Here is a 57,671-nt window from a genome sequence, read left to right as displayed (position 1 = left end):
ACCGCACCGTATCGATTGCCCGTTTTGCGTGGGAAATGAGGAAGACGGAACCTTAGAAACTTGCCGTTTGGGCGATCGTACTGCCTGGAAAGTCAGGGCAATTTACAACAAATATCCCGCACTCTCCCCGACAGCAGAATGGATGAGGATATCATCGGGAATTCACCGCACGATGGCGGGAATCGGCATTCACGAAGTAATTGTAGAACACCCGCGACACGATTTGACGACAGCTTTGTTGAGCATAGAAGAAGTTGCCAACATACTTTTAGTATACCGCCAGCGCTATGTAGAAATTAGAAAAAATCCCTACATTGAAACAATTATTATCTTCAAAAATCACGGGGAAACTGCCGGAACTTCTCTCGAACATCCCCACTCGCAGATAGCAGCGACGCCAGTTGTACCCAGCCAATTTCGCAGCCGCATCGACGAAGCTATTAGATATTTTGACGACACGGGAGAATGTCTGTTTTGCCGGACTTTGGAAGACGAATTAGCTGCGGTAGAAAGAGTGATTTGTGAGAGTGAACATTTTGTGGCTTTTATCCCTTACGCTGCACTTTCACCGTTTCACACTTGGATTTTTCCGCGCCGACATTCCTCTTCATTTGATGACCTTACTGATGGGGAAATTACGGATCTTGCTGATACTTTGAAAACTGTACTGGCTAAGCTTTATTACGGATTGAACAATCCTGATTACAACTATACTATTCGATCTGTGCCGATCGCCGAAGGGGGAACAAAATACTTTCACTGGTATATCGCAATTATTCCCAGAGTCACCAAGCAAGCTGGATTTGAGCTGGGCAGCGGGATGTTTATCAATACTGCTTTGCCCGAAGAAAGTGCGGCGTTTTTGCGATCGATCGAATTTCCTAGCGAAAGTCATTTCCCGCCGATATAAAGTCTCCTGCATCACAATACCTCAAATTGTAGTGGAAATGCACGCAGGCATTTTGAGTTGCGAGTCTGTGTTGGGGAAAGAAACTGATATTATTTGAAATTTGATATTTGAGATTAGAAAATTGGGAATGAGGGATGACCTAATAGTTTAGATCGCAGCTTACAGTTGCATTCTTTTTTTGAAAATCGTATCATTTACGAGCTCAAGCTATGAACATACAAAGACTAAAGACTGATGAATTTTACCCAACTCACAATAAACTTTCGACATACTGCCAGCAGTCGTCGCTAAAAGTAGCTCTCAACATATCTCTAATTTTAGCGTCGATCGATAATATCCCCTCCCCAGAGTCGCCATTCTCGTTGATTTCGCAACTGTCATCAGACAAATGTTCTTGGAGGTGGGCGAGAGTATCGGCGAAATTAGCCAGAAAATAATGTTCCTGCACCCACGCTGTCGGATCTGGTATTGCTGCACTCGCAAAAGCCCGATCGACTAAATCTTTTTTTGCCACATCGTCAGTCTGGTTTTTCATGTTGAGTTCGATTTAGATAAAATGTGCAACCGATCCAATCTTAAGCTTAATTTTCAACAGGATAGCGATCGCGATCGACCACTGCTGTGACAAATTCGTGTAATTTGTGCGATCGCGATCGTGATATTTTTATCACTTCCGTGTTATTATAACAGATCAAACTCGATGACCCATTATTTTCACCTCCGGCAAAATACACTTGGGCAGCATCCCGTGAACTCCTTTTTGAGGCTTGTTGACCACCTGCGTAATCCGAAAATTGGCAGCTATCGAACACAAAACATAAGCATCTTCCTCTTTCAAACCCCCAAAAGTTTGCAGCCAATAAATCATTTGTTTTAGTGCCAACTCAAAAGCCTCATCTAACGTCCGCCCGAACCCCATAACCATAATATCAGCAGGCGTTTCCGCAAAAGGAAAATCCAGCAATAAATCCTTCCGTAAAATAATTTTAATAGTGCCGTTCATCGAAGTTTCAATGGCAGTACCGTCAACTTCACCGTCTCCTTGTGCCGAATGCCCGTCGCCGATGGACAGTAAACCGCCGCGCAGAAAAACAGGTAAAAATAACCGCGTTCCTGGTTGGAGTTCCTGATTGTCCATATTGCCGCCGTAGCGCTGTGGAGGAATAGAAGAACGGTTGATTTCTGAATTGGCAACGCCGATAATGCCAAAAAAAGGATGCAGGGGAATCCGAATGCCGCTACCTGAGGGAAATTCTGCAATTTTTTGCTCTAAATCTAGCGGCATAAACCGCAATTTAGGTTCGGAGAAATGCTCAGGCAAAGAACCCCATCCAGCGCGAATTGCATTAAATCCTACTGGTAAACTCGGGTAAACATCCTCAATGTGAATTTCTAAAACGTCTCCAGGTTCGGCATCATTAACATAAATTGGGCCTGTCAGCAAGTGGGGCCCGGGGCCAACTTTGCGGTTGGGAGGCAAATTCTGACAAATATCTAACAATTCGGGGGTGAGAAATTCGGGCGGGGCCTTGTCAGCAACATAATATCCTGAATAGGTTTCGATATCGATGCGATCGCCCGAATCCACCCTTAAAGCAGGTTCGATATTCGGAGAGAAACCGCCTAAGTGTACGGTGTTGCAGTTAGCTTTGAGAAGGTGGCGGGTCATGGGATTTTAGATTTTAGATTTTAGATTTTAGATTGAAGGAAGGGTGTTAAGAATGTTATATCGCAATCCTAAATCATTTTAGACTTTAGATTTTAGATTTTAGATTTTAGATTTTAGATTTTAGATTTTAGATTGAAGGAAGGGTGTTAAGAATGTTATATCACAAGTCTCAATCATTTTTGATAATTTTTTTTAAATGAACCGCAGAGGGCGCAGAGGGCGCAGAGAAAGAGAATTGAGAGACCGGAAGATGTGAAAAAATGGTTGAAGTTTGTTAGATGTGAGATATTTTACTAATTTTTTAACTTTTTGATAACGTTGGTAGTTTAAAATTTAAAGTTGGCGGGGCTGGTTTATATGTATTTGGTGGGGGAGTTCTGTTTTGCTGGTGAAACCACCCCTACAACTAATGACCGAAAGCATCCAGGATACAAGCCCCCGGATTCATCCCTGGAGAAATAAAAAACCTGTATCCGATAAAGGAACCCCCGAATTTATCCGTGGGCTCGCCTCTAAAATCTAAAATCTAAAATCTAAAATCTAAAATCGATTGACTAATGACTTATGTTAACGCCTTTGCCCAATAAAGTAGAAATTTCTCAAGGTTATTCTCGCAATCCCTGGTTTTTTGCTGTTTTGATTTTGATTGTCCTTTTGCTAGGTTTCATGATGCAATCTTACCTTAACAAACCTCAGCTTTTAACCGATCCGTTTCTGCAACTCCCAACAGCCAACTCGGTGCGAGTTGTCTGGTTCACAGAGTTTGCCGGTACTCGCAACACTGTTGCCTACGGCGAAAATTTGAATCAAGTTGTGACGGCAAATACTACGAAGCTAAGCCGCACTCGCGAAGACAAAGACTCGCGCATCTCCGATGAAATGAAACAAAGCATAATTGATAGCAATCCAATTGTCCGCGACATCTGGCGCCATGAAGCAGAAGTCCCCAATTTAATGCCCGGTGTTCCCATTCCTTATCGAGTCACCAGCGAAAGGAAAGACGGCGCATCTGTCAGCAGCAAAGTTTTCACTCTTTCTCCGACACCAGCAGCAGGAATTGCGCTTAAAATCCTCCTCACTTCCGACCATCAATTGATGCCTATGACAGCAGCCAATCTCCAGAAAGTAGCCGAAACAATTGGGAGAGTTGACGCGGTTTTTATGGCAGGAGATTTAATTAATATACCCGATCGCGCTTCTGAATGGTTTGACGAAAATCGCGGTCGCGCCTTCTTTCCCGCTATGCAAGGTCGCGCCTTTTCCGAACTGGACAAAAACGGCATCAAAACCGTTTACAGCGGCGGCGAACTGATCCAACACGCGCCTTTATTTCCCGCCATTGGCAATCACGAAATTATGGGTCGCTTTGCAACCAACAGCACACTCGGTGACCAATTTAACGATCCTTTTCCCCGCGCCGCTGCCGAGAAAATATACGCTCAACGTGCTGCATCTTTGAATCCCAATAATGACCCTTCAGTGCGCGAAACCTGGCTGAAAAACAATACTTTTAATAGCGATACCTATGACGAAATTTTCAATTTACCAGGGGGCAAAAAAAAATACTATGCTGTGACTTTTGGGGACGTGCGGTTAGTAACTTTGTATGTTACGAATATCTGGCGGACTCCGAATTTAGATCCGGGTGCCAGAGGCAGGTATCGCGAACGGGACGAAGATTTTAATAATGCCGAAAAATGGGGCTGCGGACAGCATATTTTTGAGCCGATTGTCAAGGGCAGCGCTCAATATACTTGGCTGCAACAAGAGTTAAACAGTTCCCAATTCCAGCAGGCAAAATATAAAATTGTGATGTTTCACCACCCGCCGCATTCTCTGGGTGACAATATTGTACCTGCTTATACCGATCCAGTGCAAATAGTCGATCGCGCTCTTGATGGCGAGATTAAAATGGTGCGTTACGAGTATCCGAAACAGCAAGATTATCTGATTCGGGATGTAGTGCCGCTACTAGAAACAGCGGGGGTGCAGTTGGTATTTTACGGACATTCGCACTTGTGGAATCGGTTTGTAAGTTCCAGCGGAATGCACTTTTTGGAAACTTCTAATGTGGGCAACAGTTACGGTGCTTTTGCGGGGGAAAAGCGCCGATTTGTGCCGCCGGGATATCGGGAAGATTACAGCGCTATTGGAGACCCGAACGGATTGGAACCTGTGGTGCCGACTGTTGCGCCTTTGTTGGGAGAAGACGGGCGGCCGCTGCCGTATATTGATAGCAATGATATTACGGCTTTTACTATTTTTGATACGGGGGAGGGTACGGTTAGCAGCTACTATTTTGATACGCGGAAACCCGAATCGGAAGTGGTGAAGTTTGACGAGTTTAAGTTGAAAATTTCATAAATTGATTGAGTAGGGACAGGGCAGTGTTCAAAGCGTCTCAACTTAAGACTAAAACCCTCTATTTCTCTCGTTTATATCCAAGTCTCGATCCCCCTGAATCCCCCTTAAGAAGGGGGACTTTGAAGACTCCAGTCCCCCCTTGTTAAGGAGGGTTAGGCAAGGTAGATTAATTGTCACAGGATAAAGGTATCATAGAAGAGGCGATCGGGTATTTGGAACTTGTAAGACTATCAAGTCATGGAGTGCATCAACAATGAATTTAATTGAAGCAATTAAATCTGTTCCCGAGCCTCGACAACCGAGAGGAATCAGACATCATTTATGGCTGATACTAACAATAATTTTATTAGGCAGTTGTACGGGATATTGGGGCTATAAGCCCTTGGTTGATTTTACCACAAATCATCGAGCCACCCCGAAGTGTTGAAAGTGAATAAATAAGTGATAAAAATTGCCCAAAATCTGTTAAAATTGGGCTAAAGATGAAAAACTATCTATTAATAATGATTGTAAATCACTTTCCCAAGATTGTCAAAAATATCCTCAAAGGGCTAGCAAAAAATGATTATCCAGTTTTGAAGATCCGCCTTTTTGTCGAGTGTTGGTTAGCTTATGTCCTGGATAATAGCTTAACTCGTCAAGCGCGATTTGTTTAAACGAATAAACCCTACAGGATTTGAGGTTGATATTTCAACATTTTCCCTCTACTCGCCTTGAGTTTTCCTATTTCTTGTTCTAGCTATAAAATTCGGGAGTTTAGTTTAATTGTGACGCTCGCCTGAAAGACAATGATTTCCACCAGTTGTTCCGGAGCCAACTGTATCAGGATTTCACGGTCTAGTTCAAGAGGGAGGTTTTTTTGCATAATTGTAATATTCCGCCGAGAATGTCACACTTGTCAATACCCTCTGACCTGAATCCTTACACCGAATGTCTATGAGCCAATCTACGCAATTCAACAGAGAATGGCTGTTAAAGGTATCTTAAATTAGTGGGATTTGTCAGCAGAAAGAGCAGCCTGAACATCTTGATAAACAGAGCGTAAATGTTGGAGTAACTCTTGTTGGGACAACTCATGAATCTGAAGCTCTCTGATTAAGAACGCCAGCCTTTGTAAGGCACCATTGTGAATTTCTGCCTCAAGCAGCTCTATTAACTGTTGCTGTGTTAGCAGTTGTTGTTCCAAACAACGCATTCGTCGCCACCAACAAAGTCCATGATAGACAACGCACGCAATTAATCCCGCTGTACCAAACATAATTAGGCTGGACACAAGAGTTATCTTATCCATTAGTCTTCCTCCTTCCCTGCTTCATCAAAAAAAAGGTGAAGTCTAACCAGACTTCACCTGGCTTAAATTAGGAATTGCTAAGTCAGCCTTATTAACTTTTCCGGACTGCTTCTTCTAGAACTGACTAGGTATTATTCCTAACAATTCCATCAGTGCTTAAAGCCAAAATTGATAGGGTTTAACAGTGGCTTCGGAATCAGGCATGGGGTTTTTATACCGCACCGCCGATTTCAGGTTCCCCAAAATTTTTCGCTCTATGTGGCGCGAAGCTACAAATTAGCAATTGCAGCATTTAACGCCAGAAGTTGTTCATCTGTTTTATCCAGCCTGCTTTTTGTCCGGGTTGTCTGGTCGGCGAAGGACAAATAGTCTTTTAAGGCTTGTTGTTGCACGGCTTGCAGTTCGGGTGTAGGTAGAGGTTTACGCAATTCATTGGGAATAGCGTCGTTAAAGAGATGGCTCACCAGTTGAGAGTACAATCTAACTTCAGAGTTCCTGACGTTATCTAATTCCTGCTTTCCTCTAGCTGTACTGTAGTTGTAAAGTTCTGCTTCCATACCTTTGGTTTGAATATCGATGGTGCCAGAACGCCAGAAGTTATAAGCTCCTAGTTTCGCTTTGTCTGTGCGATATCCAATCACATGATTTGGAGCATCGCCGGCGAGTAGCAAAGCGCCCAACAAATCTAAGATCAGTTCATCTGTCGTATGAAGAATGTAAGGGCGACCGGACGCATTTGGTTGGCGCATGATTTGGGCAATATCCAAGCGTGTCTTTAAATGCGAGAAGGTCCGTTGGGTACGCCATCTATTATCTCCACTAGCGAGGGTAAGTAACAAGGGAACAACATCTACGCTAGAGCAAAGTTGTGTCCGTTCTGTTCCTGGGGTGGAAACCCACTGTTTAGTTGGGTCTTTGATGTAAAGAGGAACGTTAATTGATTCTTCATAAACACCAGCACTTTTACCGCGCAACCCGTGAGAACCGCCATACTCGCCGTGGTCTGAGGTAAACACGACGATCGTATTTTGGGCAAATGGGGATTTTTCTAACATATCAAGTGCTTTCCCGATTTCAGCGTCCACAAATTGTTGGAATAGTAGGTATGAATCCAACAGTTTCAGCCAGGGTTCTCCGAATTTTGGCGGTAAGTAGCCAGCCCCTAAGTTTGTTGCTCGGCGGAATGCTTCTTGCAAGCGGGGCTTTTTCGCTAACCCGATGGGGTTTTCAAAGTTGGGAATTCTATCTTTGAAGACACTTGGCGGGTTGCTTTCTGCGGGTATTTCCTTCGTCCCTTGGGGGTACCAAGAAATGTCATGGGGGTTGATTAAGCTGATGGTCGTACACCAAGGAGTATTTTTGGCATTGTTGGAATTGAGCCACTCGGCGAACTGTGCGGTGGCTTGAATCCCTTGAGGAGGCGTACCGCCTTTGACAATATAAGGGTCTACTTCTAAACCTTCTCCGGGATTACCATTGGGGGAAGGATAAGTTCCTCCACTAAATCCGTAGGGTTCCAGGGAATTTCCGGTGGATAAATGCCATTTACCGAACCACCACGTACTGTAACCAAAGTTGTCTCGCAACAGTTTTCCCCAGGTAGGAAAGCCAGGATTAAGACTTGGCGCTGGCGCTGGAAAGAGTATGCTACTACTCTCATCACCCTCATTCAAATGCGTATCCATCACAAATGTTTGGTGGGAGTATAAACCTGTCACCAATGTGCCGCGAGCCGCCGTGCAGGCTGTTGCTGCTGTATAGTACCGCGTGAAGTTGACTGAACTCTTTCGCAATTTTGCGATCGCGGGTAGATATTTGTCGAGAGTGGCTTGTGCTGGAAACCATTGGGGAGTGCGTAGTTGGTCTACGACAATCACAAGGATATTGGGCTTTTTATATTCCGACTTTTTATTATATCCCGATGTTTGTGCAATAGCCGGAGTGTCGGATTTATTCAGAAGCTGAGAGCCAAGTAGGGCAGCTCCTGTCAAACCTGTTGCGGATAGAAATGTTCGTCTTTTCATCTTCTTGATTTAATTTTACAAAACATAAGAATTTTGTCCGGTGAAGTCTAATCAGACTTTACCCTGGCTAGGCATTAGTAATTGCTTTGTCAGCCGTGTTAGCTTTTTAAGAGCGCGTCTTCTAGAATTGTCCAGGTATTATTGCCAACAATGCCATCAGCACTTAAATGGAAATCGGATTGAAATTGTTTCACTCGCGTCGCGGTTGTATTGCCAAAGTTGCCATCTACAGCAATCGTCGTTGTCCCTGATTTCCCTTGTCTTTTGGCTTGATTGAGCCGCGCCTGTAGATATTTCACTTCCGAAGGATTGTTGCTAGAGCTTTGGCTCAAGGTGGAGTGCTGCTTCTGGGAATAAGGGACAATGGCGTCGAGGTAACTCCAAGTTGGTGACCCAACTATGCCATCAACTTTTAGGCAGCAATCGGCTTGAAATTTCTTGACGTATTCTTCAGTAATATCGCCGAAGTAGCCATCAACACTAATAGAGCTGTGGTAGAAAAAATTGAGTTGTTCTTGCAGGTATTTAACGTCACTATTGTTGCTACCTTTGCTTAAGGTGTTGTAAGCTTTCATCGTTTTATTTCTTGAAATCGATGTGTGTTTTCTTTGATGATTCCAGTATCGAAAAACTAGGCAGGCAAAAGCATTGGTAGTTTCAGACAAGTTGAGTTGGTATTTTCGGTCATCAGCATTGCAGTTTTCGGTAATGAGCTGATAGGGCCTCGCCTTTCCAGGATTAATTGCTAGCGGCTGTAAGCGTCTCTCGCGGGCGTAAGATCGAATTGTTGCGTCAGGTATAAGTAATGTCCCATAACTCCACCCAAGAACAGCAAGTAGAGATTCTGATTGTTGATGACCATCGCCTGCTTCTCAATGGAACGATTAGTCTGGTTGGCGATCGCTTTCCTAGGGCACAAATCCGCTCTTGCCAAACCGTCCAGGAGGCTCTAACCGAAGTGAGAAAGCATTTGCCTGACCTGGCGATTGTGGATTTGTCCCTTCCAGAGATATCAGGAACGGCTGCCAATGTTGAGCAGGGATTGGGGTTGCTCAAGGTCTTGATGCAGGATTATCCCCAGCTAAACCTGATGGTGCAAAGCAGTAACGTCAAGGCATTGATTCGCATCATGCCTGAAATTGACAATCATCAGGGCGGATTTACGATCGCAGACAAAAGCGTGCCAATAGATACCTTCCTGACCCGGATGGAGTGGGCTATGCAAGGGTTAACCCATACCAAAGACCTGCAAACCGACTTGGAAGTGAAACCCGAATGGTTGGAGGTAATGCGACTCGCTTTTGAGGAGGGACTTCAGGATAAAGCGATCGCCCAAACTATGCACAAGTCCGAACGGATGATTCGCCACTATTGGTCTAAGATTCAGGATGCACTCTCAATCTACCCGGAAGAAGGTAAAAATATGCGGGCACAAACCCAAATTCGTGCCCGTAAAATTGGATTAATTGATTAAACAAGCAATGTCTACGGTTAATGAGCCATACAATATTTTAATTTTAAAGCGCCGAGTCGTGCTGGCAATGTTGAGTTTGGCGACGGTTGGCGCAACTATTGCTACATTTCTGCACCGACTGCAACCACACCCTCGTACCATTTATCTAATTACACCTCCGTTGTTGGCGATCGCCTGCCTGCTTTTACTGATTCGTCTCTACAAAAAACCAGAGAGCTTGCAACAAGTGATAAATCTGGCTTTATTAGCAGGGGTACTGTTCGTAGTGGTTCCCAGTTGGTTATATACCCTACAAGCGATCGTCTCATCGGACACCACCCTCGTAGGTAGTCTGCCCCCCGTAACACCAGCGTTGTTCGTGTTGACACTGGTGATGCTGATCGCCCTGCGTCGCCGCCAGCAATTGGTTATTGCAACTCTCATCGCTTGGATTGCGATCGCTGCCCCAATTCTCACCTATTTGCTGCTGCACCCGTCAGAACTTCACACTTCGCGAGGATTGGATTTATTCATCTCCCTCGGCCCAACAATGGGGATACAAATTCTCCTGATTCTGTTTTATAACCGCGTCCAAGATATCGTCCAGGGCTTATATACCGAGCGTCTCCAATACTATGCTCAAATTGTCGAGCGACAGGCGATTCGTCAGCAGGCAATGGAACAAGCCTTCACGCAAATCCACAATGGCCCTTTGCAAACCTTAGCTCTCCTCCTGCGGGATATGCAGCAAGAACAGATGCCATCTCAACAATTGTTCCAACGCTTGCATAGCCTGAATGCAGAGATCCGGGCAGTGGGGCGCAGTCTCACCGATGAAGCGGATTCAGAGCAACACTCAGCAGCCGTTTCAACCAGCCTAGAACCCCCTAATTCCGAACAAATTCTCCGTCTGGGGGAAGGCACTTGTATCGATCTCAACCGCCCCCTGCATAATTTATTGTATGAAGTTTATGCCATTACTTTGAAGCGAAATTTGCCTTATTTCCAGACCATTCAAGTCAAAGTGCGGAATTTCGCCCCCATCGAGCAAACTAACCTCACCTTGGAGAGAAAGCGGGATTTCTGTTTGTGGTTAGAGGAAGCTTTATGTAACGTGGGGAAACACGCTCTTGGAACAACTCGAATTGTCGTGACGGGAGAACATCAGCAGGGGCAATATGTTCTCAAGGTGCAAGACAATGGCCCTGGACTTAAACCCGAACAAGGACAACAGGGAACAAAACACTCTCACATTTTGGCTCAACGATTGGGGGGACAGTTTCGACGAGAATCTTTGCCCAAGGGAGGGGTGATGTGCGAACTTTCTTGGTTAGTGAAGCCATAGCTATTGTTGAATTGGATTGGGTTTTACTTCTGGCCCAAGTTAGGGCAAACTGTCCTGTTCTTAACAATGGTGCAAGATGTAAGATTAAACCTTGTCTTTCGCAGGCGGAACCAAACCAGTTTTATTCAAACCCGCATCAATCTGCCTGAGCAATTTAAAATCGTCTTCGGGTAAGGAATTAACAGGCGAGTGTTTTTCCAGAAACGAGAATGCTTGGCGAAATTCACGCGACCGGGAGTCGATCGCACTATCGAAGTGACAGGGTACAATCCTTTGAAAGTCCCAACTCGCCACTTTATCCACCCAATCGAGAGTTTCCCGCGGCGCGCGGTTGAGAATCAAAGTCTGCAAAATCGGCGCGACAAACAACCGCCCTCCTCCCCGCAAAGCCTCAAACGATCGCACCCAATCTGTTTTCCACTTGAACGGATACAACCCGAAATAAGCTTTCCTAGAGCGTTCTGGCGCTTGGCGCGCGCTGGCAAATACCTCCGACCACGGCGGCACTTCCAGCACGCTGGGGCTAAAATACATGGCAAATAAGGCGATTCTCTGCCACCCTTTGCGCCGATTTTCGTGGGTGTCTGCCACCGTGTCCGAGGCGCTGTCTTTGGCGTGAAATAGCAGCGGGTACGAGTCGAGTTGGACGATCGCGGGCGGATTTTCGGGAATCGAAACCACGGAATCTGTTAACATCAGCGTGCGCGATCGCCTGTGAAATAACGCAACTTCAGCAAATCTGCCCAAACCGAGGTCGAGGGGGCCGAGAATTGCCCAGTCAAATTGATCGGCTAACGGCGTGTTGCTGCTGTCAAATGGCAGTACAGAAGTGCGTTTGGCGGGCAAACCCAGCCAACTCAGCGGCAAATTCACGGGGAAACTCCACTGCTGCGGGGCGACAAACACCTGCGCTTCGGGAAAACACCTCGCAAAGGGGCCGACAAAAACTTTGTGCTCGATGCCGGAAACCGTTGTCAGCAGGATGTACTTCACCTCGCCGTGCTCTGCTACTAACTCTTTTACCAAGCGGATGCACTCAGGAGTCGGTGCAACGGGGGCGTAGACGAGAAGGCCTTTGGGTTCTAGTTTAATTACTGTCATCCGAATCGGGACGACAACGTAAAAAATGCCTTGTAGTTGGTCAAAAGTCCAGATTGTATCCTTAACTATTTCCTTGCGGATGGTGCGCCGCTTGCTGTAGGGATAGAGGGGGACAACCGGCCAAAAGGCCCAAGAATAGTCCCTAGAATCAATCTGTGCTGATGTTGGTATGCCTTCGCCCTCTGCCACTGGTGCGACTCCTTGCCGATTTTTTTGTACGTGCGTGCGATCGAACTATTTTTATCTTATTTCACTCCTGTTGCGCCGATTCGAGGAGTTGAAAAGGGGTTATGGGCTATTGGGCTTTTGGAATACTCAAGCAAGAATTACGCATGGGGGCTAGAAACCCGGTTTCTACGAGTTTTGGGACGAGTCACGAGAAATAGAAGGAAGAAACCGGGTTTCACCAGGCCTGGGTGCGAGAACTATTAACTCAATTGTTCAGGATCGATGCCTAGTTCCCGCAACCGCGCCGCTAGTCTTTCCTCTCGCTGTTGAGATTCTATGAGTTGCTGTTGAGATTCTGTCAGTTGCTGTTGAGATTCTAGAACTTGCTGTTGAGCTTCAATTACTTGCTGTTGAGATTCTATCAGTTGCCGTTCCGCCGCCGTTGCTCTTTCACTCGGACTCAAAATCAACCCTCCTTGGGCCGTAAACCACCGCAACCACAACCGATTCATACTCTTATAAGTGCCTTGCCACCAACCTAAACTCAACTGCAACTCAGGAATAAATAACCGCCCATCAATTAATTCTGCAGGTTCATAGTGGCCTCCTACAAGATGAAAAGCTCGCAATTCATCCGTGTAGCGACTGAACACAAAATAGTAAGGAATCCGCAAAATTTGTTCATAAACTTGCCACTTAGTCGGCGGTTCCCCAGCTTGCTGAACAGTCCGCCCTAAATCTTCATCTTCAGTTCCCGGCGATAGCAATTCCACCACCACAAACGGATTTACCCGTTCTTGCCAAACTACATAACTCAAACGCATATCGCGCCCTTGATAAAGCCTTGGCACACCCACCGCAGCAAACCAATCTGGGCGTTTATGCCAGCGCGGTTGTGTTGCATCGTAATACAAATTTAGGTCACTGGCTGTAAAGACTTGTTCCGCATCCCATCCCGGCGGCAAAAACGTGAATTCCAAGAGTTGCGGCTGATCTAAATGAAATGTATCTGGCAAACCGGGCTCCTTTGGGTCTTCGCTAGGTAAATCATACATTGTTGGCAAACTCTGCCGGGGGTCTAAAGGCGGTTCAGCTTGAGCAGGCGGGTAAGTCGGGAATGTCATAATGAATTCTGAGGTTGCTTATCCTGATATGATTATAGCCTTGTGAGAATGTCTGGCATTTCCAAAGAATTCCCATTAACTCTCAATCTCAAATCTCAAATCAAAACTCCTAAATCGATATGACTCAAAACTACCGCATCACTCTTTTACCAGGAGACGGCATCGGCCCTGAAATTATCGCTGTGGCGGTAGATGTCCTGAAACTTGTCGGTCAACAATTGGACATCGGCTTTGAATTTCAAGAAGCTTTAATGGGCGGCGCTGCTATTGACGCAACAGGCAATCCGCTGCCAGAAGAAACACTGGAAAAATGCCGGAACTGCGATGCAGTATTGTTGGCAGCAATTGGCGGTTACAAGTGGGATAATTTGCCCCGCGAACAGCGCCCGGAAACTGGATTATTAGGACTGCGCGCCGGATTGGGATTGTTTGCAAATTTGCGTCCTGCGACTATTTTACCGCAATTGGTTGATGCTTCTAGTTTGAAACGGGAAGTTGTCGAAGGCGTGGATATTATGGTAATCCGCGAACTCACAGGCGGCATTTATTTTGGCAAACCCAAAGGCATTTTTGAGACGGAAACAGGCGAAAAACGCGGCGTTAATACGATGGCTTACACCGAGTCGGAAATTGACAGAATCGGGCGAGTCGCTTTTGAGACGGCTTCTAAGCGGGGAAAAAGGCTGTGTTCCGTTGATAAAGCGAATGTTTTGGATGTTTCGCAACTGTGGCGCGATCGTATTATTGCCCTTTCTTCAGAATACCCGGATGTCGAACTTTCTCACCTCTACGTTGACAATGCAGCCATGCAGTTAATTCGCTGGCCGAAACAGTTCGATACAATTGTCACCGGCAATTTATTCGGCGACATTCTTTCCGATGCGGCGGCGATGCTAACTGGTAGTATTGGGATGCTTCCTTCTGCTAGTTTGGGAGCAAGCGGGCCGGGGGTTTTTGAACCCGTGCACGGTTCCGCACCGGACATCGCCGGACAAGATAAAGCCAATCCCATCGCCCAAGTTTTGAGTGCGGCAATGATGCTGCGCTACGCCTTAAATCAGCCGGAAGCTGCTAATAAAATTGAGCAAGCAGTTGTCGAAGTTTTGGATCGAGGTTATCGCACTGGTGATATCATGTCAGAAGGCATGAAACTCGTCGGCTGTCGGGCAATGGGCGATGCTTTGATTGAAGTTTTGCAAGGTTGATCTATTACCTTGTAAGGGCGGGTTTTACCAATAATATTCGACGCACACGCACAATCTAATAAACCCGCCCCCACACAACTAATAACCTTTGATTGAAGTTTTGTAAAGTCGATCGCATAGCGTGGTAGGGGCGGGTTTTACGAATAATATATAACGATTACCAACAATCTAGATAAACCCGCCCCCACCCCACCAATAATCCACATCAACCTGAAATTTGTATTGAATGTTAAGATGTAGGTGATGATTGTTTGTTGGGTTGGGCGGGTTTATGAGATTTTTTGTTTTAGGCAATTATGGTTGGTAAAACCCGCCCCTACAGGAATTGGGTTTTAATGTTCCCCAATACATTGAGGGCGGGTTTATGAGATTATTAATTTTTGGCGTAGATGGTTGGTAAAACCCGCCCCTACAGTAATTGGGTTTAATGTTCCGCTGTCAAAAGATGGAATTGCTCGGTATCGATGCGACTTGCTCGATACAAAACTTCAGCTATTTCCGAAAGAGCTAACACAGAATGTGCGCGATAACCGTTGGCCTGCATCTTATCTTTGACTCCCTGTTCGTGGTCGATCAATACCACGATATCTTCCACCTTCAACCCGGCAGATTTTAACTTAGCCGCGCCTTCCATCACGCTTTTGCCGCTAATCAAAATATCATCGACTACCACAATCGTTTCTCCTGCCTGAAAATGCCCCTCAATTAATTTGCCTGCACCGTAAGTTTTCACCTCCTTGCGCGGGAAAATCATCGGGCGTTCCATCCGCAAGGCTAAACCGGTTGCTGTGGGTAAAGAACCGTAGGGAATTCCCGCAATGCGATCGAATTTTAAATCCTTGAGAATGTCTGCATAAGCGCTGACAATTTGGTGGAAAATCTGCGGAATTGAGATAATTTTCCGCAAGTCGATGTAATATGGAAATACGGCGCCCGATGCTTGTACGTGGTCGCCAAAAACTACGCAGCCGATGTCATAAAGTTGCAAGATTAAATCGTGGTGAGGTTCCGGTTGTAAAAAGCAAACATCGGGCAGCCACAGTTCGCAAGCGGGACTACCTTCGATCGCCCGCAGCCTCTGTTGATTAATATTATCCCGCAATTTCTCAATTTCTCGGCGCGGCTGTTTCCCCGCTAATAAACTTGGGGGGACTGGCAGCAGCAAATCTTCACCATTCTTGCTTAAACCGGCCGCCAGCAGTTGTGCGAGGTCGTTTTCTTCTGTGAGGTCATTTTCTTCGGCGATGTCTCCTTCGACTAAAATTAGGCGTTCAGGAGCAGCTTGGCGGATGCGGGCTAACATATCCGGCATTACTCCTACTTCTAAACCGACTTTTTCGGGAGTTCCCCAAAGTTGAGAGAGTCGGACTAATTGCAAGTAAAAAGGGTTTTCTGGCGTCGGGTATTCTTGCACAGCCGCCGCTGAGGCGTTGGCGGTGGCACAGAGGACAAAAACAGTTTTTCCGGCGTATAACAAAAAAGGCGCTACTTGGTCGAATCCGGCATAGGGACTTAAGGTAATAGCGTCAACTCGCCAGTCTTGAAATATAATTTTGGCAAAGACTGTGCTCGTATTTAAATCGCAGTGTTTGGCATCTAAAATTACTGGCAGGTGAGGGGGGATAATTGTTAGAATTTCTTGCAGCAATGCCCAACCGGGAATGCCGAGAGATTGGTAAAAACCGAGGGTGATTTTGCAGGCACAGATTAAATCGGCTGTTTGGTCGATCGCACTTTTTAGCGTTGACAACAAATCAGTTACATAAACTTGAGTCTCTTCCCCAGTCATGGAAACCTGCGGGGGCAAGGTTTCCGGGTCGGGGTCGAGGGCTAGATACAGCAAACTTTGATTGGTTTCAACAGCCGCTAACAGTTTATCGAAAAAGTTGGTTCGATCCGTCATAATTTGTTAGGAAGGTAAGGGAAATTAAAAAAATTGCAGCTCAAAGTGAGAGGGGTGTTGTGCCGGAAGAAACCGATCCCCGTTGAAATTGAAATTAAGAATCTTTTAAGATTGTAGAATGTAAAGAGCAGGAAATCTGTAACTTTGGGAGCAATTTCATGGGGAATGATTTTCGGGTTGGCTACACCACTGATTTCACCTAAGCCGCAGCAAGTCAATTAGTTGTGGTAAACTAACCAGTGTCCGGGCGGGGATTTTATCGGCATTCCCTGCGGTACGCGAGTTTAGCAAATGCGGATTTGCCAGGGGCAGATTTGAGAGAAGTAAATTTTAGGGAAGCTAATTTATCCGGGGCAAATTTGAGCGGGGCTGCTTGGTGGCAAGCTAATTTACAAGGCGCTAATTTGACTCAAGTTAATTTAACTAGAGCCCGTTTGACGGGGTTAATTTAAAAAATACTACCGTTGCAGGGGGAGCATCTGAGTTTTGCATTTATAGTGCGAGCGTCCCCGCTCGCGATTTGTAGAATACGCGAGCGGAGACGCTCGCACTATAATAAAAAAAATGCTTTTTGCAAAACTGAGATGCTCCCGTTGCAGGTGTTATTTCGGTTGACGGTAGTATTAAATAGAAGCAGAAGTTAAAGCAATGCCCGCCTTATCATATGGATAGTAATAAATGATCGGTACGATCGACTTTAGGATTTGGGACGAGTTGCTGCAACGCTACGTTGACGATTTCGGCCGCGTCAATTATCGGGGCTGGAAAGCTGAGGGGGCGGATGTTTTGAGGGTGTGGCTGGAAAGTTTGGCGGATGTGGATTTGGCGGATTGTAGTGATGCGGATGGGCGGCTGGCGTTGTGGCTGAATGCGTATAATGCGATCGCAATTTCTCAAGTTCTCGAAGTATATCCGATCGCGTCGATCCGTCCCAAAGTTTTGGGAATTCCCAACTGGCTGAGTTTTTTGGATTTTTTCACTCGTTCAAATTCGATTATTGGCGGCAAAAAGTACAGTCTCAATCAAATCGAACACGCAATATTGCGGCCGGAATTTGCGGAACCGCGCATCCATTTTGCATTAGTTTGCGCTTCAGTCGGGTGCCCGCTGCTGCGTCGCGGGGCTTATTTCCCGGAGTCGGTACGGACTCAACTAGAAGCGGATGCGAGCCGTTTTATTCACAATCCTGATAAGGTGCGATATGATGCCGAGAAAAAGACGCTTTATTTGAGCAAGATTTTTAAGTGGTACGAGGAGGATTTTGTAAAGGCGGCGGGTTCGGTGGCTGATTATGTGGGCGGTTATTTGGGGCCGGAGGCGGCTGTGGGCGATGGATGGGCGATCGTTTTTTTGCCTTACGACTGGAATTTGAATCGGGTTGATGGTTGAGTTTTCCGGGAATGGGTAGGTGTTTTTTTTGGGGGTGGTTTTTTTTCGGCTGTATCGCTTGCTATGTAAGGAGTTGAGCCACTTTTGGGAAAAAATAGGTTCGCGGAAACGCTGTAATGCTTGCTGTGATGGGTTTTGATGGCTGTTGAAAATTTTGCCTCTTGACAGGTCGATCGCTGAAATGGTACTTTTTAGATCTGTTCACAGAAATGTACCTTGAAAACTAAATAGAGTAAAGCTTTCAGATATGGCGCAATCAAACTAAACCCCTATTAGGGATTGAAACTAACTTTATAAAATCTTAATATTTACTTTATATTTACTCAATCAAACTAAACCCCTATTAGGGATTGAAACTAACTCAGCATCGTAGGGTGACTTAGACTTGGCAACAATTCAATCAAACTAAACCCCTATTAGGGATTGAAACTAACAAGTAAGATTTCCAGCGATAGCAGAACCTTGCAATCAAACTAAACCCCTATTAGGGATTGAAACTAAAATTTACCTAGCATCCGCAAAACAGGAACATACTCTGCAATCAAACTAAACCCCTATTAGGGATTGAAACTAAAATTGTTTCTTGAATCCAGCCACTATAAGCAACCGCAATCAAACTAAACCCCTATTAGGGATTGAAACGTCGCAGGCAGAACGGCAGCGGCCGCACCCGTCGACCGCAATCAAACTAAACCCCTATTAGGGATTGAAACCCTGAAGTCCCGCCACGTCCCCGATGTCAGCCACGAAGCCGCAATCAAACTAAACCCCTATTAGGGATTGAAACGCATTTAGCAAACTCCTACCAACAAATAGAGCGGCCGCAATCAAACTAAACCCCTATTAGGGATTGAAACCCGTAGGTATTCCGCCGATTGCCGTAAAAATTCGAGCCGCAATCAAACTAAACCCCTATTAGGGATTGAAACTTAGCCAGATTAGATAGTTCATCAATTATTTCTTCCGCAATCAAACTAAACCCCTATTAGGGATTGAAACCCTCCAACAATTGCTTGTTGCAGCGTTGGTAATAACCGCAATCAAACTAAACCCCTATTAGGGATTGAAACCGATCCAAAGTTTGCGGTTTTCTTTCCACCGTTTCCGCAATCAAACTAAACCCCTATTAGGGATTGAAACCAAAAACATCACTCGATCGCCGATCTTCATCGTGTCGGCCGCAATCAAACTAAACCCCTATTAGGGATTGAAACCCCAGAATTGATCTTTTGGGTAGCAGCCTAGACCGCAATCAAACTAAACCCCTATTAGGGATTGAAACCACAATCTCGTAGAGCATTTTTGTTACGGCTTCCCCGCAATCAAACTAAACCCCTATTAGGGATTGAAACTAAGTAGATGTCGTTATCACATTTATCTCTAAATTATTAGAGAAGAAGAAAAAGCTATTAGGGATTGAAACTAAGTAGATGTCGTTATCACTGTTATCAAAAGTAACCGCAATCAAACTAAACCCCTATTAGGGATTGAAACTTATATTATAAGAGCAGTGAACGACAAACTCATCAACCGCAATCAAACTAAACCCCTATTAGGGATTGAAACGCTTCTAAAAAAAGACTCGGCACGGTGTAAAAAACCGCAATCAAACTAAACCCCTATTAGGGATTGAAACTAACAAGTAGTTGTTAAACTCTTGATAGGCTGTCCGCAATCAAACTAAACCCCTATTAGGGATTGAAACTATGATTCATTTATAGATGTTGTGGCTGATGCAGCAGCTCCCCGCAATCAAACTAAACCCCTATTAGGGATTGAAACATATCCATATCTGCGTTGACAAAACCCTCATCTGCCGCAATCAAACTAAACCCCTATTAGGGATTGAAACTAAGCGACTTGCTGCAAGCCTCGCCCCAAATCACCGCAATCAAACTAAACCCCTATTAGGGATTGAAACTCCAGGCTTAACAAGTAATAGGGCGGGTAATCATTACCCGTTTCGCAATCAAACTAAACCCCTATTAGGGATTGAAACGGAACAGCTTTCAAAGGTTCCGGTTTAAAACTGGCCGCAATCAAACTAAACCCCTATTAGGGATTGAAACTGCAAAATTTTGCCCAACGGTCAAGTTAGCGCGCCACTTTAGCCGCAATCAAACTAAACCCCTATTAGGGATTGAAACTGAAAAATTGCTGAAAAATTCCGCATCTACTGCCGCCGCAATCCAACTAAACCCCTATTAGGGATTGAAACTTCATCAAATAAAAGAACACTCCGGCAATATCTTTGCCGCAATCAAACTAACTAAACCCCTATTAGGGATTGAAACCCAAATGACGGGATTTAGATTCATATTTCCAGAGCCGCAATCAAACTAAACCCCTATTAGGGATTGAAACTTTTTCGAGCTAGCAAACCAATCATCAAATTCATCAGGTTCAAAGCCGCAATCAAACTAAACCCCTATTAGGGATTGAAACTCAATGATAAAACCCTAAACTACAACTCAATCAGCCGCAATCAAACTAAACGCCTATTAGGGATTGAAACTGACTCCGATTCAGGCGTAGACTGTGCGAGTACAGATCGGCCGCAATCAAACTAAACCCCTATTAGGGATTGAAACTCCAGTCGAGGCAGTTGCCCAAGGCTTCTCTGCGCCGCAATCAAACTAAACCCCTATTAGGGATTGAAACTTATCAGCGGCTATCTGACCGCCTAAAATATTGCCGCCGCAATCAAACTAAACCCCTATTAGGGATTGAAACGCTTGATACCGCGCTTTTTGGCTCGTCGAAACTAGCCGCAATCAAACTAAACCCCTATTAGGGATTGAAACACTTGGACGGAACTCCGAAAGCAGTTTGGTTCTAAAGTTGCGCCACAATCAAACTAAACCCCTATTAGGGATTGAAACACTACATCGGGCAGTATACAGAGGCGGTCGGAAACGGCCGCAATCAAACTAAACCCCTATTAGGGATTGAAACAAAAGACGTGATAGCATTATTAATGCAGTTTTAATGCCGCAATCAAACTAAACCCCTATTAGGGATTGAAACTTCTGGGACGGAGAATCGCGGGGAACCCAGCACATGATTGACGCCGCAATCAAACTAAACCCCTATTAGGGATTGAAAAATGGTAGCAGTAACAGCGCATGAACTCGCAGCCGATGTTGCAACCACCAAAAACCCCAGATCCAATAACTTTAAGTAAAAAAACATGACCCAAAAACAATGGATGATTAGCCGGATGACGATATCGGAACTTAATTTAGCAGTAGATTGGGCAGCCGCAGAAGGTTGGAACCCCGGATATTATGATGCCGAATGTTTTTTTCAAACCGATCCTCAAGGATTTTTCATCGGTTATTTGAATGATGAACCTATTGCTTCAATTTCTGCAGTTGCCTATGATTCCAGTTTTGGTTTTATTGGTTTATATATTGTCAAACCTTCCTTTCGCGGCCAGGGATGGGGATTAAAACTGTGGCAAGCCGCGATCGAATATTTAGGAACGCGAAATATTGGTTTGGATGGGGTTATTGCCCAACAGGAAAATTATCAAAAATCTGGTTTTAAATTAGCTCACCGTCACATTCGTTATCAAGGTCGAGGATTTGGAGTTATTCCTGACGAGATGATTCCACTTTCAACCGTTCCATGGGAAGAAATTCTAGCCTATGATTCTCAACATTTTCCTGTTCCCCGTCCGGTTTTTTTAAAGCATTGGATTCAACAACCTGAAATAATCGCTTTCGGTGTCAAACATCAGGGAAAACTAAGCGGTTATGGCGTTTTAAGAGTTTGCCGTCAGGGGTATAAAATTGGGCCATTATTTGCCGATAATGTCGGTTTTGCCGAATTGTTATTGCAAGGATTAATGGCACAAATCCCTAATATTACTGTATTTTTAGATGTGCCTGACACCAATTTAGAAGGTATTAATTTGGCTGAAAAGTACGGAATGAAACCAGTTTTTGAAACTGCACGAATGTACACATTAACGCCACCAATTTTACCGCTAAATCAAGTGTTTGGGGTGACAACCTTAGAACTGGGTTAAACATTAGTTAACAGCACAAGCTGATGGGCCGCCATTGCCGCGCGCCAAACAGTTTTGCGGTGATTGTGGCTAGTACCGCTATTTTGCCAAAACTGGCTTCACCGATCGCCAACCCCTGCCACATTCCCAGCCTGCAGGCGATCGCCAGTTCGATCGACAGCGCGAAGTAATTCCGGTTGCAATTACCAGAAAACCCCATGAGGGATTGAAACATCGAGGATTATAATCCTCGACAACAAATGATTCGTAGTTGCAATCAAACTAAAACTCGATCGAGGATTGAAACAAAATTCTGCCTTACCAGGAAAAGTGACTGGTGAGATGAATGCTAACCAATTAGCTATTAGCCAGCCCTTAAACCTCTCCACCCAAAATCTGTTGAACCGTCAAACTTAGCTGTGGAAACATCGGAGATACGATCGCCTCTCCATCCCGAAATACCCCAACCTCAACATATTGCCCATCCTCAAGCCGCAAAACCGTCACTACTTGTTCAATTGGATCGATCGCCCAATACTCTGCAATGCCCCGCGCTGCGTACTGAGCTCGTTTGCGTTGGCGAAGCCCTCGAAGAGGATCGTAATCCCGATCCCTGCCCACTCTACCCGGACTGACTACCTCCACAACAAACCGAGGAGGCAACATATCGAAAGTGATAGTTAGCCTGGCTGCTGTCAGCGGAATGTGTTCGGGTTCCAGAATTATCAAATCGGGGTAGCGGTTGGCGGCATCTCCCGATCGCAAAACGGCAACTTGAACCTCGCAATTATGCGTTTTAATTAGTCTAAGTGGCACTAGCCCGCTGCTAGCCAGATAGAAAAATAGATAGTTAGCAATGAAATTATTAGGTTCAGATTCTGGCGGCAAAGCTATTAACTCCCCATCAATTAACTCATAGCGTTGATCCGTATCATTTGAGTAATTAAGGTACTCGTCAAAAGTTAATTTTTTAGATTGAGCTTGTACCATAAAATTACCTTCCTTAATTTATTCGTCCCTTGCTGCTGGGAGTTTGTTTATATAAAAACGGTTTCAACCGCCGAAGGATCTCAATCAAATATGTTGTGCAAGTTCAGCAGGTGTCCCAGCCTCCATCGACAATCAACCCGCAAGTGACATATTAATAACTATCACAGTTCAAATCCTCTGGAATATAAACAATGATTTCAGATAAATTTCGACGCGAGTTGCGAGAGCAAGCCAAACTCTGGCAAGCAGAAGGACTCATCGATAATTCATTCTACCAACAACTTTCGGAACGCTACCAATTCAACACACTCGAAACCGCCTCCCGCAACAGATTCCTCAGCATTCTGATGAGTCTCGGCGGCATTCTCCTCGGTATAGGAGTCATCACCTTTGTAGCGGCAAACTGGCAAGTTTGGCCGCGCGAAGTGAGAGTTGCGCTGCTGCTAAGTCTTTTCGTCGCAGTCAATGCGGCGGGTTTCTATCTGTGGCGAATTCCCCCATCCCGAAGCAAAAACTCCAATCTCAATCTGCCCGCAACAAAAGCGCGAAACAAACTCCTAGGTGAAGGATTGTTGCTGTTAGGATCTCTGATTTTAGGAGCAAATATGGCTTTGATGGCACAAATGTTTCACATTGGCGGTTCTTCTTACGGACTTTTCCTTGCTTGGGGAATCGGCGTGCTCGGAATGGCTTACAGTTTGCGGTTGACTTCGTTGGGCGTTTTGTCCGCACTTTTAGTCGGTTTAGGCTATTGGATTGCCGTGTTAGATTGGTCTTCCAAAGTCGAGTTTTCTTGGCTGGAAGTTTTGGTGCGGCAAATGCCGATCGCAGCCAGTATAATGTTTGTGCCGCTGGCTTATTGGTGTCGATCGCGTGCTATTTTTGCCATAAGTGCGATCGCGATAATTTTTTCGCTACAAGTTTCTATTGTCCAAGGGTTAAATCCAACCTGGGCTGCTGCAATTTTTTGCGCCCTACCGCCCGCTTTGCTGTGGGGATACGACGATGAAATCTGGCCGAAGGTACACAGGAAATTGTTTCAACCTACCGCCCGCAGTTTAGCCCTGCTGTTTCTCGCCAGTTTGTTTTACGTTCTTTCTTTCTACGGGTTTTGGCAAGATTCGCCGAATCCTGCACAAATACAGCCCGATTGGGTTTTGCTGGCAAATGTGGCTGTTTTGGGCGGTTTCACGGTGTTTGAATGGGTGCGTTTGGGACGTTTGGAACTGCGGCGGCCGAAACAAAAAGCAGTGGATTTGACCACAAGTGCGATCGGCATTTTAATCCTCGCGAGCGCCTTAATACCGCTTTTTCACCTCAGTTTTACTCCCATTCCTCAATTAGCGACTTTTCTGTTCAATGTTTTCTTATTTTTGCTCGCTGTCGGCTTAATCCGAGAAGGTTTAGCATTAGGAAACCGCCAGACTTTTTGGGGAGGGATGGTATTAATCACCCTGCAAATTATCAGCCGAGTGTTTGAATACAACACAGGATTGTTGCTCAAATCTTTTGTCTTCGTTTTGTGCGGAATTGGCGTAATTGCTGCGGGTTTGTGGTTCGAGCGCCACTTCGCCAAAATCCCCGATGAATAGAAATTATTCATTTCTCTCTTCTCTAACTCAGCGCCCTCTGCGTTCTCTGCGGTTTAATCATTCCGAAACAACCGTAAACAATATAGCCCATACCTAATATGAACACAAACAACATTGAGTTATTAGTTGAAAATCCAGATACAACAAATGCGTTTCAGCTTCCCCCGAAAGCAAAACGCCTTCCCGCGTGGCGGCTGTGGGTTCCTTTACTCTTGCAAATCGGACTAATTGCCACGGTACCCGCCACCGCCGTTTACACTTTTATTACTGGCAAAACAGTTGTCCTGCAAACAGCACCAGTAGACCCTTACGACTTTTTGCGCGGATATTACCAAGTATTGAGATATGATATTTCAGCTAGCACAAATCTGCAAAAACTCCCCGGCTGGAAAGATTTACCTACCGAAAAAACACCTTGTCCGCCCGGAATTGTTTGTCCCAAAAATACGCACAATGTCAAGCCACAAACCAGTTTTTATGTAATCTTAGAAGCGCCAAAAACCGCGACTAATCCCGGCCGCCCCCAAGCTTGGAAACCCGTCCGCGTCAGTCTAGAAAATCCCACCAATTTGCCCGCCAATCAAATCGCAATTAAGGGCAAATATAACGGTTGGCAGATGGAATACGGCTTAGAAACTTATTATATGCCAGAGGATGAAAGGGAAAAAGTCAATCAGGAGATTAGCGAAGCTCAAAGGAAGCAGCGACAATCATTTTTGGTAGAAGTAAAGGTTGACAAAACAGGTCATGCTGTGCCTGTGAGTTTGTGGGTGCGCGATCGCAATTATCGATTTTAGCTGATATCTTGCACCATTGTCAGCAACAGGCAAGATGCCTGTTCCACAAAATATAAATTTTCTTGTGGAACAGGCATCTTGCCTGTTCCTAAACAACTAATTGAGAATGGTGCAACATATGAGTTTTAGCCAATCAGGCCAAAAGGTCGTCTTGTTTTGAGTATTTTAGCTTAGGGAGGGTGCGGAGGTTAAGCGATTCCCTACCGCAACGGGCCCGCAGGCGCGTTGGGGATAGCTTCCCTCGCGCCGACATTTCAATTGCCGACAACCCAGGAGAATCTATTAAGATATATAAGACTTGTGCAAATCTTGCCAGTTCAAGGGCGCAACTCATGACTCTACTGGAGCTTCTCATGTTAGCCGAGCTAATCTCTGCCAGACGAATACTCAAGACCAAACTCCTCGACTTCTTAGGACTTCCCGAAAATTGCCAAGACCAAACGGATCATCTCGTCAACCGAATTGTATCCCTCCTGGAAGCAAATCCCGCCGAACAAGAAAGATTTTGGGAGACATTCAAAAGTGAATTAGCCGTCGATCCGGTAGAATTAGAAGCAATACTCAAGTGTTCGCCAGCAGAACGCCAGCAGTGGATTGAACAAGACAAACTCCCTATTTTAGAATACCGCTCTTTCCGCAAATCAGGAATCCATTTAGAATATCCCGTTCACGACAGAAGATTCATCTTAAGTCTAACGCCAACCGATATTAATAATTGGCGCAAAGAACCCAAAGGGCTGATTAAAAATAATCACCAAATACCCACCCCAATCAATACAGAAAAGCCTGAAGAAAACGAACAATCGCGATTAGCTTTTAGTTCAGCTTGGGAAAAAATCATTGCCGACTGGAAAGAACAAGGTTCGGAAGAAATTTCAGCAACCTTCCAGCTAGCTTACTGGACAGTTTGGGCGTCGCGCTGGGCCAAAGAAAATCAGATCAACAGCTTTAAAGCAATTAATAAATATAAGGAAATCTACGAAACTCACCAGCAGGAATGGTACCAGCGAAAAAATCAAGCAGTCAAGTTACTGATTGAAATGCCCTACGCCATGCTTTACTTCTACCGTCCGGGGGATGCTGACAAATTATATCTCGAACTGTGCGACGACCACCAGGAAATGATGAAAGATGGCTACTATTGGGACAAGTGGGATTTTTTCTATCAGAACCGCAAACTTGTAAATAAGTGCCGCGAATGTCTGTACTGCGAAACCAAAGATTATTACTCGCTTTACTATCTCGAAATCAAAAGCGACAAGTTTCCCGATTTTAGTTTTTCTTTCCACACGCCGTACACCATCGGCAGAAAATTTTTGCCGCATCCAGAAACCCTGCCTTATGTAGACCACGTAGAACAGGACGGCATTTTTCGCTTTGGCCGCCCGCTGCTGGAACAAGAGAAAGTTATTCACACAGAAAAGGATGTATTGCTCAAGTTTGAGGCGGCTTTGGCAGAAGCGAAAAAGTTTGTTTAGTTAGGAGTCATTAGTCATTAGTTGACAAGTATAGTAAGATGCCCGCGCCGACCTCAGAAACCGGGTTTCTGCCGAGATTTATCGTCACTCAACCCAAAATTCGTAGAAACCCGGTTTCTTCCCCGCGCACTAATGACAACTGTCAACTGACAACTGTCAACTGACTTTTGAACTTGGATTACTTGAATGCTGCCGCCAGCATAAATTTTGGGTTGTTGAGTTCCTTCGCAATTGTACGATCGCAATCCGACCTCGGCAAACAAACTCCCCAAGTCAGTTTCAGTCTCAAACAACCACAAAAATACAGCAAACCCCGGCCTAAATACCGGATTTGTATGCCGATGAAAATCTACCAAAATGAATAGACCACCGGGATCGATCGCGCGGTACACTTCTTGAAAGATTTATCGCAATCGCAACTGTGCCCGATCGCATTTCGTGCATCGCAACGCTGCTGTGTACTCCTGTCAAACTGACAGTCGGCAAAAGCTTTTAAATAATAATTGGCTGATGGTACATTTTTCCTTGCCCCTTGCAGAGATAATGGCGAAGCGTCAAGTCCTGTGACATCCTGGAAATATTGCACCAGAAATTGCTTAGTTTGACCGCTACCGCAGCAACGGTCTAAAACTTTAGTTTCGGCGCTGACGGTCAAATTTTCCCAGCGTCGTTGACTCAAACGAGGATTGCCGCCTACGCTCACTCGCAGCCAGACGCGCGATCGCATAGTACAGCGACTGATACCGATAACTTAAATCTCTAAAAATTGTTGCCATAGTCAAAATTATGTATACCTTGCTATCGACTTAAGATATTATTAAGTAATATGATAAAGATAAGTAACAGAACTGAGACGATGGGAGAGCTGTAACCGCTATGGGTCGTGTGGGAGTATTGCTATTAAACTTGGGCGGGCCAGATCAAATCGAGGATGTCCGTCCTTTCCTGTTCAACTTGTTTGCTGACCCGGAAATCATTCGCATTCCGTTTCCGTGGATGCAAAAACCGCTCGCCTGGTTGATTTCGACCCTGCGCTTTCAAAAATCCCAGGAAAACTACCGCCAAATCGGTGGCGGCTCTCCTTTGCGGCGGATTACCGAGGAACAAGCCACTTCGCTGCAAGAACTCTTGCAAGAAAAGGGACAGGATGCTCGAGTATACGTGGGGATGCGCTACTGGCATCCTTTTACCGAAGAGGCACTCGCCAAAATTAAGCGCGATCGCATCGAACATTTGACAATCTTGCCACTGTATCCTCAATTTTCGATCAGCACCAGCGGTTCTAGCTTCCGGCAGCTAGAAGAAATGTGGGGCAAAGATCCAGATCTCAAGGATATAGAATATACCGCTATTCCTTCTTGGTATCAGCGTCCAGGCTACATTCAGGCAATGTCGGAATTGATAGCCCAACAACTAGACCACAATCCAGATCCCGATCGAGTTCACATCTTTTTCAGCGCCCACGGCGTCCCCCTCAGCTACGTAGAAGAGGCTGGAGACCCCTATCAGCGCGAGATTGAAGATTGCACTCGTCTGATTATGGAACATTTGAACCGATCGAACGAACACACTCTAGCTTATCAAAGTCGGGTTGGCCCGGTGGAATGGCTCAAGCCTTACACCGAAGACGCCATTACCGAATTGGCAGAAAATGGAGTCCAAGATTTGTTGGTAGTTCCGATTAGTTTTGTTTCCGAACACATCGAGACTCTGCAAGAAATTGACATGGAGTATCGAGAATTAGCAGAAGAATCGGGAATTCAGAATTTCTACCGAGTGCCCGCCCTAAATACTCATCCGGTGTTTATTGAAGCCTTGGCTGATTTAGTCATCGAGTCGATCGAATCTCCCAGCGTTAAATTCTCTGATGTTATACGCCCTTCCAAAATAGTGAAAATGTACCCTCAAGAGCAGTGGGAGTGGGGTTTGACGACGGGCGCGGAAGTTTGGAACGGTCGTTTAGCAATGATTGGTTTTATCGCACTATTGATGGAGTTAATTACGGGTCAGGGCCCGCTACACTCGATCGGATTGCTTTAAATTGACAGTTGACAGTTGACCGTTGACTGTTGACTGTTGACTGTTGTTACAAATGACTAATGATATCAAATCCGTTGGGAGCGGAATTATTCATCTCTCTCTTCTCAAACTCAGCGCCCTCTGCGGTCTCTGCGGTTAAATCATTCCGAAACAACCGTAAACGATATAACTAATCACCAATAACTAATCACTAATTAATCAGGATCGCGCTTGCGGCGGCGGGGATTTCCCTTATCGCCCGGTATTCCCTGACTTTTGTACCAGCGATACCACTCTTTAGAACTGCGAATTGCCAGCCACAGCAGCATCATAGCAACTAACCCTCCCTGCCGCGGGGCGTCAAAGGCAAACAAAACCAAGGAAATGCACAGAACATCTTGGAGGAAAATCACCCAAATCGGCAAACCCCGCAGCCGGTAAAACCATCCGGCTTGTACCAGTTGCAGCACTAAAGCCAACAAACCTCCGACAATACCAATTATCCACAGCATCCAAGGGTGAGCAATAGTTTCCTCGATCGAACTTACTTGAGCGATCGCAATTCCCATAATTGCTCCTACAATGGGGCTGAAAATAATTTGCACAATTTGCAGTACCCGCTGTCCTACAAAGGTTTTAGAAGCAAATAACTCTAACAGCGACCAACTCACCAAGATGGTGATAGCCACCTGGGGGGGAACCCCCGACAAGAGAGGTATTTCCGACCAAAGTTTGTCAATCCGCAACAAACCAATTAACAGCAGGGGCAGGGCAATTCTCATACCCCCTGCCGCAGACGCAGAGAGTGCGGCTAGGAGTCCAACCATAATAATAATTCAGTTTCTAACGTCAGCTAAAGCCTCGATCTATTTCAGAATTTAATTCCCCTGATGGCTGGCTGTGATTTGAGCGATCGAACTCAAATTGGGGCTTGAACTTAAATATCACCCTCTATTGTAAGTGTATCTGCTTAATCTTGCTTGGCACTGCGATATTGTCGATCGACACAAGGCAGTTTGTGAAGAGTTGACCGTTGACAGTTGACAAAATTCCACCTGGATTGTGATTAAATTAAAATGTATAGGAAAACCAGTAGATCAGCCGAGATACTTAAAATTAAGATGTCAGCTATTCTTCCTTCTTCCCTCTGACTTAAAAATCTGACGGACACTAAATAATTAATCCGTGTATCCGTGTCAAAATCCGTGTCGTGCTTTCCTTCTTCCTTCCAATTATGTCTGATTCATTATTTGCCGATGCCAGCCGTCGATTAGAACGAGCCTTAAAATATGTGTCGCTTTCCGAGGATACAATCGAACGGCTGAAATACCCCAAATCCAGTTTAGTTGTATCGATTCCCGTGCGGATGGACGACGGTTCCCTGCGAATTTTTCAAGGTTATCGGGTGCGCTACGACAATACCAGAGGCCCGTCTAAAGGAGGAGTGCGCTATCATCCGGGAGTATCCCTTGATGAAGTGCAATCCTTAGCATTTTGGATGACTTTTAAATGTGCAGTTTTGAACTTGCCTTTTGGAGGAGCCAAGGGCGGAATTACTCTCAATCCCAAGGAATTGTCCAAACTGGAATTGGAACGGTTGAGCCGGGGCTATGTCGATGCGATCGCAGATTTCATCGGCCCCGATGTCGATATTCCCGCGCCGGATGTCTACACCAATCCCATGATTATGGGTTGGATGATGGATCAGTACAATATTATTAAGCGGCAGCTTTCTCCAGCAGTTGTGACTGGTAAACCAGTGACAATCGGCGGCAGTTTGGGTAGAGATACCGCAACAGCAATGGGTGCTTTTTTTGTAGTACAAACTATCTTACCCAAATTTGAGCTAAATCCTCAAGATACAACTGTCGCAGTACAAGGTTTTGGTAATGCCGGTGCAGAAATAGCAGAACTGCTCTGGAAAGCAGGTTACAAAGTTGTTGCTGTCAGCGATTCCCAAGGGGGAATTTATGCTAAACAAGGTCTGGACATCCCCAGTATTCGAGGCTTTAAAGAGTCTAACAAAGGTATCAAAGCTATTTACTGCGAAGGTTCGGTTTGCAATATTATCGAACACGAAGTATTGACAAATGAGCAACTTTTAGCATTAGATGTAGATGTGTTGGTTCCAGCAGCTTTGGAGAATCAAATAACGGAAGCCAATGTTAATGATGTTAAAGCTAAGTTTATTTTTGAAGTAGCTAACGGACCGATTGATTCGGCGGCAGATTTGATTTTAGAAACGCGGGGCATTCACGTAATTCCTGATATTTTAGTTAATGCCGGAGGCGTAACGGTTAGTTATTTTGAGTGGGTGCAAAATCGCAGCGGGCTTTATTGGACGCTGGAGGAAGTCAACCAGCGGTTGAAGCATAAAATGGTCGAAGAAACTGAGGCAATTTGGAAAAAATCTCAGGAATTGTCAGTTTCCATGAGAACTGCTGCTTACGTGTACGGGTTAAATCGACTCGGAGAAGCGATGAATGCGAAGGGAACGCGGGATTATTATGTGAACGGTTGAGGGAAGTGCGGTAAGATAGTGCGATCGGACAATCTTACCGCACTTATTCGAGAAGAGCGCAGTCTACGAACCGACTTGGCCAAACTTAGCTTTGAATTATGGGGGAATTTTAGACCTGCACGCCGCAGTTTATTTAACCGCCACTTTGCTGTTGCAGAAGCGGAAAGATATTTTCAAATAACGCAGAACATGGCTATGTTCTCTTAGTCCGCTTGGAGTGGACTTCGTTTGACTCTCGACAGCGATTTCAATCGCCGATTTCCTCAAGGGTAAAAGAGTAGAGAAGAGTCCTGGCGGGAAAACTAGGACGGGGAAGAAACCGACGCTACTGCTACGCGAAAACCACTATCCCTCAAGCTGTAGCCCACCGAGTTATTCCAACGATAGGCACTGCGGCAACAGAACGCACTCCTGAACCCGGAACCGCCACGCTGCACTCGGTAATTATCTGTGCCAGTTTCCCATGAACTTCCGTCAGTTGGTGCGCCGTTATAGCTATTGTGCCACGTATCGCTGCACCACTCCTCAACATTGCCGTGCATATCGTACAGTCCAAAAGCATTGGGGGGAAAACTCCCGACATCGGTTGTTTCTCGGCGGGAAAGCCCTTTGGGGGCGCTTGCGTAGGGGTAGTCTCCGTCATAGTTGACTAATTCCGGGGTAATGGTTTCCCCAAAATGAAATGGGGTTGTTGTTCCCGCACGACAGGCGTATTCCCATTCTGCTTCACTTAGGAGGCGATATTTTTTCCCGGTTTGTTGCGAGAGTTTGCCACAGAATTCGATGGCCTCAGTCCACCATACATTTTCTACAGGACGTTTTTCACCTTTGAAACCCGATCGGTTTTTTCCCATGACTGCTTGCCACTGTGCTTGGGTGATGAGGTATTTTCCTGTATAAAAAGCCGGTACTGTGACTTGATGCTGCGGACTTTCCCAAGGCTTTCGTCCTTCTTCGCTGTTGGAGGGACCCATCATAAATGTGCCGCCGGGAATGTAAACCATTTCCAGTACAATTCCGTCACCTAAGTCTTCAGGAAAAAAGCGAGCAAAGGACTTACTGCGACTGTTTTCTTTTCCATACGCATCGACTGTGATGACATCAAAGTCAAATATAGGAAAATAACGTAAATGTTGCTTTATCTTCTCCTCATTTCTATCTTTCAGCAGTCCATAGGCAGCTAATTTTACCGGGATTGACTCATCTTGCAATGCTCCAATTATCAAATCTAAGCCTGCTTCTCCATATTTCAGCGCTTCAGAGAGTGTGGCGATTCTAACTTCGACAGCGGGTGAGGCTAAGCGGCTTTTAACGCCGGGGATGCCTCCGAGTACCGCAGCATTGACAGGAATTGAACTTTGACCGCCGAGGACGGCATCGTATTCTCTAGGTTCATTTTGGTTGTCTGACATTGCACTAAAGCCTCTGCATTTTAATTCAGCACAACTTTAATCTCTGATTGTCGAATGATAGCATTTTTAGCTATCCCCTCGATTATGCGGCGGTTGAAACCGCCTATTTGCTAAAAATAATCAAAAAAAATCCCCCATTTGGGGGATGTAGTTCAACGGTACTATATAGCCTTAGTCTCCGGCATCAAACACTTATCAGAATCGCAGCCCGCAGGCCCGGAATCCATCATTTCACCTAAGTCATAGCGACTCAGTGCCGCGTGAAAAACATCTATTTCGCGGCGCGCTAAAGTCTCTTCAACCATCTTGGTGTAAGTTTCCTTGCTCACCGGTTCAAAGGGCAGACGTGGGAAAGTTTCAAGAGCATCAAACCGAGCTAAAAGCGCTGCGGAAATGTAGCCTTCATCATCGCGAATCGCTTCATAAATCCGAGTGCCCAAACTTTCCACTTCATTTTCGCGCAGTTCAATCGTCGCCGAAGTGTTATGTCTGACATAGAACTTTTGCACCTGCATATAAAAGTCCATTTGTGCCGCCGCTGAGAACTTGTTAATGTCAATTTCATCAGCACCGGGCAAGTCAGCCCAACTGACGGCAACAGGTATTTCTACCAGCCATTCCGTACAGCGTTCATCGAAGGGATTGTTCAGCAAGTTGCCGTTTTCATCTTTGTCAGATTGAGACGGAATCACGTTGTATCCGTAGTCGATGCAGGCGAGGGCTACGGGGTCGTTTTTGCCGAAAGTGATTCGGCGAATGAAACGCTGGGCTTTCGGTGGGTGCCACCCCGGCGAAGCACCTGTCAGCAGAGATTTAGTACCCGACGGTTGAACCGTTGTGCAGCGATTTGGGCGTTTTAAGGAATGGCGATCGCAATAATCCCATACTACCCGATTGACAATCTCCCGCCAACCACTCAAATACTCTTCTTCCCGCTGTTTAAAAGCGATTCCTTGGGGAGTTTGCGGGCGGCCTTCCACCCACCAGCGCAGCCACTCAACGCCAAAAGCGTGAACGAAGAAATCGAACAATCCGGTGAAAGATACGCCGACAATCGGGTCTAGTTCGCGGCTGTATTGATAGCGGGGTTCAAGAAATGTGTGATTGAGAAGTACCGCGACAGATAGAGCTCCGGCGGTGAAAGCTTCCTCCTGTTCTTTGAAATTGTAAGGGTCAAGTTGATTGAGGTGAACCTCCGAAAGGTTGCAATGAAAATTTGAGCCGATGATTTCCAGTTTTGTTATCCTAAAGGCTTTTTATCCTCTAGTTCTACTGCTTGATTTTTCGCAGTAGCTCCGCGTACCTTTTGCGCGTATTCCCTCAAATAATAAAGGAGTTCCTTTCTACTACATGGCTTACCTGTAACAATCTGAGATATTGTTCTGATATCCAGAATGTTATTTTCTTTTTGTATTGAGTCATGTAAAGGTTGAAAAAGCTCTTTTAGGTTATTCAACTTGACAGATAAGAGGGCTTCATAATTATCCAAGGCAAAAGTATGAGCTAATGTTTGAATATCAGAATTCGTTGTTGAAGTTTTTCCATGCTGCGATTGGACAGAGCAAGTTTTTGAACAAAAACGACGCTTGGATACTTTGTGTTGTATAACTTCAAAACTGTTCTGACAAAATTCACAAGTAAGAATAAATTTAGGTACTAACGCACCTGTTTTCTTTCCCTTTCGTGACTCATGGTATGCTTTTCGCTTGGGACTATTAAGAAACTTCTCTTTGAAACTAGGGTCGGCAAATCTTGCATTCGCCTTAGCTTTGATTTTGGCTTTGGTACTTTCAGATTGAGTAACACCATACATAGGGTTTCTCTTTCCGCAATTATCCATGCCTCTTACCTTAGCATGAGATTTCCATTCCTGTTTCAAATGCTCAAATACAAAAGGAGCGTCCTTGATGAGTTGTCTTAAGTCCTTTTCTTGAATAATCGTAACTTTTGCATTGTACTCAGACTCAAAACGCTGAATTTTTGGCAAGTCACTTTGATAATTAAAAGTGCCTTTAATTTCGACATACTCACCATTTTCAAGAAGGAAGTCTGGTTTGTACCGAACTTCATTCGAGAGTAAATAAGTTTTATGTTCGTATGTCCAGCCAATTTTCATGTAGTCCAGGTATTTCGCGTAAATGTACTCAAGGCTTGACCTTAAACAATGCTCACCGTAGAAACCTGAGTAGCCATAGAAGGTGCTTGTCATACGCGCCCCCACACTCTTGGAGAGATTATATTCTAGATTGCTTTTTTCATTGTAATCTAGTTTCACTCTCTACGCTGTACGGTGTCAAAAGCTTTTTATTTCTTCTGATTACCACGGGATTAGCATTTCAGCTTTCCCCGTATTTGCGAGGTTTTTAACGTGAGGCAAAATTACTTACCACACGGGTTTAAGCCCAAACGGACTGACCGATGTTCTAATTCCTCAGCAGTCATATTAGGATGACGTTCTTGCAACCACTGTTTAGCTTTTCCTTCGTCGTAAGCTTTCAAGAACTCAAGCTTAAGACTCGGTGTAGAAATTAAGTCAACGTTAGCTCTAGCTACGGCTTCGCCCGCCCATTGAATGGCACCTTCTCCGCTATAATACTGTTGGCGAACGGCATCAATACACTCTTCCCGCGTCGGTTTATGATGAAAAACGCGAGAGTGATTTGCCATTCTCAAAGCATCTCGATCTGGGTCGATTTTCCAGTTGCCATTTTCATCTTGCTGCCACAGATTATTTTTAGCATTTGCGCCCAGTTCATCACTAGAATCAAATTGACGAATCCCCGCGCTGCGCCTAATATTGCCAGCAACAATTGTCACCGCAGCTTCATCTATCAACACGCAGCATTCAACTGAATTTAACTGCCGCCCTAAAGCTTTATTCAAAATAGCGGCGCAGCGCTGATAAAGGTCGGGCAATTTCACCGGATTTGCTACTCCGCCAAAACCTTTTAAAGGTTCTCCCACGGGGCGAACGTCGCTCAAATCGATGAATACTTGAACTTCTCCGGCAAATCTTTCATCTGTGGATAATTCCAGCAAACTTTGATAGGAGTTTACCCAACCTTGGCGAGAATCTCCGACATAAATAGTTGCGGTTTTTTCTGCTATTTTTACTTCTGTTTCTTGACGGCGCGACTGGGCGGGTGTAGAGCCGATTTCGCCTTGCATGGTTAGGGTTAAGCGGTTGCGGATCGGCGGCAGTTGGTTGATATATTGTGGTTCCAAGACTGCCCCTGTGCCATTAAACTAAGCAACACCCTCGCGAGTGCTACTCGTCTCCAGAACCGGACATGAGACTTTCACCTCATCCGGCTCCTCAGAAAACATACCTCTGTCATAGGAACTGCTCAGACTGCCATCTCTGGCTGTCTTTTGGTCATGGCAATGTCTGTGCAATGCTTGAATGTTCTCGAACTTCTTTTTCCCGCCCAGGCTGATTGGTTGAATGTGGTCAAGCTCAATTTGGTCTTCCGCTGTAAAAGTTAGACCGCATTGGGCGCATTTTCCTTTCTGCTTGTGCAAGGCTTTGGCGAGTAAAGAGGGAATTTCTTTACTCTTCCCAGTTCTTGAACCCCAGTAGACGAAATCACCGTTGAATGGTGAAGCATCGCCTTTAACCTTGATATGGCGAACAATCTTAGTCCATGTATGCTTTGACAAGATATATCTTTCATCTGTATCTGGATTGATGTAACCAAACACCCAGTTATCCCCACCTACTTTTGTCCAGTATTTCTCAACTACCCATTTAGCACCCTTATTAGGATGTCTGTATCTTGCCCACGCTGTTAGTTTGGTATAAATCAGATGATTAAAATCTCTGAAAGCATCTGTTGAGCAAGCAGATGAGTAGTAGTTAGCCCATCCTTGAATCAGGGGGTTGAGTTTCTGAATTAGCACTTTTTGTGGTGCGGACTTATGGGAATCAATGATGTCAGATATAGCCTTATAGTGACGTTGTACCGTTTTTTTGCTAGGTTGGATGATTGTTTTGAATCCCAGGATTTTTCCTGATTTGGGTGCTTTGGCGCTCATCCCATCGTTGACTGGAAATTGACGTATGTTAAAACCCAAGAAATCAAATCCAGGTTGTTTCCCTTCATATTCTTCAAAGGTGTGACAAATTATAGTCTTGCTTGGTTTTAGTTCCAAGCCGATGTCTTTTAAGAAACCTTCAATGACGGCTTTTGCCCCTAATACAACATTAATGTCTTCGTGAATCAGCACGAAGTCGTCTGCATAGCGAATCAAACTGAGGGCATTCAGGTTTTGCTTTTTCCCGTGGTTCCTACGAGTAGGTAGGGTGTTCGCATATTCCTTAATAGCCTCTTCCATTCCGTGTAAAGCAATGTTTGCCAGTAGCGGAGAGATAACCCCCCCTTGTGGCGTACCTGCTTCTGTTGGGAATATATTCTGCCCATCCATATATCCAGCTTTTAGCCAGCTACGGATTAACTGTTTCATGGAGGGATAGGTGTTTATTTTGCTCAGCAGTTTTTGATGGTCAATGTTGTCAAAGCATTTAGAGATATCTGCATCTAAGACATACTTAGCTTTGCAATGGATAGCTAAGTAGATGGCTTCGATAGCATCATGTGTTGCCCGCCCTGGTCTAAACCCATAACTATTTGGCTCAAAGTAGGCTTCCCATTGTGGTTCTAAGGCTAGTTTGACTAATGCCTGTAAAGCCCTATCTGTTATTGTGGGAATTCCTAGGGGTCGCTTTTCATCTGTCCCTGGCTTAGGAATCCAGATTCTTCGGGTTGGTTTGACCTTCCCGGTAATCTTTAGATGTTTTGCTAGTTCCAAACGTTGAGCGTAATTGAGGGATTTGACTCCGTCTATTCCCGCTGTCTTCTTGCCTCGGTTGTCTTGGGTTATTTGTCGCGTTGCTAGAAGCTGAGCGCACCAGGACTTCATCAAGGTTTTCTGGAGTCGTCGCATTGCTTTGACATCCCCACGTTGAGCAGCTTTATGTATGCGCTTTTGCAACTTGAACACCATCCTCTGAATTTTCTTCCAGTTGATGTTGTTCCATACCGCCGTAGTCTTAAAACTCGTTTTAGTCGTTTTCATTGCTACTTGTACCTACATATATCTGTTTCCCGTGAGTCCGTCAGCATATCCTACGCATTACCGCAGGCATTAGCTTCTGACTCAATCTCGCCACATAGCTCATCCGGTTAGCACCTACTCAGGCATCGACCTCCTGAGAGAAACTATGTGGTTACTTCGTTCCTGATAGTCATTGGTTGAGGGTTTAGGTTTCTACTGTTCACCGGGATTGCGAGTGGTGCAGACCGCAACGGTTGCTATTGGGGTCACTCTATCCTTGCCTTTTGGCACAGCCTGTTAGTCCACTAGGCTGTTTTATACGATCGCGATGATTCAGACGTAGATTTGCTTTCGCTAACCATACTCTCTTGCTAGTTGGAGTCGAAGCCTGGACTGACTTCTTACCACCGTTCATTCCCGCTTCACGGATTGATGGCTAGTCGCTACCGTGGGGAAAGTGCTTTCACCCTTGCACTTAGGGGGTTGGGCTTCATCAGTTATTTATATGCTTTCCAGATGTACCATTAGATATTTGTATGGTTTTACTGTACTGACATTATCTTATTTCGATGTCACCAACATGACTATCAAGTTGTCAAGGTTCTTACCGTTATTGGTAGACAAACCCTTGCGGCTAATCCCCCAAAACCTTTATGAGGTTTGGTTTCTAGCCAACGAGTCGCACGCAGCCCATCATGGCCAAATCCATTAACAAACCAAAGGAACGCCAGTCGAGAATATTTGTTGAGGAGCAATTATATGCGCCGGAAAAATTCTCTGGTTGCTCGATCCACTTGCTGCCGCCTACCCACAGCCAGCGGCCTGAAGCGAGGGTTTTGAGCTGGTTTTGCATCCGGTGCAGGAGTTGTGTTTCTTCGGAGGTGAGGTTTCCCAGCTTTTGCAGCCCCTTGACTGTTCGATCGCACACTTGGGCCCAAGTCTCCCTTCCCGTTTCGGTACGGCGGCTGTACGTCCTGAAAAATACTGGATTGGCTGCGGGTGCTGTTTCGGGGAAATCAGACAGGTTGCGTCGATCGCTGGCACTCGATCGTTCTAATTCTTGAACCATAGGTTGTGTACTGACGTGTCGGAATAAATCAACAGACTACGAATATACAACAGGATTCAGATTTAGGGTAAAAGGTTAATATATTTGACAATTTGCACTAGATATGGGGCATCTGTCGATTTTCGATTTTCGATTTTCGATTTGAGATTGCAGAAAGCGACCCTACTTCGATTTGGGATTTGGGATTTGAGATTTTCGATTCTGGAAAATGACCCTACTTCGATTTTCGATTTTCGATTTTCGATTTTCGATTTGAGAAAGCGACCCTAACGAGTCGTTAAAAACTCAATATTCGGCAACAGCGGGTCTTGAACAACCCCCACACCGTTAAATCCCCAACGTTCGAGCAGCGTTTTCACAGATGAACCGGAAATCGATTCTACTCCGAATCGATCGGCAACCTCAGCAGCGTGGGCGTTGAGATAGCTCAAAGCGTCATAGTCTTCGCGAAACATCAGCAGGTAACTAACTGCCGCGTCTGGATTGGGATTGGCACAGAGATATTTGCCGTCACTGCGGGAACGGAGCAAGTAAAAAACTTGAGATAACATCTTATCTTTGTTGTCAAAATAATATGCTACCTCAAGTTGGGAATTTGGAATTTGGAATTTTGAACTTGTACTCTCGCGTAGCCGAAGTATTTGGAATTGCCCAAACGATTTTAGATTGACAATTAGGACTAATGCCAACTGTCACATGACCATCGACTTGTAACCAGTTGGCATTAGTCCTGCAATTTGAGAGTGTAGAAAAGTTGACTTTTTTTCAATTTTCCACCTAAAAACTACATAATTGATGTCTAAAATCAATCTAAAATCCTTGGAAATGTAGCGGTTAAATCAAAGTCAGTGCCAAACCTTTAAATCCCCTGCCGTCGCCAATTTGACCGACGATCGAAGCCCGACCAGTCGTCAAATTAATATTGTACAGGCTCGAAACTCCGGCAACATCGATCGCTGCCAAAGCCGTCTCGTTACCGCCAACACTCCTGATATCAAAGCCGAGAACAGTACCAGCATCAATTCCCAAAGATCCGATCGTATTCAACACTCCATTATTCGGCGGATCTTGACGCACCAAAACATCTAAATTGGTGTCAATTGCAAACAGCGTTGTCGAAGTTGCCCCGGCAAAGTTATTCACATACGCAGCCCCTCCAGCCGCGCCGGGATTGCCAAAATTGCGATCGCCCGCAGCATAAGTCAAATTCCCGTCGAGTTGAATTCCCCCCGTCAGCGTGTCAAAATCGACAAGTCCCCCGTTATCCGGGTTGAGGCGGGCGTTTTGACCGGCTTGATTGACAAACCGAATTCGATCGACCGTCGGATTGAAATCAAAACCCGCAGCCCCCGGAGTTAGGGGAACAGCAAACTGTCCGCTACCGACTGGACTTGCTTGCCCAGTAGCGGGATTGATAGTATACAAGCGATTGCTAGAACCCACACCGTAAAGCACACCGTTAGCGGGGCGAAAATCAATTCCCAGCAAACTTTCTCCTGGCAGCAACCCAGTAACTGCCACGTCGCTGAGAATCGCCCGCGGTGCCGCCTCGTTAAAACCGACAATTGTTTCAGCGCCATTTCTGACAGTTAAGGCGTAAGCTGTAGGCAAAGGCAAAGCTAAACCGTTAATCTGTCTCCCGTCGGCAATTTGACCCGCGAAAGAAGCTTGACCGGTACTTAAATTGATATTGTACAAGCCCGAAACGCCACTAACTTCTAGCGCTGCTACCGCCACCTCGCGGCCGCCAACACTCTTGACATCAAAGCCGAGAACGCTAGTAGCATCAACTCCCAAAGATCCGATCGTATTCAACCCTCCATTATTCGGCGGATCTTGTCGCACCAAAACATCCAAATCGCTGTCAATTACAAACAGCGTTGTCGAAGTTGCCCCGGCAAAGTTATTCACATACGCAGCGCCTGCTGCAGCCGGATTTGACCCAAAATTGCGATCGCCCGCCCGGTAAGCCAAATTCCCGTCGAGTTGAATTCCCCCCGCCAGCGTGTCAAAATCCACAAGTGCCCCGTTATCTGGGTTGAGGCGGGCGTTTTGATCGGCTTGATTGACAAACCGAATTCGATCGACCGTCGGATTGAAATCAAAACCCGCAGCCCCCGGAGTTAGGGGAACAGCAAACTGCCCGCTACCGACTTGACTGGCTTCCCCGGTTCTCGGATTGATAGTATACAAGCGATTGCTAGAACCCACACCGTAAAGCACACCGTTAGCCGGTCGATAATCAATTCCCAGCAAACTTTCTCCCTGCTGCAATCCAGTCACGGGCAAATCTGAAATCACACTTCCCGGATTGGAAAGACTAAAACCGACAATCCGATTAGCAGGAGTTAAAGCATAAGCCGTTGTCCGCGCTGGAGGCGGGGGATTGGGAACAACGCTGCTAATATTATTAGTGAAACTTGCCTGGTTAATCGCGCTTTGTCTCACCCCTCTGAGAGTAGCGAGAAATTCTCCTGTTACCCGGTCTTGAATAACAGTATCGTTTCCAGCTTCGAGAATATTTAAGTCGCTAAAACTGAGACCTCCCGCCAAACCGATTAAATCTGTACCGACTGTAAAATCCGCGATCGCGTCCGCATTTGCCAAATTAACACCGCCGCTGGTACGGAAAGGGTCAGCCTCTGCGTAGCGCCTCAAAACAAATATGTCTGCCCCGTCTCCGCCTATCAGGATATCAGTATCTCGATCGCCCGACAAAACATCATTGCCGGAGTTTCCAGATATTGAATCGCTGCCTTTTCCGCCCACTAAAAAATCGTTACCTTCTCCGCCGTTAATAGTGTCGTTCTCTAAATCTCCAAAAAGCGAATCTTGACCCGAATTTCCATCAATTAAATCGCTTTGCTTACCTCCATAAATGCTGTCATTACCAGCGTTTCCGGCAATGGTGTCATTGCCCGTCAAACCAAAAATCAGGTCATCTTCTGGAGTTCCTGCTAACAAGTTTGCTTGGGCGGTGTCTCTAATTTCTGCCATGCTCTAATCACCCTCTAAATTTGATACTTCTGTTGCCTAACGGCGGCAGTATTCTCAGTCAAAATATCACACATTGGCACTTTTAGGATAGTTTTTCTTATTTTCGGCTGTAGGGGTGGGTTGGCATAAAAGTATTACACGCAGCTAAAATGATATATAAACCCGCCCCCGATTCAAATAAACCCACTCCTAAATACAGATCGCTTAGCCGTATTTTATAGTTCCGTGTGCAGCCAAGGGCGATCGCAGCTCAACTGCAAACAGGCAAGCTGAAATTTTTAGCGGTGCGAACCCATGAAATTTTGTACTGCGTTCATGAGTAGTATACGCTGAATCTATAAATTTGGATCTGTACAATCAGAATTTTTTTTTCAACTTTAATCTTAAAGCCTGCGAAGGTGGGCTTTGTGTGTGTAACCGCGACAACTATCGATATAAAGTGGAGTATAAATGCGGAATTGGCATAATAAGTTAGTTGAACAGTCGTCTGAAGACGACTCAAGCTTTCAGGCAGGGGTTTAAACCCCTGCCGGGATCGGAGTTTCACGTTAGATCCCTTCCCCTGCTTTTTCAAGCTTTCAGCAGTGCTTTAGAAGCTGATTGCCCTGCGAGTTTCAGTTGCGACCTCAATTTAAAGTTCAACAACACCAAGACAGTCCACTGACTCAGTATGGATAGCAAAATCGTATTTCCTGACACGGCTGTGAAAGGCGACGAAAAGCCAACAAATAATGTTGAAGACAACCACAAAATAGGAGCTTTTTCTGGGGTCAGCGACAGCATAGATAAAATCAGAGGTGGCAACAAGACAGCGCTACCGATTGTGAGAACGGCATAAATTTCCTGATTTCGGGTTTTTGCAAATAGGAATAGTTGGGCGATGGTGGCGTAAATTAGGATGAGATTCAGGCAGAGAATTACACCCCAAAATTCGTTTATATCAATTTTTTCAAACAGCGCCCAAGCTGTTAAAATTACTACTGAGCTGAGGAAATTGATCGCGATCGCAACTACAGCCGGACTTTTATCGCTCCAAATTAAATCGAGTAGCGGGTAGCGCCGCCACAGCTTCTGATTGCTGGGAACGATTTGTTTCCTATACCTCGCCCAATCGTACAATGATTGTCTGTCAGATGTTAAAGCTGCAATTAAAGCTAAGAACATCACCAAATTCAAGATAAGTAAACAGATGAGATTACCGGAGTTTGGGGGGTCTGATTGGAGTGCAAACCCTAAAAATATTACCTGACAGCAGATAACTAGCAAATAACTTTGCCGCTTGCTCAAAACTGTAGCACTGGGATTTGGAAAGCGGCGCTGCCATCCCTGCCACATCCAGTAGGTTCCTGTACCGCAAACCAAGAGAGACAAAGCAAGGCCGCTCGCAATATTTGTACCCACTGGCGAGTAAAACCATTGCAATTTGTCTAAGTTTTCAACTAACGAATCGAAATCAGTTTTATCAACTAGAAAAAGCTGATATCTCAGCATAGCAAGGGGAGATAAAAAATGTAACACATCCGCAGCAGCTCGCGTGAGCGGGAGCCAAGAAATCCCAAACACAACAAAAGCCGTAGCGCTAGCCAACCAAGGTTGAAATCCTCCCAACCAACTGGTTGTCAATCCAAATAGCATCGCAGTGCTGTAAAACAAAGCACAGCTAGCTGCAACCGCTGTGTAGAAACATAAAATTTCATTCAGGGGTATTTGAGCGGCTAATCCAGCGTACAGGTGCAGGGGTAGGGCCAGAATTGTTGCTAAATAAAGTAAAATTGGTACGCCAAGAATTTTGCCCAGAAAAATTGTTTTGGCAGACTGGGGACTGAGGCGAATAAAGTTGAGCGTCCCGCGGCGTTCCTCCTTGTCTAAGTCACTGACCAGCATATAAGTCCCTGCTACTAATAAAGCTAACACGCTCAATATGCTCAGCCAAATGAATATCTCTAACCACCACTCCCGCCAGTTAATGACAAAGTTACCCAAGGCATCTCTGACGCATTGTTTCTCATCAGAATTGGCATTTTTGAAAATGCAAAATCTGTGATAGATGGGGTAAGTGTACTCCCCATTAGGAGGGGGAACAGGTATCTGGGCGCTGTAATACATGAATAGCAGCAGTTGGCCGCTTAGGGCAAAGGCTGAGGCGATCGCCATATTGCCAATATTCAAGCGGCCTTTGATTTCTCGAAATAACTGGGGATTCCAGTTGCCTATTTTGTCTAGTAAGTGGAGTGTCATGGGTTATTGGTGATTAGGAATGGGTGACGACTCAGTTATAACTCACTGTTAAACTATTCTAAATAACGGGCAAGATGCCCGTTCCACAAAGAGTGAGTTTGATTGTGGGGTGGACTGAAGAGCCCGCCCATAAAAGGCTTATTGAGCATGGTTAATCACTCAGTTATAACTCACTGTTTATTCTGGTAAACCGGAAACTAGCAAATTAAGATGCTTGCTGGTGTCCCATCTTGAGGAAGATGGTTTCTAAGTCTTCTTGAGTGCAGTGGAATTCGGTTAGGGGAATGTTGGCCGCCACGAGTTCGCGTAATAAATTTGCCGCATCTTCCGCGCTTCCTGAAAAATCAACGCACACCTGCTGAGTTTCCGGGATTATTGCCCAATTTTCCACCCAAGGAAAGTTTTTTAAGGCCGATGTTAGCGCTTCTAATTTATTTCCTAAAACCGACATAAAAATTTGCTGGCGGCTGAGGCGTTTGTAAAGTTCTTGTAAAGGTGCGCTTTCGACCAGATATCCGAGCTCCATGATACCCACCCAGGTACAAAGTTCGGCTAAGTCGCTGAGGACGTGAGATGATATGACTACTGTCATGTCGGCTTCTTGCAAAGCTTTGATAATTTCGCGGAACTGCATTCGGGCGATCGGATCTAAGCCAGAAACGGGTTCGTCTAACAACAGCAACAGCGGTTCGTGGATAATGGTTCTCCCCAAACTCAGGCGCTGTTTCATCCCCCGCGACAGGGTGGAAATTAAGCTGTTGCGCTTGTTGGTTAGTTGCACCAGTTCTAAAACGGAGTTGATTCGCTCTCGGCGGCGCGGTTGCTGGAGGTTGTAGAGTCGGGCAAAATAGTCTAAATAATCCCAAACAGTCAAGTCGTCGTAGAGGGGAAAGTCGTCGGGAAGAAAGCCGATGCGCTGTTTGAGAATTGGGTGCGATCGATCGCGCAATAACCTATCCCCGTTGATGTAAATTTCCCCTATAGTCGGTTCCTCTGCCGCCGCCAGCATTCGCAGCAAAGTAGTTTTGCCGGCACCGTTGGGACCGATCAGTCCGCATACTTCGCCTGCTGCTACTTGCAAATCGATGTCATTGACTGCTATATGGCGATCGAATTGTTTCGTCAGCCCGCGAGTTTCTATTGCTAGTTGTTTTGCCATGTTTGGAGGGTGAATGAAATTTTATCGGTGCATTCCTGGCATGGAAATAGAAGTCTACAACTAGCCTAGCCCGTTCTTAAATGAATTGTCAGCCCCCTTCTGAAATTAAAAAATCAAACGCTTTTATATCTGCTATGCCCGAAGCCCACGAGCATTTAATTTACGTGAGAAAGGCTATATATCAAGTCTGCACGGAAAATTCCTCGGGATCGATATCCCAATTTACCCAGGCAATTGCCTCCCTAGCAGATGTCAAGTTAGGCGGCACTCTCAAAGCGTGAATGAATCCCGTACTCGGACAAGTCATTTTTAACAAACAAATCGGCTCGACATCGGCATTATCTATTTGTAATAGTGAATATTCCTGCCAACTATCTATTTGTTTTGCTTGCAACTCTTGAATTATGCGATCGTACCCAATTCTTTCAATTAACACTCGCCTCAGCTCGGCATTGTATTGTCTTAAAAGCCATTGGGATTGCCATTGATTGGGGTGGAGTTTGCCGTATTCTTCAGGCAATCTGACGCCGTGATAATAGTAAAGTTTCCATCCATCCGCAAACTCAATGGCAGGTTCTCCTTCCGCGTGCAAGCGGTTTTGACTCTCAAAGCGCAGGTGGCGGGGGCGATCGCACACCGCGCAAATCTTTTCAAAGGGAAATATAAAACCGCAATGCTCGAAAAGCAGCTTTTGGCAGTGATGTATTTCTTGAGCCTTTTGGGAAAGATTGACGCCTAATGAAGAGATATACAATTGGGTCAAATAGATTTCTTTAAACAAAGTCGTGGGGGTTTCAGGGGAGCTCAGGTATAACAAATAATTGGGGGAAACATTCCCCTTCGTTCGTTTCGTTCGTTCCGATCGCACATAGCTGTAAACAAATTCGTTCATTAGCGAACTCAGTGTGCTGTCTGCTTCGGGCTCGATCCTTATGCTAGCGAGCTCATACTCCCACACCGCCGGACTTGTAAACTCTCTCACAATCGATGGGGACATCCACTCCCAGTCTAGCTTTTTCCCCAATCTATTCCAATGCCCTTCGTTTGACCAGTTTGGTGAATGGTCGCCTTTGGGCAAGTTGAAGACTTGGAGAAAAGCGTCGCGGGGACTGCTGCAAACAATAACGGAGGGTTGTTCTAGGCCAATAGCTGCATAGGCAACTTTGACTGCTTCTGTGGCTTTTTGAGCATCAATTGGCGTAGTCGAGAGAGTAAGACGTTTTTGTGCGAGTTCGCCTAACACGCACAGAGCGGTAATTGGAAAGAAGCCGAGAATCAGTTTTGTCAGATTGGTGAGCGCTCGCAAGGCGCTGATGTCGGTAATTTAATTGCCGTACAGATCCAGTGTTGTCAGATTGGTGAGCGAGCCGAGGGAGCTGATGTCGGTAATTTGATTGCCGTACAGATGTAGTCTGGTCAGATTAGTGAGCGAGCCGAGGAAGCTGATGTCGGTAATTTGATTGTTGTTGAGATCCAGTGTTGTCAGATTGGTGAGCGAGCCGAGGAAGCTGATGTCGGTAATTCGATTGCTGCCGAGATCCAGTGTTGTCAGATTGGTGAGCGAGCCGAGGAAGCTGAAGTCGGTAATTTGATTGCTGCTCAGATGCAGTGTGGTCAGATTGGTAAGCGAGCCGAGGAAGCTGAAGTCGGTAATTTGATTGCTGCTCAGATGCAGTGTGGTCAGATTGGTGAGCGAGCCGAGGAAGCTGATGTCGGTAATTTGATTGTAGTTGAGAGACAGTTGTGTCAGATTGGTAAGCGAGCCGAGGATGCTGAAGTCGGTAATTTCATTGCCGCTGAGATCCAGTGTGGTCAGATTGGTGAGCTCACGCAAGGCGCTGATGTCGGTAATTTGATTGTAGCCCAGATCCAGTGTTGTCAGATTGGTGAGCTCACGCAAGGCGCTGATGTCGGTAATTTCATTGCAGTCGAGATATAGTGTGGTCAGATTGGTGAGCGAGCCGAGGAAGTTGATGTCGGTAATTGGATTGTCGCTGAGGTCGCTGAGATCCAGTGTGGTCAGATTGGTGAGCGAGCCGAGGATGCTGATGTCGGTAATTGGATTGTCGCTGAGATACAGTGTGGTCAGATTGGTGAGCGAGCCGAGGAAGTTGATGTCGGTAATTGCATTGCAGTAGAGATACAGTGTGGTCAGATTGGTGAGCGAGCCGAGGATGCTGATGTCGGTAATTCGATTGTAGGTCAGATGCAGTGTGGTCAGATTGGTGAGCGAGCCGAGGAAGCTGAAGTCGGTAATTTGATGATTTTGGTTGAGATGCAGTGTGGTCAGATTAGTGAGCGAGCCGAGGAAGCTGAAGTCGGTAATTTGATGATTGTGGCCGAGATTGAGTGTTGTCAGATTGGTGAGCGAGCCGAGGATGCTGATGTCGGTAATGTGATTGTAGTAGAGATCCAGTGTTGTCAGATTGGTGAGCGAGCCGAGGATGCTGATGTCGGTAAATTTTTGATTGTAGGTCAGATCCAGTGTTGTCAGATTGGTGAGCGAGCCGAGGATGCTGATGTCGGTAATTTGAAGATTGTTGGCGAGATTGAGTGCGGTCAGATTGGTGAGCTCGCGCAAAACGCTGATGTCGGTAATTTGATGATTGTAGCCGAGATTGAGTGTTGACAGATTGGTGAGCGAGCCAAGGAAGCTGATGTCGGTAATTCTATTGCTGTCGAGATTGAGTGTGGTCAGATTGGTGAGCGAGCCGAGGAAGCTGATGTCGCTAATTTGATTGTGCCTGAGATTGAGTGTGGTCAGATTGGTGAGCGAGCCGAGGAAGCTGATGTCGGTAATTTGATTGTAGTCGAGATGCAGTTCTGTCAGATTGGTGAGCGAACCGAGGGAGCTGATGTCGGTAATTCGATTGCTGTTGAGATTGAGTGTGGTCATGCTTGAAAGTATCTGCTGGGCTGCTTCTGGGTCATCAGTGCCAGCCTTTTTTAACAACACTTTAACTGTGTGTCTTGCCGATTCTGAAAGACTGTCTATATGCCTGCACCAGTCGGCAAAGCGGCTAAAACTCATTGGCTCGTTTGGTTGTTTTTCTGACATAAAACTCTCCGAGATGGGTAATGGGGCATGGGGCATGGGGCATGGATAATGGGAATACTGTTGACTGTGGACTGTTGACTATTACAAATCGCTCTTGCGTACCTTCTGTTACTGAATTAAGTCTGCTATTTCAAATCTTCCAGCTTGATCCTCGGATCGACTGCTTTTAACAGCAGATCTGCCAACAAATTACCGACAATCAACATGGTCGCACCCATCATCAAACTTGCCATTACTAAATACAAATCTTGATTGTTCACCGCCTCCAGAGTCAGCTTTCCCAAACCCGGCCAATTAAAGAAAAATTCCGCAATAAACGCACCGCTCAACAAACTAGCAAACTCAAAACCCAATAGCGTAATCAACGGATTAACAGCATTCCGCAAAGCGTGAACGTAAATTACTCGATCGTCCGGCAAACCTTTCGCCCGTGCTGTTCGGATATAATCTTGCCGCAGCACGTCCAACAATTGTCCCCGCATCAACCTTTGCAAACCAGCAAAACCAGTAAGGCTGAGGGCGACTGTTGGCAAAATTAAGTGCCAGCCGTAATCGAGGATTTGGCCCCACCAAGGTAAGTCTGCGTGGTCGATGCTGGTCATTCCTCCGACGGGAAACAGAGGCGAAGTATTCTGAGCGAAAAATAGCAGCAGCAACGCTGCAATAAAGCTGGGAAATCCTTGTCCGGTGTAGCTGACTACTTGCAAAACTCGATCGACTGTGCGGTTTTGATTGACGGCGGCGACAATTCCCAAAGGAATGGCGATCGCCCAAGTTACAATCAAAGAGGCGATCGCCATTAATAACGTCGCCGGTACTCGTTCCCACAGCAGCGAAGCTACGGATCGCTGATACACAAAACTCGTGCCAAAATTCCCCCGCGTCACAATTTGTTGCAGCCACAGCCAATACTGCACAACCGCTGGTTTATCTAAGCCGAACTGCTGTTCAAGTTGCTTGAGTGTCTCCGGCGAAATCTTCGGATTTTGGCTCAAAGTATCCAAGTAATTTCCCGGTGCCAGTTCAATAATTGCAAAACAAAGCATCGAGGCCAAAAATAGCGTTAAAAGTGCCTGCAACAGTCGCTTGAAAACATAAGTAAATGTCTCGCTGCCAAACAGAGAATTCAACGCTCGCCAATTCCGATTTAATTTAATAGAAGTCATGCTATTTTAGATTTTAGATTTTAGATTGAACAATTGTGAATGATATCAATTCCGGTTGCACTCATACATGATACCGAGGACACGGCAATGCCGTTTCCCTACCCCAATTAATTGTAGGGAAACGGCATTGCCGTGTCCTGACTGTGGGTAATGTTAATGCCGATGCTACCGGATTTGATATGACTCATAAATACCACAGTAAACTCTATACATGGGGTGCGCACTGCGCACCTTACCACAACGAGTAATTAACAGTTAACTAACTAATATTCAACTAGCGTGACGATCGGCACATCGGGCAATTTCTGCCTGCCGCCCAAACCCTGCAATTCAATGATAAAAGCAAAACCGACAAGCTCGCAGCCAGCTTGCTCCAACAATTTAGCCGTCGCCGCCGCCGTTCCGCCAGTGGCGATTAAATCGTCCACAATCAGCACCCGGCTGCCGGATGTCATCGCATCTCGGTGCATCTCCAGTCGATCGACACCGTACTCCAACTCGTACTCAGCAAAATGAACCGCACCGGGCAGTTTCCCCGGTTTGCGGACAGGAATAAAGCCTATTCCCATTTTATAAGCCAAAGGCGCGCCAAAGATGAAGCCCCGCGATTCCATGCCCACCACATAGTCAACAGACATTTCAGAGCATTTTTCGGCTAAGCTGTCAATGGTGTAGCTCAGCCCTTGCGGGTCGCGCAGCAAAGTTGTAATGTCTCGAAACAGAATTCCCGGCTTTGGGAAATCAGGAATGTCGCGAATCAGAGATTTGAGATCCATAAGCTTGCAGATCGGGTTGAGGGTAACGAGGCATCAAAAATGGTACAATAATAACGTCAAAAATTAAAAATTAAAAAATAAAAATTAAAACTAAGAGCTTCTTTAATTTTTATTCTTTAATTGCTTAATCCTTTACGTACTATGTAAACAAATGTCATAATTCCCTAACAACAGGGTTGAATATCAACATTTGTCACCCTAAGATCTAAAGTCAAAAATCTAATATCTAAAATCCAATGATTAAGTTGGCAGCACGAGTGGGTGAGGTTTCTCCTTCTATAACCTTGGCGATCGCCGCTAAGGCTAAAGCCATGAAGGCCGAAGGGATTGATGTCTGTAGTTTGAGTACGGGAGAACCCGACTTTGATACCCCCGAACACGTTAAAGCAGCGGCAAAACAAGCTTTAGACGAGGGGAAGACTAAGTACGGCCCTGTGGCTGGGGAACCGCAGTTAAAAGCTGCGATCGCCCGCAAACTCCAATCCGACAACAATCTCAACTATCAACCGGAAAATATCATTGTCACCAACGGTGGCAAGCATTCCCTCTACAATCTGATGATGGCTCTGATCGAGCCTGGAGAGGAAGTAATTATTCCGGCTCCCTACTGGCTGAGCTACCCAGAAATGGTGAAACTCGCTAGCGGCAAGCCAGTAATTGTAAGGACTGACGCTTCTACAGGATATAAAATTACACCGGAACAACTGAGTCGAGCGATTACTCCCAAAACCAAGTTATTTGTACTGAATTCGCCTTCTAACCCGACGGGAATGGTTTATACTCCGGCGGAAATCAAAGCATTGGCCGAGGTGATAGTCGATCGAGATATTTTAGTCGTTGCTGACGAAATTTACGAAAAAATTATATATGACGGTGCCCAACACGTCAGCATCGGTTCCCTGGGCAAAGAAATCTTCGATCGCACCCTGATCAGCAGCGGTTTTGCCAAAGCTTACGCGATGACAGGCTGGCGAATCGGTTATTTGGCCGGGCCGATCGAATTAATCAAAGCCACCAGCACCATTCAAGGTCACAGTACCTCAAACGTCTGTACCTTTGCACAGTACGGCGCGATCGCAGCTTTGGAAAGCAGCCAAGAGTCTGTCGAAAAAATGCGTCTAGCTTTTGCCGAAAGGCGTCAGGTAATATTTGAATTGCTCGATGCTGTCCCCGGAATTAGCTGCATCAAACCAGACGGTGCTTTCTATATGTTTGTCAACATCAGCAAGACGGGAATGAATTCTCTGGAATTTTGCGACGCTTTCTTAGAACAGCAGCAAGTAGCAGTTATTCCGGGGATTGCTTTTGGTGCAGACGACCACATTCGCTTGTCTTACGCCACCGATTTAGGCACAATTAAAAAAGCCGTAGAAAGGCTCGATAAATTTGTCCGCAGTATCTAAAAATTAGTTAGTAGTCATTAGTCATTAGTCATTAGTCATTTGTTATTTGTTCTTGGTAGCAACTGACTAATTACCGATCGCTGTTGACTATTGACTGATGACTGATGATTAATGACTGTTGACTAATACCAATTTCACAAAGTCTTGCTACAGTAATTCTGTTATATAAATTATCGTTCATTCGCTCTCACCACCGGCCGGACACGGCAGTACCGTTTCCCTACAGACGATAGCTGATAATTTATATTTAGCACTACTTTTGAGAATTGGTATAACTACTGCTGACTGCTGACTGTTGACTCATGACTGCTGACTAATGACCAATGACTAATAACTAAAGCTGTTTTGTCATGATTTCCTTGAGCAAATCCAGCCCCTTCTTAACTCGCCGAGAAACAGTCACCGCACTGATACCCAAGCGTTCGGCCGTTTCCTTCTGCGTCAAATCGTAGAGAAAAACAAATTCCAATATCTCGCGAGTCCGTTTTTCCAACATAGCCAAAGCTTGCTGTACGCGAATTTGATCCTCTTGCGCCAACTGAAAACTGCGATACTTGCTATCGGGTACCAATTCTCCCAGACAAGTAGCCCCCTCATCTTCATCTTGCACCGGCGCGTCCAAACTCAGAGGCGATCTGTTGAGATGGGCCAACTTAATTTCTTGCCATTCTTCTACAGAAACCTCAAGGGCTGCTGCTACTTCAGCATCCGTAGGTTTGCGGTTGAACTGCACCTGCAAATCCTTGATCGCTGCGACAGATTTGCGTTCCAAGGACTGCCAGTGGCGGGGAAATCGCACGGAAGGGCTTTTGTCCCGCAAGTAGTGTTGAATTTCGCCCCGTATGTAGGGAATGGCAAAGGAACTAAAAGCGTGTCCCTTCGCGATATCAAACCGCTCGATCGCCCTGATCAACCCAATACACCCTACTTGCAGCAAATCGTCGTAGCTTTCACCGCACTGGTTGAGCCAGTGGTAAACTTCTTTTCTCACCAGTCCAATATTCAGTTTAACTAACTGATTGCGGATTTCATTCGATCCACAAAGTTGATACTCGCGCAACAATTGCAAATTTTCGCTTTTTAGCTCGTTCGGCACTGTGGTAGACATGGCGGCATAAGGTTTGATAGAGCAGAGGACAACAGATTGCTTTAGATCGAGTTTCCAATATAGTCTAAAATAATTTGCCTTTAGGTAGTGTAATCCTAGCACTTAATAGGTGTGATAGCGGACACACCAGTCAAGATTTGGGAACACGCAGAGATGGCGGGGTCATCCCAAGCTATGCCGCAGAAGGCATAATTTTACCAGGTAGAAGGTATTCGGCACAATCCCGACTTTAACCTGGATTTTTTAACACTAAATTACGATCTAAAAGCGGTTTCAAAGCAATACTTTAATTAATTAAAAATCCTAACTTAATAACTGGCTACTCATGTAAATCATATCATAAGTTTAGTCATTAGTCAACAGTCCTAAGTTATGTTGCTCAAGACTGTTGGCTAATGAAGGGCGAGCAGTAGCTTTACGGAAAAAAACTACTCAAGTTCGATCGATCCTGAAAGCCAATTTTATGACACAGAAGGCTCAATGCGAGCGTAAAACAAACCCCGAATTTTCACGTCTAGAGCGGGTCTAGCTCCCAAATCAGTATCAGAAGGCTGCGTACTCTCAAAAATCCCGCCAATTTCGCCAGTGCCGCTGTTAACTTTAGCAACTTGGAGAGAAATTTTGCCCGCCTTGGTGCGAGTGTCAGCCAGCTTAACATTAGACCTTTGCAGTTTGGAATTGTCAGTAGCCGGAAGCGCTACAGCATTGTCGTAGCCAGTCGATACCCCGCGACCTTTAGGGTCTAAAAAGCCTGCGCTGCGGTAAGAAGGAACGTTAAAATTCCCTCGTAAATCGGTGGAAGTATTGATAGCAACCACTCCCGGTTCGGAACTGGCCACGAGTTCTTTAATGGTGAACAAGAAAGGTACTTGCTCTCCACCGGGTAACTGAATCGTAATTGCTTGAAAGTCCAAGCCGTCCTCTTCTGTGAAAGTCAGAGTTCCGTCAGTACCGACCTTGAGGGTACCTTGAACTTGGTCAATGCTCGACGTGAACCGGGTCAGCAATTTACCAGGCACAAATTCCGCCTCTTGGCGTTTGTTTGCTGGCTCTTCCTTCACAAAATAAGTTGTGGGCTGCAAACACAAACCAGTCAGTTTATAGGTGCCGCCCGCTTCGATGGGGATCGATCCCCTAGAAGTTTCTGCCAAGCTAGGGCAGTTATTAGCCAATCCAGTACCTCTAATCTGGTCGTAGGTGAGCAACTCGGTAGTCGCCACCGTCGTGTCAGGAGCAGAAGAACAAGCAACCAGCGCACTCATGCAAAATGCTAAAAGTGCAACAATTAAAGCACGATATTTCATTGCAAACCTCAATATCCAACATCGGATTATATTAAGAAAAAGCCCTACTTCGAGCAAAATATAATTGCCCGCCGGCAGGCTAGGCCAGCGCTTCGGGCAGCATTTAGATCCCGATCCCTCGCTTCACCGACACCGGCATTGACTTAAAAAATCAAGCTAGTGCGCCGTGAAAATAAGCAAGAACTTATGATTTCTCAATCATGTTCCGATCGCAGCCCAATACACATGGTACGACGGGTTGTGCTCTTTTCCTGACTTGGACTGCAAATTAATATTGCTTAAGTCAACCTACTTAAGTTACTTTGCTTATGACCCCGAATGGCGATCGCCACTAGCTCGATTAGTCGGCCGACCAAAAGGCTGGGGACAAACGCCTTGTAGATTTCAAAGGAAGCAGCAGTATGGACAACGGCCAAGATTTAGAGTCAGAAAAGTTGCAGTCTCAAATGCAATCGCTGACAGAGGCGATTCGGACTTTAGCCGAAAGTTGTCAAGGAGACAGTCTGCTGCTTTTGGCCCTGCTGCGGACGCTGGAAGCTTCGCACCGGGAAATTCGGGACGGTTTATTTCAAGCGTCTTTTCCCGACAACCGCCAAGCACTTTACAAACTGCTCAGGAATATTGAAGCCAATGGCGGCTGGCCTTACATCCACCGCATGAAACTTCGATCGCTCTTGGGGTACACCCAACAATTATCTCCCCTAGAAGATTCTCCAGCCGAGTCGCCAGAAGACTCGGCCGATACTCCGCAAGACATTAAATAGTCAGCACTTACGCACAGACTCTACCTGTAGGGTGCGCACTTCGCACCTTACCACTACAGATAGTGTAAAAAATGATTCCTGGCGTAAGTCCTCATAGTTTTGAGTTATGAGTTTGTGAGTTTATGTAAAACTCAAAACTCATAACTGAGCTGCGCGGCATCTAGAACCCAAATGGTGTAGGAAAAGGTGTAGGAGCTAAGGGTATCGGGGTCGGCACCGGCGTCGGGAACGGCGTCTGGTCGAACAGGGGCAATAGTCCGCGAGTCGGCGTTGCAGCAAGAGAACTCATTGACACCAGAGGCGAATCCTCAGGCGCGCTAACTGTCGGTGCAGTAGGAATCCTCGAAGCAGTCGGCGTCGGAGTTGGAGTCGGTGCTGCTGTGGGAGTCTCAGTCGGCGTCGGAGTCGGCGTCGGAGTCGGAGTCTGAGTCGGAGTCGGCGTCGGCGTCGGTGCTGCTGTGGGAGTCGGCGTCGGAGTTGGCGTCGGAGTCGGAGTCTCAGTCGGCGTCGGAGTTGGAGTCGGAGTTGGAGTCGGAGTTGGAGTCGGCGTCGGAGTTGGAGTTGGAGTCGGAGTCGGAGTTGGAGTCGGAGTTGGAGTTGGAGTTGGAGTCGGAGTCGGAGTTAGAGTTGGATCTGTAGTTGTGGTGGTAACTGTAGTTGTAGTTGTAGTTGTAATGGTGGTTGGCCTGGGGGTAACTGTCCCAGTCACAGTGATAAAATCATTGGCATCGATCAGCGCCGCCGGAGTGTCTGTCAAAATTGCTAAAAGCTTGCCGTCGAGCGTAATTACTGTATCCCTGAGATTGGCACCGTTGCCTTGGCTAACTACCAGTTGACTGAAAGATAAATTGCTCGGCAGTCCAAAGAAATCCTCTGCCTCATTGTAATCAGTAATTAAAACCAAACTGCCAGGCCCGGCTCCCAATCCAAAGACATCGCTGCCGCTGCCCCCAGTCAGAGTATCCGAACCCTCACCTCCGATCAGAGAATCATTACCCTCTGCCCCAAATAAATTGTCATTGCCGAAACTGCCCAAAATTGTATCGTCACCGAGACCTCCAGCCAAGGAGTCATCGTTAAAACCGCCGTCGAGAACATCATTACCTTTGCCACCAAACAGGAAGTCATTGCCTTCATCTCCCTGTACCGAGTCGTCGCCTTCATCGCCGCGAATCGTATCGGAACCGATGCCCCCAAAAGCTGTATCGTCAGCCTTGCCGCCGAATAATTGGTCGTTGCCGAAGTCTCCGAAGAGCGAATCGTTGTTGGCATTGCCGTACAAAGTGTCATCGCCGTCGCTGGCGGTCAAATAATCGTTGCCGTCACCGCCCAACAGTTGATCCCTACCGAGACCGCCGTTGAGAGAATCGTTCCCAAAATTCCCGTAGAGAAAGTCGTCATCACCATTCCCGAATACGGAATCGTCGCCGTCATTCCCTGTGAGGGTGTCGTTGCCACTACCGCCGGCAATCACATCAAAGCCTGCGTTGCCACTAATTAAGTCGTCCCCTGCGTCTCCCAACACGCTGTCTATCCCGTCGTTGCCTTCGAGGATGTCGTTGCCCAAACCGCCGCGAATCGAGTCGTCGCCGTTCCCGCCGGAAGCAAAATCGCGCCCTTGGTTGCCAATGAGTTCGTCATTTCCTTCACCGCCAATCAGCGAATCTGCTCCGTCACCTCCAAGAAGCTGGTCGTTGCCGGCATCGCCGTCTAGGGTATCATCTCCTCCGGCACCCAGGGGCGTATCATCGCCATCTAAGCCTCGAATTCGATCGCCCAGCGGAGTTCCTAGAATAAAGTCGTTGCTGTCTGTGCCGATCAGGTTTGCCATACGGGATACACCGCTCCTCAATCAAATAAATTGTTTGAAATTATGTTAATCGCCTTCGTGACAAGGGATTGCTGCTTGCCTACGTTAGCATAGTTGAGATTTTGGCAATCTGGCGAAGGGGCGCGGGAAGTTGCGCTCGGGGCTGGTATAATGCCCGATCGGCAATCTAATTTAGTTATTACGGATTTTTTTAAATAAAAATTAGTCGATCGGACTCAAGGATCTCAAACTAGACAAACAAAATGATGAATAATGAAAAATGAATAACCTTTTTGATTCTTGCTCGTTTTCAAAATTTTACTTCTGATACCAAATCCTGGTTAGCTAACCCTCTATCATGAGAGAAAGAAACTCCAAGGAATCTCGTTAGTTCTCCCTCAGCACGAGTGTCAGCTTCCCGCAGTCAAACAACAAGCCAACCCTTCTGCCTCATAACATATGCAAAAAGGTCATTTTTAAAGTTAATAAGTGAACAAATATCGATATTATACTAATATTGGGAATGTATTACTTGTTTCTGAGTGCGTTTTACGAACGCTACTAATAATAGGTAGGCAATCAATGCAACTTTATATTTAATTATTGTCGATTAAAATTGACTACAATCATCTTATTATTTCTAATAATTAATTTTGATAAAAATATTTACTAATCGTTCAGCGCTCCGAAACCACAGCCTTTATGCTGCTTGAGGTTCAAGAGAATAAGCTCGCAAATGGTCAGCGAAAAAATCGTTATAACAACTTTTTTATACTGTGCTATCCTGCTCTATTAACTGCTAAAAACATAATGCGGAACATTACTAACCAAACTCCGAACCTTACGCGCGTCAGAGAAAGATTGCTACACCTATCCGCGACAAAGTTAATACCAGCAAAGAAATTGTCGAGTCGGTTATTTTGGGAGCATCTCACTTTTGCAGTTAAGCTAGAAATTGGAGTTTTAAGGCAGGAGGCCCGAGGCTGCGGGGCAGGAG

46 protein-coding genes, 1 pseudogene and 2 CRISPR repeat arrays (1 of these 49 running past the window's edge) are annotated in these 57,671 nt (G+C 45.8%); of the genes and pseudogenes, 17 read left to right on the top strand and 30 right to left on the bottom strand.

Annotated elements, in window-relative coordinates:
* Positions 1–910 carry the 3' portion of a galactose-1-phosphate uridylyltransferase gene (galT, locus tag QUA99_RS16080; RefSeq protein WP_333238350.1) on the top strand. It extends 113 nt beyond the left edge of the window, so 910 of the gene's 1,023 nt are visible here — the last part of the coding sequence; its start codon lies beyond the left edge, outside the window; it ends in the stop codon at positions 908–910.
* A 250-nt stretch (positions 911–1,160) separates the two neighbouring features.
* Here galT and QUA99_RS16075 read toward each other — a convergent pair whose 3' ends face one another.
* Entirely contained in the window at positions 1,161–1,445 is a 285-nt protein-coding gene (locus tag QUA99_RS16075; RefSeq protein WP_333238352.1) for a hypothetical protein, read from the bottom strand.
* Between the two features lie 156 nt (positions 1,446–1,601).
* Positions 1,602–2,579, bottom strand: a complete 978-nt coding sequence (locus QUA99_RS16070) for an acetamidase/formamidase family protein (RefSeq protein WP_333238354.1) — start codon at positions 2,577–2,579, stop codon at positions 1,602–1,604.
* Between the two features lie 564 nt (positions 2,580–3,143).
* On the opposite strand from QUA99_RS16070, the gene QUA99_RS16065 reads away from it, so the two are divergent.
* Together QUA99_RS16065 and QUA99_RS16060 are read left to right on the top strand one after the other, a co-directional pair.
* Positions 3,144–4,943, top strand: a complete 1,800-nt coding sequence (locus tag QUA99_RS16065; protein ID WP_333238356.1) for a metallophosphoesterase — start codon at positions 3,144–3,146, stop codon at positions 4,941–4,943.
* Between the two features lie 503 nt (positions 4,944–5,446).
* A pseudogene (locus QUA99_RS16060) lies at positions 5,447–5,645 on the top strand (IS4-like element ISAva3 family transposase); the annotation flags it as partial.
* Positions 5,646–5,931: 286 nt separating this feature from the next.
* On the opposite strand, the gene QUA99_RS16055 reads toward QUA99_RS16060, so the two are convergent.
* The 3 genes from QUA99_RS16055 to QUA99_RS16045 all read right to left on the bottom strand — a co-directional run bounded on the left by QUA99_RS16055 (position 5,932) and on the right by QUA99_RS16045 (position 8,833).
* On the bottom strand, positions 5,932–6,138 hold the full coding sequence (locus tag QUA99_RS16055; RefSeq protein ID WP_333460377.1) for a hypothetical protein: 207 nt from the start codon (positions 6,136–6,138) through the stop codon (positions 5,932–5,934).
* Between the two features lie 365 nt (positions 6,139–6,503).
* Entirely contained in the window at positions 6,504–8,258 is a 1,755-nt protein-coding gene (locus tag QUA99_RS16050; protein ID WP_333238359.1) for a sulfatase-like hydrolase/transferase, read from the bottom strand.
* Between the two features lie 98 nt (positions 8,259–8,356).
* Entirely contained in the window at positions 8,357–8,833 is a 477-nt protein-coding gene (locus QUA99_RS16045) for a peptidoglycan-binding protein (protein ID WP_333238361.1), read from the bottom strand.
* 230 nt (positions 8,834–9,063) lie between these two features.
* On the opposite strand from QUA99_RS16045, the gene QUA99_RS16040 reads away from it, so the two are divergent.
* Both QUA99_RS16040 and QUA99_RS16035 read left to right on the top strand, forming a co-directional pair.
* Positions 9,064–9,732, top strand: a complete 669-nt coding sequence (locus tag QUA99_RS16040) for a response regulator transcription factor (protein ID WP_333238363.1) — start codon at positions 9,064–9,066, stop codon at positions 9,730–9,732.
* Positions 9,733–9,739: 7 nt separating this feature from the next.
* On the top strand, positions 9,740–11,056 hold the full coding sequence (locus tag QUA99_RS16035; protein WP_333238365.1) for a hypothetical protein: 1,317 nt from the start codon (positions 9,740–9,742) through the stop codon (positions 11,054–11,056).
* Between the two features lie 84 nt (positions 11,057–11,140).
* On the opposite strand, the gene QUA99_RS16030 is transcribed toward QUA99_RS16035, so the two are convergent.
* Complete coding sequence (locus QUA99_RS16030; protein ID WP_333238367.1) at positions 11,141–12,346, bottom strand: DUF4336 domain-containing protein; 1,206 nt, start codon at positions 12,344–12,346, stop codon at positions 11,141–11,143.
* Between the two features lie 239 nt (positions 12,347–12,585).
* Positions 12,586–13,449, bottom strand: a complete 864-nt coding sequence (locus tag QUA99_RS16025; RefSeq protein WP_333238369.1) for a Uma2 family endonuclease — start codon at positions 13,447–13,449, stop codon at positions 12,586–12,588.
* Positions 13,450–13,568: 119 nt separating this feature from the next.
* On the opposite strand from QUA99_RS16025, the gene leuB reads away from it, so the two are divergent.
* Positions 13,569–14,654: a 3-isopropylmalate dehydrogenase gene (gene leuB, locus QUA99_RS16020; protein WP_333238371.1), complete on the top strand. Its 1,086-nt coding sequence runs from the start codon at positions 13,569–13,571 to the stop codon at positions 14,652–14,654.
* 424 nt (positions 14,655–15,078) lie between these two features.
* On the opposite strand, the gene QUA99_RS16015 is transcribed toward leuB, so the two are convergent.
* A complete protein-coding gene (locus QUA99_RS16015; RefSeq protein ID WP_333238372.1) occupies positions 15,079–16,557 on the bottom strand; it encodes a bifunctional orotidine-5'-phosphate decarboxylase/orotate phosphoribosyltransferase in 1,479 nt (492 codons plus the stop codon).
* Positions 16,558–16,796: 239 nt separating this feature from the next.
* Between QUA99_RS16015 and QUA99_RS16010 the strand changes: the two genes are divergently transcribed.
* The 3 genes from QUA99_RS16010 (at position 16,797) to QUA99_RS16000 (ending at position 21,979) form a co-directional block, all read left to right on the top strand.
* Entirely contained in the window at positions 16,797–17,009 is a 213-nt protein-coding gene (locus QUA99_RS16010) for a pentapeptide repeat-containing protein (RefSeq protein ID WP_333238374.1), read from the top strand.
* Between the two features lie 226 nt (positions 17,010–17,235).
* On the top strand, positions 17,236–17,946 hold the full coding sequence (locus QUA99_RS16005; protein WP_333238376.1) for a DUF547 domain-containing protein: 711 nt from the start codon (positions 17,236–17,238) through the stop codon (positions 17,944–17,946).
* 250 nt (positions 17,947–18,196) lie between these two features.
* A CRISPR array of direct repeats spans positions 18,197–19,298; the repeat unit is 36 nt; unit sequence CCGCAATCAAACTAAACCCCTATTAGGGATTGAAAC.
* A 105-nt stretch (positions 19,299–19,403) separates the two neighbouring features.
* A CRISPR array of direct repeats spans positions 19,404–21,052; the repeat unit is 36 nt; unit sequence CCGCAATCAAACTAAACCCCTATTAGGGATTGAAAC.
* 84 nt (positions 21,053–21,136) lie between these two features.
* Positions 21,137–21,979: a GNAT family N-acetyltransferase gene (locus tag QUA99_RS16000; RefSeq protein WP_333238378.1), complete on the top strand. Its 843-nt coding sequence runs from the start codon at positions 21,137–21,139 to the stop codon at positions 21,977–21,979.
* Between the two features lie 7 nt (positions 21,980–21,986).
* Here the strand turns inward: QUA99_RS16000 and QUA99_RS15995 are convergent, their stop codons facing one another.
* Positions 21,987–22,193, bottom strand: coding sequence for a hypothetical protein (locus QUA99_RS15995; protein ID WP_333238380.1), 207 nt, complete (start codon positions 22,191–22,193; stop codon positions 21,987–21,989).
* 140 nt (positions 22,194–22,333) lie between these two features.
* Positions 22,334–22,948: a Uma2 family endonuclease gene (locus tag QUA99_RS15990; protein ID WP_333238382.1), complete on the bottom strand. Its 615-nt coding sequence runs from the start codon at positions 22,946–22,948 to the stop codon at positions 22,334–22,336.
* A gap of 191 nt (positions 22,949–23,139) precedes the next feature.
* On the opposite strand from QUA99_RS15990, the gene QUA99_RS15985 reads away from it, so the two are divergent.
* The 3 genes from QUA99_RS15985 (at position 23,140) to QUA99_RS15975 (ending at position 26,815) form a co-directional block, all read left to right on the top strand.
* The gene (locus QUA99_RS15985) at positions 23,140–24,540 is read left to right on the top strand and encodes a DUF2157 domain-containing protein (protein WP_333238384.1); all 1,401 of its coding nucleotides are present in this window, start codon (positions 23,140–23,142) and stop codon (positions 24,538–24,540) included.
* 98 nt (positions 24,541–24,638) lie between these two features.
* Positions 24,639–25,337: a GDYXXLXY domain-containing protein gene (locus QUA99_RS15980; RefSeq protein WP_333238386.1), complete on the top strand. Its 699-nt coding sequence runs from the start codon at positions 24,639–24,641 to the stop codon at positions 25,335–25,337.
* Between the two features lie 353 nt (positions 25,338–25,690).
* Positions 25,691–26,815 carry a hypothetical protein gene (locus QUA99_RS15975; protein ID WP_333238387.1) on the top strand — a complete coding sequence of 375 codons (1,125 nt, stop codon included), beginning with the start codon at positions 25,691–25,693 and terminating at the stop codon, positions 26,813–26,815.
* A 53-nt stretch (positions 26,816–26,868) separates the two neighbouring features.
* On the opposite strand, the gene QUA99_RS15970 is transcribed toward QUA99_RS15975, so the two are convergent.
* Together QUA99_RS15970 and QUA99_RS15965 are read right to left on the bottom strand one after the other, a co-directional pair.
* Entirely contained in the window at positions 26,869–27,171 is a 303-nt protein-coding gene (locus QUA99_RS15970) for a hypothetical protein (protein WP_333238389.1), read from the bottom strand.
* Positions 27,165–27,542, bottom strand: coding sequence for a class I SAM-dependent methyltransferase (locus tag QUA99_RS15965; protein WP_333238391.1), 378 nt, complete (start codon positions 27,540–27,542; stop codon positions 27,165–27,167). The genes QUA99_RS15970 and QUA99_RS15965 overlap by 7 nt, the downstream gene beginning before the upstream one ends.
* Positions 27,543–27,691: 149 nt before the next feature.
* On the opposite strand from QUA99_RS15965, the gene hemH reads away from it, so the two are divergent.
* Complete coding sequence (gene hemH, locus QUA99_RS15960; protein WP_333238393.1) at positions 27,692–28,855, top strand: ferrochelatase; 1,164 nt, start codon at positions 27,692–27,694, stop codon at positions 28,853–28,855.
* 194 nt (positions 28,856–29,049) lie between these two features.
* Here hemH and QUA99_RS15955 read toward each other — a convergent pair whose 3' ends face one another.
* Entirely contained in the window at positions 29,050–29,661 is a 612-nt protein-coding gene (locus tag QUA99_RS15955) for a DUF4126 domain-containing protein (protein WP_333238395.1), read from the bottom strand.
* A gap of 407 nt (positions 29,662–30,068) precedes the next feature.
* Here QUA99_RS15955 and QUA99_RS15950 point away from each other — a divergent pair, with 407 nt between their 5' ends.
* Positions 30,069–31,355, top strand: coding sequence for a Glu/Leu/Phe/Val dehydrogenase (locus tag QUA99_RS15950; RefSeq protein WP_333238397.1), 1,287 nt, complete (start codon positions 30,069–30,071; stop codon positions 31,353–31,355).
* Between the two features lie 302 nt (positions 31,356–31,657).
* On the opposite strand, the gene QUA99_RS15945 is transcribed toward QUA99_RS15950, so the two are convergent.
* The 14 genes from QUA99_RS15945 to QUA99_RS15880 all read right to left on the bottom strand — a co-directional run bounded on the left by QUA99_RS15945 (position 31,658) and on the right by QUA99_RS15880 (position 50,285).
* Complete coding sequence (locus tag QUA99_RS15945; protein ID WP_333238399.1) at positions 31,658–32,767, bottom strand: formylglycine-generating enzyme family protein; 1,110 nt, start codon at positions 32,765–32,767, stop codon at positions 31,658–31,660.
* A 161-nt stretch (positions 32,768–32,928) separates the two neighbouring features.
* Positions 32,929–33,993, bottom strand: coding sequence for a ribonucleoside-triphosphate reductase, adenosylcobalamin-dependent (gene nrdJ, locus QUA99_RS15940; protein WP_333343155.1), 1,065 nt, complete (start codon positions 33,991–33,993; stop codon positions 32,929–32,931).
* A 14-nt stretch (positions 33,994–34,007) separates the two neighbouring features.
* Positions 34,008–35,042 (bottom strand): NUMOD3 domain-containing DNA-binding protein, encoded by a 1,035-nt coding sequence (locus tag QUA99_RS15935; RefSeq protein WP_333343151.1) that lies wholly within the window; start codon positions 35,040–35,042, stop codon positions 34,008–34,010.
* Between the two features lie 104 nt (positions 35,043–35,146).
* Positions 35,147–35,992: a hypothetical protein gene (locus QUA99_RS15930; protein WP_333238403.1), complete on the bottom strand. Its 846-nt coding sequence runs from the start codon at positions 35,990–35,992 to the stop codon at positions 35,147–35,149.
* Between the two features lie 21 nt (positions 35,993–36,013).
* On the bottom strand, positions 36,014–37,843 hold the full coding sequence (gene ltrA, locus QUA99_RS15925) for a group II intron reverse transcriptase/maturase (protein ID WP_333238405.1): 1,830 nt from the start codon (positions 37,841–37,843) through the stop codon (positions 36,014–36,016).
* Between the two features lie 646 nt (positions 37,844–38,489).
* The gene (locus tag QUA99_RS15920) at positions 38,490–38,891 is read right to left on the bottom strand and encodes a hypothetical protein (protein ID WP_333238407.1); all 402 of its coding nucleotides are present in this window, start codon (positions 38,889–38,891) and stop codon (positions 38,490–38,492) included.
* A gap of 266 nt (positions 38,892–39,157) precedes the next feature.
* Positions 39,158–39,442, bottom strand: a complete 285-nt coding sequence (locus tag QUA99_RS15915) for a hypothetical protein (protein ID WP_332952315.1) — start codon at positions 39,440–39,442, stop codon at positions 39,158–39,160.
* Positions 39,443–39,725: 283 nt separating this feature from the next.
* Positions 39,726–41,888 (bottom strand): DUF4394 domain-containing protein, encoded by a 2,163-nt coding sequence (locus tag QUA99_RS15910; protein ID WP_333238410.1) that lies wholly within the window; start codon positions 41,886–41,888, stop codon positions 39,726–39,728.
* 570 nt (positions 41,889–42,458) lie between these two features.
* Complete coding sequence (locus tag QUA99_RS15905; protein ID WP_333238412.1) at positions 42,459–44,126, bottom strand: hypothetical protein; 1,668 nt, start codon at positions 44,124–44,126, stop codon at positions 42,459–42,461.
* Between the two features lie 205 nt (positions 44,127–44,331).
* Complete coding sequence (locus tag QUA99_RS15900) at positions 44,332–45,285, bottom strand: ABC transporter ATP-binding protein (RefSeq protein WP_333238414.1); 954 nt, start codon at positions 45,283–45,285, stop codon at positions 44,332–44,334.
* A 181-nt stretch (positions 45,286–45,466) separates the two neighbouring features.
* Positions 45,467–46,591, bottom strand: a complete 1,125-nt coding sequence (locus QUA99_RS15895) for a DUF6745 domain-containing protein (protein WP_333238416.1) — start codon at positions 46,589–46,591, stop codon at positions 45,467–45,469.
* An 18-nt stretch (positions 46,592–46,609) separates the two neighbouring features.
* On the bottom strand, positions 46,610–48,343 hold the full coding sequence (locus QUA99_RS15890; protein WP_333238418.1) for a leucine-rich repeat domain-containing protein: 1,734 nt from the start codon (positions 48,341–48,343) through the stop codon (positions 46,610–46,612).
* A gap of 125 nt (positions 48,344–48,468) precedes the next feature.
* Complete coding sequence (locus tag QUA99_RS15885) at positions 48,469–49,509, bottom strand: ABC transporter permease (protein WP_333238420.1); 1,041 nt, start codon at positions 49,507–49,509, stop codon at positions 48,469–48,471.
* A gap of 263 nt (positions 49,510–49,772) precedes the next feature.
* A complete protein-coding gene (locus QUA99_RS15880; protein ID WP_333238422.1) occupies positions 49,773–50,285 on the bottom strand; it encodes an adenine phosphoribosyltransferase in 513 nt (170 codons plus the stop codon).
* A 236-nt stretch (positions 50,286–50,521) separates the two neighbouring features.
* Here QUA99_RS15880 and QUA99_RS15875 point away from each other — a divergent pair, with 236 nt between their 5' ends.
* Positions 50,522–51,688 (top strand): pyridoxal phosphate-dependent aminotransferase, encoded by a 1,167-nt coding sequence (locus QUA99_RS15875; RefSeq protein WP_333238424.1) that lies wholly within the window; start codon positions 50,522–50,524, stop codon positions 51,686–51,688.
* Positions 51,689–52,022: 334 nt separating this feature from the next.
* Here the strand turns inward: QUA99_RS15875 and QUA99_RS15870 are convergent, their stop codons facing one another.
* Positions 52,023–52,796 (bottom strand): RNA polymerase sigma factor SigF, encoded by a 774-nt coding sequence (locus QUA99_RS15870; RefSeq protein WP_333238426.1) that lies wholly within the window; start codon positions 52,794–52,796, stop codon positions 52,023–52,025.
* Positions 52,797–53,257: 461 nt separating this feature from the next.
* A complete protein-coding gene (locus QUA99_RS15865; RefSeq protein ID WP_333238428.1) occupies positions 53,258–54,100 on the bottom strand; it encodes a photosystem II manganese-stabilizing polypeptide in 843 nt (280 codons plus the stop codon).
* Between the two features lie 401 nt (positions 54,101–54,501).
* On the opposite strand from QUA99_RS15865, the gene QUA99_RS15860 reads away from it, so the two are divergent.
* Positions 54,502–54,864, top strand: coding sequence for a hypothetical protein (locus QUA99_RS15860; protein WP_333238430.1), 363 nt, complete (start codon positions 54,502–54,504; stop codon positions 54,862–54,864).
* 160 nt (positions 54,865–55,024) lie between these two features.
* Here QUA99_RS15860 and QUA99_RS15855 read toward each other — a convergent pair whose 3' ends face one another.
* The gene (locus tag QUA99_RS15855; protein ID WP_333238432.1) at positions 55,025–56,695 is read right to left on the bottom strand and encodes a calcium-binding protein; all 1,671 of its coding nucleotides are present in this window, start codon (positions 56,693–56,695) and stop codon (positions 55,025–55,027) included.
* A gap of 789 nt (positions 56,696–57,484) precedes the next feature.
* Between QUA99_RS15855 and QUA99_RS15850 the strand changes: the two genes are divergently transcribed.
* Positions 57,485–57,671: hypothetical protein (locus QUA99_RS15850; RefSeq protein WP_333238434.1), on the top strand; the 187-nt coding region annotated here is incomplete at its 3' end.

The sequence above is a fragment of the Microcoleus sp. F10-B2 genome (genome assembly GCF_036704965.1).
Lineage (GTDB): Bacteria > Cyanobacteriota > Cyanobacteriia > Cyanobacteriales > Microcoleaceae > Microcoleus.
This window is presented reverse-complemented; position numbering and strand designations above follow the sequence as displayed.

Excerpts from the sequence above, each read along its gene's own strand:
- QUA99_RS16065 (WP_333238356.1), top strand. The coding sequence starts at position 3,144 with ATGTTAACGCCTTTGCCCAATAAAGTAGAAATTTCTCAAGGTTATTCT.
- QUA99_RS15985 (WP_333238384.1), top strand. The coding sequence starts at position 23,140 with ATGATTTCAGATAAATTTCGACGCGAGTTGCGAGAGCAAGCCAAACTC.
- QUA99_RS15975 (WP_333238387.1), top strand. The coding sequence starts at position 25,691 with ATGTTAGCCGAGCTAATCTCTGCCAGACGAATACTCAAGACCAAACTC.
- QUA99_RS16050 (WP_333238359.1), bottom strand. The coding sequence starts at position 8,258 with ATGAAAAGACGAACATTTCTATCCGCAACAGGTTTGACAGGAGCTGCC.
- QUA99_RS15920 (WP_333238407.1), bottom strand. The coding sequence starts at position 38,891 with ATGGTTCAAGAATTAGAACGATCGAGTGCCAGCGATCGACGCAACCTG.
- QUA99_RS16000 (WP_333238378.1), top strand. The coding sequence starts at position 21,137 with ATGACCCAAAAACAATGGATGATTAGCCGGATGACGATATCGGAACTT.
- QUA99_RS15860 (WP_333238430.1), top strand. The coding sequence starts at position 54,502 with ATGGACAACGGCCAAGATTTAGAGTCAGAAAAGTTGCAGTCTCAAATG.
- QUA99_RS15915 (WP_332952315.1), bottom strand. The coding sequence starts at position 39,442 with ATGTTATCTCAAGTTTTTTACTTGCTCCGTTCCCGCAGTGACGGCAAA.
- QUA99_RS15865 (WP_333238428.1), bottom strand. The coding sequence starts at position 54,100 with ATGAAATATCGTGCTTTAATTGTTGCACTTTTAGCATTTTGCATGAGT.
- QUA99_RS15965 (WP_333238391.1), bottom strand. The coding sequence starts at position 27,542 with ATGCGATCGCGCGTCTGGCTGCGAGTGAGCGTAGGCGGCAATCCTCGT.
- QUA99_RS15870 (WP_333238426.1), bottom strand. The coding sequence starts at position 52,796 with ATGTCTACCACAGTGCCGAACGAGCTAAAAAGCGAAAATTTGCAATTG.
- QUA99_RS16075 (WP_333238352.1), bottom strand. The coding sequence starts at position 1,445 with ATGAAAAACCAGACTGACGATGTGGCAAAAAAAGATTTAGTCGATCGG.
- QUA99_RS15905 (WP_333238412.1), bottom strand. The coding sequence starts at position 44,126 with ATGACACTCCACTTACTAGACAAAATAGGCAACTGGAATCCCCAGTTA.
- QUA99_RS16005 (WP_333238376.1), top strand. The coding sequence starts at position 17,236 with ATGATCGGTACGATCGACTTTAGGATTTGGGACGAGTTGCTGCAACGC.
- QUA99_RS15890 (WP_333238418.1), bottom strand. The coding sequence starts at position 48,343 with ATGTCAGAAAAACAACCAAACGAGCCAATGAGTTTTAGCCGCTTTGCC.
- QUA99_RS16035 (WP_333238365.1), top strand. The coding sequence starts at position 9,740 with ATGTCTACGGTTAATGAGCCATACAATATTTTAATTTTAAAGCGCCGA.
- leuB (WP_333238371.1), top strand. The coding sequence starts at position 13,569 with ATGACTCAAAACTACCGCATCACTCTTTTACCAGGAGACGGCATCGGC.
- QUA99_RS15855 (WP_333238432.1), bottom strand. The coding sequence starts at position 56,695 with ATGGCAAACCTGATCGGCACAGACAGCAACGACTTTATTCTAGGAACT.
- QUA99_RS15980 (WP_333238386.1), top strand. The coding sequence starts at position 24,639 with ATGAACACAAACAACATTGAGTTATTAGTTGAAAATCCAGATACAACA.
- QUA99_RS16070 (WP_333238354.1), bottom strand. The coding sequence starts at position 2,579 with ATGACCCGCCACCTTCTCAAAGCTAACTGCAACACCGTACACTTAGGC.
- QUA99_RS15910 (WP_333238410.1), bottom strand. The coding sequence starts at position 41,888 with ATGGCAGAAATTAGAGACACCGCCCAAGCAAACTTGTTAGCAGGAACT.
- QUA99_RS15955 (WP_333238395.1), bottom strand. The coding sequence starts at position 29,661 with ATGGTTGGACTCCTAGCCGCACTCTCTGCGTCTGCGGCAGGGGGTATG.
- QUA99_RS15990 (WP_333238382.1), bottom strand. The coding sequence starts at position 22,948 with ATGGTACAAGCTCAATCTAAAAAATTAACTTTTGACGAGTACCTTAAT.
- ltrA (WP_333238405.1), bottom strand. The coding sequence starts at position 37,843 with ATGAAAACGACTAAAACGAGTTTTAAGACTACGGCGGTATGGAACAAC.
- QUA99_RS15900 (WP_333238414.1), bottom strand. The coding sequence starts at position 45,285 with ATGGCAAAACAACTAGCAATAGAAACTCGCGGGCTGACGAAACAATTC.
- QUA99_RS15950 (WP_333238397.1), top strand. The coding sequence starts at position 30,069 with ATGTCTGATTCATTATTTGCCGATGCCAGCCGTCGATTAGAACGAGCC.
- QUA99_RS15875 (WP_333238424.1), top strand. The coding sequence starts at position 50,522 with ATGATTAAGTTGGCAGCACGAGTGGGTGAGGTTTCTCCTTCTATAACC.
- QUA99_RS15995 (WP_333238380.1), bottom strand. The coding sequence starts at position 22,193 with ATGTTTCAATCCCTCATGGGGTTTTCTGGTAATTGCAACCGGAATTAC.
- QUA99_RS16045 (WP_333238361.1), bottom strand. The coding sequence starts at position 8,833 with ATGAAAGCTTACAACACCTTAAGCAAAGGTAGCAACAATAGTGACGTT.
- QUA99_RS16055 (WP_333460377.1), bottom strand. The coding sequence starts at position 6,138 with ATGCGTTGTTTGGAACAACAACTGCTAACACAGCAACAGTTAATAGAG.
- QUA99_RS15885 (WP_333238420.1), bottom strand. The coding sequence starts at position 49,509 with ATGACTTCTATTAAATTAAATCGGAATTGGCGAGCGTTGAATTCTCTG.
- QUA99_RS16015 (WP_333238372.1), bottom strand. The coding sequence starts at position 16,557 with ATGACGGATCGAACCAACTTTTTCGATAAACTGTTAGCGGCTGTTGAA.
- hemH (WP_333238393.1), top strand. The coding sequence starts at position 27,692 with ATGGGTCGTGTGGGAGTATTGCTATTAAACTTGGGCGGGCCAGATCAA.
- QUA99_RS15945 (WP_333238399.1), bottom strand. The coding sequence starts at position 32,767 with ATGTCAGACAACCAAAATGAACCTAGAGAATACGATGCCGTCCTCGGC.
- QUA99_RS16025 (WP_333238369.1), bottom strand. The coding sequence starts at position 13,449 with ATGACATTCCCGACTTACCCGCCTGCTCAAGCTGAACCGCCTTTAGAC.
- QUA99_RS16040 (WP_333238363.1), top strand. The coding sequence starts at position 9,064 with ATGTCCCATAACTCCACCCAAGAACAGCAAGTAGAGATTCTGATTGTT.
- QUA99_RS15880 (WP_333238422.1), bottom strand. The coding sequence starts at position 50,285 with ATGGATCTCAAATCTCTGATTCGCGACATTCCTGATTTCCCAAAGCCG.